This is a genomic window from Pseudomonas sp. MWU16-30317 (assembly GCF_020515695.1).
In the GTDB taxonomy this organism is placed as follows: domain Bacteria; phylum Pseudomonadota; class Gammaproteobacteria; order Pseudomonadales; family Pseudomonadaceae; genus Aquipseudomonas.
Map to the genome: position 1 here is coordinate 563,538 of NZ_JAIWJA010000002.1, position 57,671 is coordinate 621,208.

General features: G+C 61.7%; 50 protein-coding genes and 4 tRNA genes (2 of these 54 cut by a window edge). 40 read left to right on the forward strand and 14 right to left on the reverse strand.

Features of this window, described 5'->3' with window-relative positions; genetic code table 11:
• Positions 1 to 290 carry the 3' portion of an ATP-binding protein gene (locus LIX93_RS07370; protein WP_226503352.1) on the forward strand. 598 nt of this gene lie to the left of the window's left edge, so 290 of the gene's 888 nt are visible here — the last part of the coding sequence; the start codon falls outside the window, past its left edge; its stop codon occupies positions 288 to 290.
• Positions 290 to 772 (forward strand): GAF domain-containing protein, encoded by a 483-nt coding sequence (locus tag LIX93_RS07375; protein WP_226503353.1) that lies wholly within the window; start codon positions 290 to 292, stop codon positions 770 to 772. Before LIX93_RS07370 ends, LIX93_RS07375 begins: the two co-directional genes overlap by 1 nt.
• Positions 773 to 827: 55 nt before the next feature.
• Here LIX93_RS07375 and LIX93_RS07380 read toward each other — a convergent pair whose 3' ends face one another.
• Positions 828 to 1,601, reverse strand: a complete 774-nt coding sequence (locus tag LIX93_RS07380; protein ID WP_226503354.1) for a hypothetical protein — start codon at positions 1,599 to 1,601, stop codon at positions 828 to 830.
• 319 nt (positions 1,602 to 1,920) lie between these two features.
• Between LIX93_RS07380 and LIX93_RS07385 the strand changes: the two genes are divergently transcribed.
• The 4 genes from LIX93_RS07385 (at position 1,921) to LIX93_RS07400 (ending at position 2,333) form a co-directional block, all read left to right on the forward strand.
• A tRNA-Glu gene (locus tag LIX93_RS07385) sits at positions 1,921 to 1,996 on the forward strand.
• A gap of 2 nt (positions 1,997 to 1,998) precedes the next feature.
• Positions 1,999 to 2,074 (forward strand) — tRNA-Gly (locus LIX93_RS07390).
• A gap of 104 nt (positions 2,075 to 2,178) precedes the next feature.
• Positions 2,179 to 2,254 (forward strand) — tRNA-Glu (locus tag LIX93_RS07395).
• A 3-nt stretch (positions 2,255 to 2,257) separates the two neighbouring features.
• A tRNA-Gly gene (locus tag LIX93_RS07400) sits at positions 2,258 to 2,333 on the forward strand.
• 550 nt (positions 2,334 to 2,883) lie between these two features.
• Here LIX93_RS07400 and LIX93_RS07405 read toward each other — a convergent pair.
• Positions 2,884 to 3,294, reverse strand: a complete 411-nt coding sequence (locus LIX93_RS07405) for a PA2817 family protein (RefSeq protein WP_226503355.1) — start codon at positions 3,292 to 3,294, stop codon at positions 2,884 to 2,886.
• Positions 3,295 to 3,354: 60 nt separating this feature from the next.
• Positions 3,355 to 5,814: an acyl-CoA dehydrogenase gene (locus LIX93_RS07410; protein ID WP_226503356.1), complete on the reverse strand. Its 2,460-nt coding sequence runs from the start codon at positions 5,812 to 5,814 to the stop codon at positions 3,355 to 3,357.
• 334 nt (positions 5,815 to 6,148) lie between these two features.
• Here LIX93_RS07410 and LIX93_RS07415 point away from each other — a divergent pair, with 334 nt between their 5' ends.
• The 3 genes from LIX93_RS07415 to LIX93_RS07425 all read left to right on the forward strand — a co-directional run bounded on the left by LIX93_RS07415 (position 6,149) and on the right by LIX93_RS07425 (position 8,666).
• Entirely contained in the window at positions 6,149 to 6,772 is a 624-nt protein-coding gene (locus tag LIX93_RS07415; RefSeq protein ID WP_226503357.1) for a glutathione S-transferase, read from the forward strand.
• A 185-nt stretch (positions 6,773 to 6,957) separates the two neighbouring features.
• Positions 6,958 to 7,890 carry an ABC transporter ATP-binding protein gene (locus LIX93_RS07420; protein WP_226503358.1) on the forward strand — a complete coding sequence of 311 codons (933 nt, stop codon included), beginning with the start codon at positions 6,958 to 6,960 and terminating at the stop codon, positions 7,888 to 7,890.
• On the forward strand, positions 7,887 to 8,666 hold the full coding sequence (locus LIX93_RS07425; RefSeq protein WP_226503359.1) for an ABC transporter permease: 780 nt from the start codon (positions 7,887 to 7,889) through the stop codon (positions 8,664 to 8,666). Before LIX93_RS07420 ends, LIX93_RS07425 begins: the two co-directional genes overlap by 4 nt.
• Before the next feature lie 37 nt (positions 8,667 to 8,703).
• Here the strand turns inward: LIX93_RS07425 and LIX93_RS07430 are convergent, their stop codons facing one another.
• Positions 8,704 to 9,216 (reverse strand): DUF2062 domain-containing protein, encoded by a 513-nt coding sequence (locus LIX93_RS07430; RefSeq protein ID WP_226503360.1) that lies wholly within the window; start codon positions 9,214 to 9,216, stop codon positions 8,704 to 8,706.
• Positions 9,217 to 9,368: 152 nt separating this feature from the next.
• Here LIX93_RS07430 and LIX93_RS07435 point away from each other — a divergent pair, with 152 nt between their 5' ends.
• From LIX93_RS07435 to LIX93_RS07475, 9 genes are read left to right on the forward strand one after another with little or no spacing between them, the layout of a single operon-like run.
• A complete protein-coding gene (locus tag LIX93_RS07435) occupies positions 9,369 to 11,597 on the forward strand; it encodes a DNA internalization-related competence protein ComEC/Rec2 (RefSeq protein ID WP_226503361.1) in 2,229 nt (742 codons plus the stop codon).
• Between the two features lie 51 nt (positions 11,598 to 11,648).
• Entirely contained in the window at positions 11,649 to 12,302 is a 654-nt protein-coding gene (locus tag LIX93_RS07440; RefSeq protein ID WP_226503362.1) for a MotA/TolQ/ExbB proton channel family protein, read from the forward strand.
• Positions 12,299 to 12,724, forward strand: a complete 426-nt coding sequence (locus tag LIX93_RS07445) for a biopolymer transporter ExbD (protein WP_226503363.1) — start codon at positions 12,299 to 12,301, stop codon at positions 12,722 to 12,724. Before LIX93_RS07440 ends, LIX93_RS07445 begins: the two co-directional genes overlap by 4 nt.
• Positions 12,724 to 13,734, forward strand: coding sequence for a tetraacyldisaccharide 4'-kinase (gene lpxK, locus LIX93_RS07450; RefSeq protein ID WP_226503364.1), 1,011 nt, complete (start codon positions 12,724 to 12,726; stop codon positions 13,732 to 13,734). Before LIX93_RS07445 ends, lpxK begins: the two co-directional genes overlap by 1 nt.
• Before the next feature lie 33 nt (positions 13,735 to 13,767).
• Positions 13,768 to 13,953, forward strand: a complete 186-nt coding sequence (locus tag LIX93_RS07455) for a Trm112 family protein (RefSeq protein WP_226503365.1) — start codon at positions 13,768 to 13,770, stop codon at positions 13,951 to 13,953.
• Positions 13,950 to 14,714: a 3-deoxy-manno-octulosonate cytidylyltransferase gene (kdsB, locus tag LIX93_RS07460; RefSeq protein WP_226503366.1), complete on the forward strand. Its 765-nt coding sequence runs from the start codon at positions 13,950 to 13,952 to the stop codon at positions 14,712 to 14,714. The genes LIX93_RS07455 and kdsB overlap by 4 nt, the downstream gene beginning before the upstream one ends.
• Entirely contained in the window at positions 14,714 to 15,178 is a 465-nt protein-coding gene (locus tag LIX93_RS07465) for a low molecular weight protein-tyrosine-phosphatase (protein WP_226503367.1), read from the forward strand. The genes kdsB and LIX93_RS07465 overlap by 1 nt, the downstream gene beginning before the upstream one ends.
• A complete protein-coding gene (murB, locus tag LIX93_RS07470) occupies positions 15,175 to 16,191 on the forward strand; it encodes a UDP-N-acetylmuramate dehydrogenase (RefSeq protein ID WP_226503368.1) in 1,017 nt (338 codons plus the stop codon). The genes LIX93_RS07465 and murB overlap by 4 nt, the downstream gene beginning before the upstream one ends.
• A 26-nt stretch (positions 16,192 to 16,217) precedes the next feature.
• Complete coding sequence (locus LIX93_RS07475; protein WP_226503369.1) at positions 16,218 to 16,799, forward strand: NTP transferase domain-containing protein; 582 nt, start codon at positions 16,218 to 16,220, stop codon at positions 16,797 to 16,799.
• A 62-nt stretch (positions 16,800 to 16,861) separates the two neighbouring features.
• Here LIX93_RS07475 and rne read toward each other — a convergent pair whose 3' ends face one another.
• The gene (gene rne / locus LIX93_RS07480; protein ID WP_226503370.1) at positions 16,862 to 20,266 is read right to left on the reverse strand and encodes a ribonuclease E; all 3,405 of its coding nucleotides are present in this window, start codon (positions 20,264 to 20,266) and stop codon (positions 16,862 to 16,864) included.
• Positions 20,267 to 21,013: 747 nt separating this feature from the next.
• Between rne and rluC the strand changes: the two genes are divergently transcribed.
• From rluC to LIX93_RS07495, 3 genes are read left to right on the forward strand one after another with little or no spacing between them, the layout of a single operon-like run.
• Entirely contained in the window at positions 21,014 to 21,970 is a 957-nt protein-coding gene (rluC, locus tag LIX93_RS07485; protein ID WP_226503371.1) for a 23S rRNA pseudouridine(955/2504/2580) synthase RluC, read from the forward strand.
• Positions 21,960 to 22,646, forward strand: coding sequence for an HAD-IA family hydrolase (locus tag LIX93_RS07490; RefSeq protein WP_226503372.1), 687 nt, complete (start codon positions 21,960 to 21,962; stop codon positions 22,644 to 22,646). The genes rluC and LIX93_RS07490 overlap by 11 nt, the downstream gene beginning before the upstream one ends.
• 51 nt (positions 22,647 to 22,697) lie before the next feature.
• The gene (locus tag LIX93_RS07495; protein ID WP_226503373.1) at positions 22,698 to 23,705 is read left to right on the forward strand and encodes a S49 family peptidase; all 1,008 of its coding nucleotides are present in this window, start codon (positions 22,698 to 22,700) and stop codon (positions 23,703 to 23,705) included.
• A gap of 123 nt (positions 23,706 to 23,828) precedes the next feature.
• On the opposite strand, the gene LIX93_RS07500 is transcribed toward LIX93_RS07495, so the two are convergent.
• Positions 23,829 to 24,407 (reverse strand): nucleoside triphosphate pyrophosphatase, encoded by a 579-nt coding sequence (locus LIX93_RS07500; RefSeq protein WP_226503374.1) that lies wholly within the window; start codon positions 24,405 to 24,407, stop codon positions 23,829 to 23,831.
• 95 nt (positions 24,408 to 24,502) lie between these two features.
• On the opposite strand from LIX93_RS07500, the gene LIX93_RS07505 reads away from it, so the two are divergent.
• The 16 genes from LIX93_RS07505 (at position 24,503) to LIX93_RS07580 (ending at position 37,052) form a co-directional block, all read left to right on the forward strand.
• Positions 24,503 to 25,030 (forward strand): YceD family protein, encoded by a 528-nt coding sequence (locus tag LIX93_RS07505; protein ID WP_226503375.1) that lies wholly within the window; start codon positions 24,503 to 24,505, stop codon positions 25,028 to 25,030.
• A 13-nt stretch (positions 25,031 to 25,043) separates the two neighbouring features.
• The gene (gene rpmF / locus LIX93_RS07510; RefSeq protein WP_003179396.1) at positions 25,044 to 25,226 is read left to right on the forward strand and encodes a 50S ribosomal protein L32; all 183 of its coding nucleotides are present in this window, start codon (positions 25,044 to 25,046) and stop codon (positions 25,224 to 25,226) included.
• Positions 25,227 to 25,230: 4 nt separating this feature from the next.
• Entirely contained in the window at positions 25,231 to 26,241 is a 1,011-nt protein-coding gene (gene plsX / locus LIX93_RS07515; RefSeq protein WP_260524674.1) for a phosphate acyltransferase PlsX, read from the forward strand.
• 127 nt (positions 26,242 to 26,368) lie between these two features.
• Positions 26,369 to 27,307, forward strand: coding sequence for an ACP S-malonyltransferase (gene fabD / locus LIX93_RS07520; RefSeq protein ID WP_226503376.1), 939 nt, complete (start codon positions 26,369 to 26,371; stop codon positions 27,305 to 27,307).
• A gap of 16 nt (positions 27,308 to 27,323) precedes the next feature.
• Positions 27,324 to 28,064, forward strand: coding sequence for a 3-oxoacyl-ACP reductase FabG (gene fabG, locus LIX93_RS07525; protein WP_226503377.1), 741 nt, complete (start codon positions 27,324 to 27,326; stop codon positions 28,062 to 28,064).
• Positions 28,065 to 28,260: 196 nt separating this feature from the next.
• Positions 28,261 to 28,497 carry an acyl carrier protein gene (gene acpP, locus LIX93_RS07530; RefSeq protein ID WP_016973676.1) on the forward strand — a complete coding sequence of 79 codons (237 nt, stop codon included), beginning with the start codon at positions 28,261 to 28,263 and terminating at the stop codon, positions 28,495 to 28,497.
• 113 nt (positions 28,498 to 28,610) lie between these two features.
• On the forward strand, positions 28,611 to 29,855 hold the full coding sequence (gene fabF / locus LIX93_RS07535; RefSeq protein WP_226503378.1) for a beta-ketoacyl-ACP synthase II: 1,245 nt from the start codon (positions 28,611 to 28,613) through the stop codon (positions 29,853 to 29,855).
• Positions 29,855 to 30,670: an aminodeoxychorismate lyase gene (gene pabC, locus LIX93_RS07540; RefSeq protein WP_226503379.1), complete on the forward strand. Its 816-nt coding sequence runs from the start codon at positions 29,855 to 29,857 to the stop codon at positions 30,668 to 30,670. Before fabF ends, pabC begins: the two co-directional genes overlap by 1 nt.
• 3 nt (positions 30,671 to 30,673) lie before the next feature.
• Complete coding sequence (mltG, locus tag LIX93_RS07545) at positions 30,674 to 31,822, forward strand: endolytic transglycosylase MltG (protein ID WP_226503380.1); 1,149 nt, start codon at positions 30,674 to 30,676, stop codon at positions 31,820 to 31,822.
• Positions 31,819 to 32,451 (forward strand): dTMP kinase, encoded by a 633-nt coding sequence (gene tmk, locus LIX93_RS07550; RefSeq protein WP_226503381.1) that lies wholly within the window; start codon positions 31,819 to 31,821, stop codon positions 32,449 to 32,451. The genes mltG and tmk overlap by 4 nt, the downstream gene beginning before the upstream one ends.
• A complete protein-coding gene (locus LIX93_RS07555) occupies positions 32,444 to 33,427 on the forward strand; it encodes a DNA polymerase III subunit delta' (protein ID WP_226503382.1) in 984 nt (327 codons plus the stop codon). Before tmk ends, LIX93_RS07555 begins: the two co-directional genes overlap by 8 nt.
• 122 nt (positions 33,428 to 33,549) lie before the next feature.
• The gene (locus tag LIX93_RS07560) at positions 33,550 to 33,906 is read left to right on the forward strand and encodes a PilZ domain-containing protein (protein ID WP_226503383.1); all 357 of its coding nucleotides are present in this window, start codon (positions 33,550 to 33,552) and stop codon (positions 33,904 to 33,906) included.
• Between the two features lie 24 nt (positions 33,907 to 33,930).
• A complete protein-coding gene (locus LIX93_RS07565; RefSeq protein ID WP_226503693.1) occupies positions 33,931 to 34,710 on the forward strand; it encodes a TatD family hydrolase in 780 nt (259 codons plus the stop codon).
• Positions 34,711 to 35,070: 360 nt separating this feature from the next.
• The gene (locus LIX93_RS07570) at positions 35,071 to 35,706 is read left to right on the forward strand and encodes a TetR/AcrR family transcriptional regulator (protein ID WP_226503384.1); all 636 of its coding nucleotides are present in this window, start codon (positions 35,071 to 35,073) and stop codon (positions 35,704 to 35,706) included.
• Positions 35,707 to 35,821: 115 nt separating this feature from the next.
• The gene (locus LIX93_RS07575; RefSeq protein ID WP_226503385.1) at positions 35,822 to 36,424 is read left to right on the forward strand and encodes a DUF4823 domain-containing protein; all 603 of its coding nucleotides are present in this window, start codon (positions 35,822 to 35,824) and stop codon (positions 36,422 to 36,424) included.
• 73 nt (positions 36,425 to 36,497) lie between these two features.
• Complete coding sequence (locus LIX93_RS07580; RefSeq protein ID WP_226503386.1) at positions 36,498 to 37,052, forward strand: DUF1285 domain-containing protein; 555 nt, start codon at positions 36,498 to 36,500, stop codon at positions 37,050 to 37,052.
• A 67-nt stretch (positions 37,053 to 37,119) separates the two neighbouring features.
• Here the strand turns inward: LIX93_RS07580 and LIX93_RS07585 are convergent, their stop codons facing one another.
• Together LIX93_RS07585 and LIX93_RS07590 are read right to left on the reverse strand one after the other, a co-directional pair.
• Positions 37,120 to 38,880 (reverse strand): bifunctional diguanylate cyclase/phosphodiesterase, encoded by a 1,761-nt coding sequence (locus LIX93_RS07585; protein WP_226503387.1) that lies wholly within the window; start codon positions 38,878 to 38,880, stop codon positions 37,120 to 37,122.
• A gap of 222 nt (positions 38,881 to 39,102) precedes the next feature.
• Positions 39,103 to 41,184: a carboxy terminal-processing peptidase gene (locus tag LIX93_RS07590; protein WP_226503388.1), complete on the reverse strand. Its 2,082-nt coding sequence runs from the start codon at positions 41,182 to 41,184 to the stop codon at positions 39,103 to 39,105.
• Between the two features lie 139 nt (positions 41,185 to 41,323).
• Between LIX93_RS07590 and LIX93_RS07595 the strand changes: the two genes are divergently transcribed.
• Positions 41,324 to 42,286: a zinc-binding dehydrogenase gene (locus LIX93_RS07595; protein WP_226503389.1), complete on the forward strand. Its 963-nt coding sequence runs from the start codon at positions 41,324 to 41,326 to the stop codon at positions 42,284 to 42,286.
• Between the two features lie 161 nt (positions 42,287 to 42,447).
• Here LIX93_RS07595 and LIX93_RS07600 read toward each other — a convergent pair whose 3' ends face one another.
• From LIX93_RS07600 to LIX93_RS07610, 3 genes are all read right to left on the reverse strand, one after another.
• Positions 42,448 to 43,806, reverse strand: a complete 1,359-nt coding sequence (locus LIX93_RS07600; RefSeq protein ID WP_226503390.1) for an HlyD family type I secretion periplasmic adaptor subunit — start codon at positions 43,804 to 43,806, stop codon at positions 42,448 to 42,450.
• 2 nt (positions 43,807 to 43,808) lie between these two features.
• Positions 43,809 to 45,995 (reverse strand): type I secretion system permease/ATPase, encoded by a 2,187-nt coding sequence (locus LIX93_RS07605; protein WP_226503694.1) that lies wholly within the window; start codon positions 45,993 to 45,995, stop codon positions 43,809 to 43,811.
• A 109-nt stretch (positions 45,996 to 46,104) separates the two neighbouring features.
• The gene (locus tag LIX93_RS07610; RefSeq protein WP_226503391.1) at positions 46,105 to 47,463 is read right to left on the reverse strand and encodes a TolC family outer membrane protein; all 1,359 of its coding nucleotides are present in this window, start codon (positions 47,461 to 47,463) and stop codon (positions 46,105 to 46,107) included.
• 519 nt (positions 47,464 to 47,982) lie between these two features.
• On the opposite strand from LIX93_RS07610, the gene LIX93_RS07615 reads away from it, so the two are divergent.
• Positions 47,983 to 53,502 carry a retention module-containing protein gene (locus tag LIX93_RS07615; RefSeq protein ID WP_226503392.1) on the forward strand — a complete coding sequence of 1,840 codons (5,520 nt, stop codon included), beginning with the start codon at positions 47,983 to 47,985 and terminating at the stop codon, positions 53,500 to 53,502.
• A gap of 56 nt (positions 53,503 to 53,558) precedes the next feature.
• Here the strand turns inward: LIX93_RS07615 and LIX93_RS07620 are convergent, their stop codons facing one another.
• From LIX93_RS07620 to LIX93_RS07630, 3 genes are all read right to left on the reverse strand, one after another.
• Positions 53,559 to 55,517: an EAL domain-containing protein gene (locus LIX93_RS07620; protein WP_226503393.1), complete on the reverse strand. Its 1,959-nt coding sequence runs from the start codon at positions 55,515 to 55,517 to the stop codon at positions 53,559 to 53,561.
• Positions 55,518 to 55,606: 89 nt separating this feature from the next.
• Positions 55,607 to 56,197, reverse strand: coding sequence for a transglutaminase-like cysteine peptidase (locus LIX93_RS07625; protein ID WP_226503695.1), 591 nt, complete (start codon positions 56,195 to 56,197; stop codon positions 55,607 to 55,609).
• Positions 56,198 to 56,484: 287 nt separating this feature from the next.
• Entirely contained in the window at positions 56,485 to 57,072 is a 588-nt protein-coding gene (locus LIX93_RS07630) for a YecA family protein (protein ID WP_226503394.1), read from the reverse strand.
• A gap of 255 nt (positions 57,073 to 57,327) precedes the next feature.
• Between LIX93_RS07630 and recQ the strand changes: the two genes are divergently transcribed.
• Positions 57,328 to 57,671, forward strand: partial view of a DNA helicase RecQ gene (gene recQ, locus LIX93_RS07635; RefSeq protein WP_226503395.1) — the 5' portion only. The gene runs 1,786 nt beyond the window's last position; 344 of the gene's 2,130 nt are visible here — the first part of the coding sequence; the start codon lies at positions 57,328 to 57,330; its stop codon lies beyond the right edge, outside the window.

Sequence of the window (57,671 nt, forward strand, 5' to 3'; positions counted from 1 at the left end):
ATGTCGATGGCGAACTGCACCCCAGCGAAGCGGTTGAGGACAAGATCGCGCTGTCCGATCGTTTCGGGCTGTGGCTGTCGTTCTATCCGTTTACCCAGGAACATTACCTCAACGTGGTCGAGCACTGGATCAGCGAGCTGGCACAAAAGGCCGGCCTGCAGTGGGCGCGCGACGAGCAACTGGATATTCTGGCGGCGCGCTGGGCCACCGGGCGCGGCAACCGCAATGGTCGCTGCGCCTATCAATTCGCCCGCTACTGGGTCGGCCTGCAATTGCTGGAGCAACGTTGATGATCGATTTGAATACGGCAGGGCAGGGGCTCGCCGGTTATGGCTTGCTGAAGGCGCAGTTGGAGGCGTTGTTCAGCGACGAGCGGGACTTTATCGCCAACGCCGCGCAATTTTCGGCGTTTCTGTACTCCCAGCTAGAGGATTTGAATTGGGCCGGCTTCTATCTGAACAAGAATGAAGAATTGGTACTCGGGCCGTTTCAGGGGCAGGTGGCTTGTGTGCGTATTGCCTTTGGTCGTGGCGTTTGCGGTGCCGCAGCGGCGACCCGGCAGACTCAGCGGGTCGAAGACGTGCATGAGTTTCCTGGGCATATCGCCTGCGACAGCGCTTCCAACAGTGAGTTGGTAGTGCCCTTGGTCAAGGAGGGGCGGCTGATTGGCGTTCTGGATCTGGACAGCCCGAAACTATCGCGTTTCAGCGCAGAAGATCAGGCGGGTATCGAGGCGCTGGCTGAGGTGTTTCTGCGGTTGACCGACTGCTAGGTTCCGCTCACGAAAAAGGGCCCGATGGCGGGCCCTGTCCAGTGCATCCCAATTATCAGTCGTAGATAACCTTCTTCATGCCTTCCTCCTCGGCCGCATTCAGTTCGTTCAGGCCCGCCGTCAGCTCGCTGGCGTCGTCGGCGTGTATGCGAGTGTTGGTAAGCACCATGTTGTTGGCGCGCTTGAGGAGCTTGTTCATGTAGTCCAGCTGCTCGCTATAAGCGGTCGGATCGGGTTGCTTCTTCAGATACTGCACGCCGCGCTCGAACGCCAGGCGTGCCTGGCCTGGTTGGTCGTCTTGAAAGGCCTGTTGCCCCAGGTTGTTGAAGAACTCGATGTGCAGCAGCACCAGCACGTGGCGAATCTGGTTGACCCAGAAACGTGATTCGGTCTGTTGCAGGTAGCCTTCCTGCGTCGCGCGGATCACCTGATGGTGCAACCCCTCAAGGTGATAATTGACTTCCTTGGCCTGGGCCTCGGTCATGATGGGCGGCGAGGCATTGGTGATGGTGATGTCCGGGCCCTTGGCGATCTCTGCTTCCAGTTCTTCCAGGCGACCCAGCAGCGCCTCGTTCTTTTTATCGAGCGCCAGGCTGCGCTGCACGATATTGAGCTCCAGTCGCGTCAGCAGCAGCTTCAAGTCCGCAGACATGAACTGCCCGGGGAACGCTTCACTTATCTGCCCACAGCGACGCAGGCGATCGGTGAGCTCGATCTTGAGGCGCACTCGTTCCACCTTGGCGGTTTCCACGGCGTTATTCAGAAAGCCGATGGCAATCAGAATGGCGACCCCGGCCAGAATCAGCAGGGCGATCATTAATGGCGTCACCGTTGGTACCTCGTCAGGTGTGTATGGCTTGAGTGTAGTGGCTTGCCGGTGGGCCGAAAAGCGCTGTCTATGGACGCTTTAATACTTCCTGTGTCGGCTGGTTGTTCCAATGGCTCAATGCCGCTGGCGACCGCTGGTCCGACGTATGAGGACGGTGAGGCAGGCCTGCCCGTGAATAATGCCTAAAACCGTGGCGAAGTCATTGATTTAAATAAATTTATAACAGGGGGTTGACGACCTCCCCAAGCATCCCTAGAATGCGCGCCACTTGCAGCGTAAAGCACACAGCAAAGCGCAGCAGGAAGTGAAGTTGTAGTGTGTCCCCTTCGTCTAGTGGCCTAGGACACCGCCCTTTCACGGCGGTAACAGGGGTTCGAGTCCCCTAGGGGACGCCATTGCGGGAATAGCTCAGTTGGTAGAGCACGACCTTGCCAAGGTCGGGGTCGCGAGTTCGAGTCTCGTTTCCCGCTCCATATTTAAACAATCTTGCCCTCGGGCAGGGTTGAGTGAAACCAGAACCAAGTCTTCGGAGGCGGATCTGGGCGCTGCGACACACACCATGTGTCACAGTTAGCGTGTCCCCTTCGTCTAGTGGCCTAGGACACCGCCCTTTCACGGCGGTAACAGGGGTTCGAGTCCCCTAGGGGACGCCATTTGCGGGAATAGCTCAGTTGGTAGAGCACGACCTTGCCAAGGTCGGGGTCGCGAGTTCGAGTCTCGTTTCCCGCTCCATATTTAATGAAAACGCCGCTCAGAAATGAGCGGCGTTTTTGTTTGTGCTTCAGGTAAGGGGCATTGCGCGTAGGGCAACCAGCTTGGCAGTGGTGGTCACGCTGGTGGCTTGGAGTTGCGAGTCCTTTACATACACGGCCAGCCGATTCGGCGTCGAGCACGGTGATGCTCTCGACGAGCGCCTGCCAATACCTGGCTCGAGCCGCAAAGCAGAGGTAGGAGTGATACACCACCCCCCGGCCCCCCTAGCGCTTAAGGCGAGATACTTGGTTGGGTTTAAAGGCAGTTGTGTCCAGCGTTTGGCATATGTGGCCTACAAAAAAACCAGTTGTAGGATTCGCCTGACATACACGACCGCCGTGATCTGGGACCCTTCTCCGCTACCGAAGTTGGCCAGCTGGTACAGCCTGGTTAATTCAAGAGCAGGGCCATGTAAGGAAGCGCTGGAGTAAAGGGGCGGTATAGCTGGAAGCGTGCGCGCTGCGTTGCGCAGCGGCACTTTTTGTTAGTCACCCGCAAGGGTCTGGGTTATGGGTGACTAACAAGCAGGTCAGTGCTTGCTCCCATCCACCGCCATCGCCAACAACTGCTTCTCCTGATTCCAATCAAACGGCTCATCATCCTGCTCCGCCTCATACCGACGCTCTTCCAGCGCTTGATACAAGGCGATCTCATCATCAGGCATGTAATGCAGGCAATCCCCTGCAAAGAACCAGAGCAAATCCCGCGGGATCAAGTGGGCAATCTGCGGATAACGCTGAATCACCTGACAGATCAGATCCTGACCCAGATATTGGCTTTCAATCGGATCAATCGGGAGCAGGGCGCGCAGTTCGTCGTAGCGTTCGAGGAAGAGCGCATGGCTCTCTTCCGGGACCTGATCCGCTTCACCCAGAGCGACCAGAATGGTACGCAGGTGATCCAGAAGCACCAGGTGGTGTTCGATGATTTGGGTGGCCATGGTGGGGTCCTCTTGAGCAAAACGGGCGCGGGAGTATAAGTCTCTGCGCGCCCGCTGTCGTCAGCGAATCCGCCCCTCGGTTGGGAGCAGCTCGTCTTTGCTGAAGTCGTCGACATCGATGACTTTGCGCCGAGCGACTTCCGCCAGGCGCAGTGCCTGGGCTTCTGCGGCCTGTAATACGCCCGCCTCCAGAGCTGTGTCGATGAGAGATTGGCCCGGTACGGGCTTGAGTTGTCCGGCCTTGGCAGCCTGATGCAGCTTCTTGTGCAGGGGTAGGGCGGCATTCAGTTGCGTCACTGCATCGTGCAAGGCGCCGACGGCATCTTCCGGGTCTTGCGGTTGGTAGCAGCCGGTCAGCAGTTCCTGCAGCGTCGCATCACCCGGGGCACGGCCGAGCACTTGTGCTACATCGGCATCCATTTTGTCGGTGGGGCCGGTATGACGACGGCCGAACGGGAAAACGATCCGGCGCAGCAGCCACCCCAGCACTGGGCTTGGGAAGTTGCGCATCAGTTGCTCGAGTGCGTGTTCAGCCTTGCCCAGGCTTTCTGCCATGGCCCAGCGCAGTAGCGGTTCCATGTGCTGCGGGGAACCGAGGTCGTGGTAGCGCTTGAGTGCCGCAGAGCCAAGATAGAGATAGCTCAGCACATCGCCCAGACGAGCTGACAGGCGCTCGCGGCGTTTGAGTTCGCCGCCGAGCAGCATCATGCTCAGGTCGGCGAGCATGGCAAACGCAGCGGCCTGACGATCGAGCGCGCGGAAATACACTTGGCTGATCGCATTGCCCGGGCGTCGTTCGAAGTGCCCTAGGCCGAGGTTCAGCGCAACGGTGCTCCCGGCGTTACTGAGGGCGAATCCGATATGCTTGAGTAGCAGCTGATCGAACTCCACCAGCGCCTGGCCTTGATCGGCCCGAGATGCGAGGGCCATTTCCTTCAGTACGAAAGGATGGCAGCGAATGGCCCCTTGGCCGAAGATCATCAGGTTTCGCGAGAGGATATTGGCCCCTTCGACAGTGATGAAAATCGGCGCGCCCTGCCAGTTACGGCCGAGGTAGTTGTTAGGGCCCATGATAATGCCCTTGCCGCCGTGTACATCCATGGCGTGGGTAATGCACTCGCGGCCACGCTCGGTCAGGTGGTATTTGAGGATGGCCGACAGTACCGAGGGCTTCTCGCCCAGATCGACCGCGTTGGCGGTGAGCATCCTTGCGCTGTCCATCAGCCAGGCGTTGCCACCGATGCGGGCCAGGGATTCCTGGATGCCTTCGAAGGCTGACAGCGGCACGTTGAATTGTTCCCGTACCCGAGCGTATTGGCCGGTCACCAGACTGGTGTACTTGGCGGCACCGGTTCCTACGGCGGGGAGCGAGATGGAGCGGCCCACGGACAGGCAGTTCATCAGCATCATCCAGCCCTTGCCGAGCGTGGCCTGTCCACCGATCAGGTATTCCAGCGGGATGAACACATCCTTGCCCGAGTTGGGGCCGTTCATGAAAGCCGCACCCAGGGGCAGGTGCCGACGGCCGATCTCCACGCCGGGTGTATCGGTCGGAATCAGCGCCAGGCTGATACCCAGATCGTCTTGTTCGCCCAGCAGGTGTTCAGGGTCGTAGGCCTTGAACGCCAGACCGAGCAGGGTGGCGACCGGTCCGAGGGTGATGTAGCGCTTCTCCCAGTTCAGACGCAGGCCGACGACCTCTTCGCCTTGCCATTGGCCTTTGCAGATGATGCCGGTATCAGGCATTGCACCGGCGTCGGAACCTGCCAGTGGGCCCGTGAGTGCGAAGCAGGGGATATCTTCACCCCGCGCCAAGCGCGGCAAATAATAGCTGCGCTGTTCGTCGGTGCCGTAATGCAACAGCAGTTCGGCCGGGCCGAGGGAGTTGGGCACCATTACCGTAGAAGCGAGGTCGCCGCTGCGGGTGGCGAGTTTCATCGCCACCTGTGAATGGGCATAGGCCGAAAAACCTTTACCACCAAATTCCTTGGGGATGATCAGGGCGAAAAAGCCGTTGGTCTTGATGTGCGCCCAGGCTTCGGGGGGCAGGTCCATATCCTGGCCGATCTGCCAGTCGCTGACCATGGCGCAGAGCTCCTCTGTCGGACCATCGATAAACGCCTGTTCCTCCTCGGTGAGCTGCACCTTGGGATAGTTGAGCAGTTGGTGCCAGTCCGGGCGTCCGCTGAACAACTCGCCATCCCACCACACGGTGCCGGCGTCGATCGCCTCGCGCTCGGTGACCGACATCGGTGGTAGCGTCTTGCGGAACCAGGCGAACAGCCGCGCGCTGAAAAGCTTGCGACGCAGATCGGGCAGCAATACGAATGCTGCGGCAGCAATCAGCAGAATCCACAGCACCGCCAATACCACTGCGCGGATGGCGCTATGGCCGGGGGTGAATATCCCCATAGCGATGAGATAGACCGCGACGATGCCCAGTGCCGGCACCGTATCGACCCGCCGATGGGCCAGCCAGGCAAGGCCGATGACCAGTACGACCAACCACAACAGCAGCATATGCATTCCTCCGTGACGACAGGTATGGCGACAGTGTAGTGACCCTGCGGGCTTCGGGGAGTTCGAGTGTTTCGGGATTTGTCCTGGTGAGCGTATTTACCGCCGACTACATCAGCAAAACGGCCTGAGGCACCAGCAAACTGCCCCCAGCGCCATCAATGCACTGCCAATGACACCCTCTGCGGGTGATCAATGCGAAATCAGGCCCAGGGCTGATGACGGCCAGCAGTGTTATCAGTTTACGCCGCATTGCTGAGACGAAAGCCGGCCACCCAGCATGTTCTCTGAACCCCACCCGGGTACACTGGTCGGATCACTTCACAAGGAGAACATCATGCTCAAGGTCTGGGGACGCGCCAATTCCAGTAACGTTCGCAAGGTACTGTGGTGCGCAGAAGAGTTAGGGTTGGCCTACGAGCGTATCGATGCCGGGGGCGCCTTTGGAGTGGTCAATGAGCCACGTTACCGAGCCATGAATCCCAATGGCCGCGTACCGGTTATCGAAGATGACGGTTTTGTGCTTTGGGAATCGAATGCCATTGTGCGTTATCTGGTGAATCGCGATGGCCAGGGCAGCGCGTTGCTGCCGATCGATGTGCGCCAACGTGCCAGCGCCGATCGCTGGATGGACTGGATGACCTCTTCCCTCGCCGGTCCGTTTCGCGATGTGTTCTGGGGTTTATTGCGGACCCCTCCGGCCGAACAGGACTGGGCGGCGATCAATGCCGCGCAGGACGTTTGCACGCAGTTGCTGGCCATGGTCGATCAAGCGCTGTCGACGCAGCCGTATCTGTCCGGCAGCGAGTTCGGCATGGGCGATATTCCCCTGGGCAGTTTTGCCTATGCCTGGTTCGAAATGCCCATCGAGCGCAAACCCATGCCGTATCTGGAGGCTTGGTACGAGCGGCTAAAGGCCCGGCCGGCTTATCGTTCGGCGGTGATGACCGCGTTGACCTGATAGCTACTATTAACAGGCGTCACTGTACTTGTGGCGTCGACCACGTCAGCATTGTCTTATTCGGCAACATCTACCGGGCGCAACGTGTCGCTCGGTCTACACAAGAAACGTTCTTCACGGCGGTTGTATCGCTAGCGCGCAGCCCCTTGTCATTCTTCTGTATCAATAGGGTGCAAAGACTTTCTATGAGTTCTGCTCTGTCCATCCGGCAGCTTACCAAGACCTACGGCAACGGTTTTCAGGCCCTCAGCGGCATTGACCTCGATGTAGCCGAAGGCGACTTTTTCGCACTCCTCGGCCCGAACGGCGCCGGCAAATCGACCACCATCGGCATCCTCTCGACCCTGGTCAACAAGACCAGCGGCAGCGTCAGTATCTTTGGCCATGATCTGGATAAACAGCCGGCGGCGCTCAAGCGCTCCATCGGCGTGGTGCCGCAGGAGTTCAACTTCAACCAGTTCGAGAAGACCTTCGATATCGTCGTGACCCAAGCCGGTTATTACGGTATCCCCGCGAAGATCGCCAAGGAGCGCGCGGAGCAGTATCTCAACCAGTTGGGGCTGTGGGACAAGCGCGATGTGCCGTCGCGGTCGTTGTCGGGGGGCATGAAACGCCGTTTGATGATCGCTCGGGCACTGATACACGAACCGCGGTTGTTGATCCTCGACGAGCCCACGGCGGGTGTCGACATCGAGCTGCGCCGGTCGATGTGGACTTTTCTGACCGAGCTCAACCAGAAAGGTATCACCATCATCCTCACCACTCATTACCTCGAAGAAGCCGAACAGCTGTGCCGCAACATCGGCATCATCGATCACGGCACCATCGTCGAGAACACCAGCATGCGCAATCTGCTGGGCAAGCTGCATGTCGAGACCTTTTTGCTCGATCTGCGCCAGGATGTTGCGGTCGCCCCGCAGTTGCACGGTTATCCGTGCAAGTTGCTGGACCCGCACACGCTGGAGGTGCAGGTCGACAAGAGCGTTGGTATCACCGAGCTGTTCGCCCAGCTGGCCGTGCAGAACATCGAAGTCGCGAGCTTGCGAAACAAAACCAATCGCCTGGAAGAGTTGTTTGTCTCCCTGGTAGAAAAAAATCTGGCGAAGGTAGCGATATGAGTTCGGAATTCTCGGCCAACGTGGTCGCGCTCAATACCATTGTTTACCGTGAGGTTCGGCGTTTCATGCGGATCTGGCCGCAGACGCTGCTCCCCCCGGCGATCACCATGGTGTTGTACTTCGTCATCTTCGGTAACCTGATCGGTCGTCAGATCGGCGACATGAACGGCTTCACTTACATGGAGTACATCGTGCCGGGGCTGATCATGATGTCGGTGATCACCAACTCCTATGGCAACGTGGTCTCGAGTTTTTTCGGCAGCAAATTCCAGCGCTCCATCGAGGAATTGATGGTGTCGCCGGTATCGCCACACACGATCTTGATTGGGTACGCCCTGGGCGGGATGCTGCGCGGTCTGATCGTGGGCATCATCGTGACCCTGCTGTCGCTGTTCTTCACCCACCTGCAGGTGCATCACCTGGGGGTAACGCTAGTGGTGGTGGTCATGACGGCGACGATCTTTTCGTTGCTCGGCTTCGTCAACGCCGTTTACGCGCGCAATTTCGATGATATCTCCATCATTCCAACCTTCGTGCTGACGCCGCTGACCTATCTGGGCGGGGTGTTCTACTCCATCACCTTGCTGCCGCCGATCTGGCAGACGATCTCCCTGGCAAATCCAGTGTTGCACATGGTCAACGCGTTTCGCTACGGGATCCTCGGGGTCTCGGATATCAAGATCAGCAGTGCGTTGACCTTTATGCTGGTGGCCATGGTGGTGCTGTATTTTGGTTGTGTACGCCTGTTGGTGAGCGGGCGCGGTATGCGGACCTGATCCCTGCGCCCCCTCCCAGGCGAGGGGGCTTTGCCTGCTAGTCCCGCCTCTGACGTCGCTGCCACTGTCGCCCCACCCACCACCTCCAATACCCCAGCGTCAACCCATATCCCAGCGCGCCCATCACCAGAGCGGTCAGTACCGAGCCCAGCAGGAACGGCTGCCACATGCTGCTGAATTGACCGCTGATCCACTCCGCGGTCAAGGTGTCCGGCAGGTGTCGTGGCGGCGTATCCAGCAACCACGCTCCCAGTTTATAGGTGCAGTAGAACACTGGCGCCATGGTCAGCGGATTGGTGATCCATACCAGCCCGGCGGCGATCGGCAGGTGTGCACGCACCATGATCGCCATGCTCGCGGACAACAGCATCTGCATGGGAATGGGTATGAACGCCGCAAACAGGCCGACGGCCATGGCTCGGGATACGGAGCGACGGTTGAGCTGCCAGAGATTCTGGTCGTGCAGCAGGCGCCCCAGAAAGCGTAACGATGGGTGCTCTCGGATGCTGGCGGGATCGGGCATGTAACGTTTCAGCAACTGGCGGGGCATGGCAGCAGCCTGGAGAGTGACAAGACGCGCAGTATGCCCCACATCGGCGCTCAGTTCGGTTCAGACTTTGTGACAAATCTTGAAGCGCCAATGACAGGCTATTGGCTTAGGCTGCCCGTAGTTTTCAAACCGGCTACTCGAGGTTCAAACGTATGCGCCCAAGGATGGTCGCAATGGCGGCGGGACTGCTGGCGATTCGCTGGCTGCCGGTCCTGCCGTCGATCTGGATGGTCGCGGTCATAGCACTGGTGGGCCTTGCGCTCGTCTATAGGCGCGGGCATTGGCTGGGCTTCACCTTGTTGGGCTTCGCCTGGGCCTGCACCTCGGCGCAATGGGCGCTGGATGACCGGTTGTCGCCAGCCCTCGATGGTCGCACGCTATGGGTCGAGGGCCGGGTGACCGGATTGCCCAGCAGCCAGAACGGCACGGTGCGCTTCCAGCTCGAGCAGCTGCAGTCGCGGCGCGATGTACTGCCCGCCCGGTTGCGCGTCAGTTGGTACAACGGCCCGCCGGTGATGAGTGGCGAGCGTTGGCGACTGGCGATCAAGCTCAAGCGTCCGCGCGGGTTGATCAACCCGGGAGGCAACGACTTCGAAGCCTGGTTGCTGGCGCGGCGTATCGGCGCACTGGGCAGCGTCAAGGATGGCGAGCGTCTGGCACCGGCCACCGGCGCTTGGCGCGATACGGTACGTCAGCGTCTGTTGGCGGCGGACGCACAAGGGCGGGAGGGCAGCCTGACTGCCTTGGTGCTGGGTGACGATTCGGCGGTGCCGCGCAGCGATTGGCAGATCCTGCAGGACACCGGCACCGTGCACTTGATGGTGATTTCCGGCCAGCACGTTGGCTTGCTGGCAGGGCTGGTGTATGGACTGATCAGTTTAATGGCGCGGCTCGGGCTATGGCCGCAACGCCTGCCGTGGCTGCCTTGCGCCTGCCTCCTGGCTTTCATGGCGGCATTGAGCTACGGCCTGCTGGCGGGTTTCCAGGTCCCGGTGCGGCGGGCGTGCATCATGATCGGCATGGTGCTGTTGTGGCGCTGGCGCTTTCGGCATCTGGGCCTGGGGTTGCCGTTATTGGTGGCGGTCAATGGCGTGTTGCTGGTCGAGCCATTGGCCAGCCTGCAGTCAGGCTTCTGGCTGTCGTTCACGGCGGTCACGATATTGATGCTGGTGTTTTCCGGGCGGCTGGGGGGCTGGCCCTGGTGGCAGACCTGGACCCGCGCGCAGTGGCTGATAGCAGTTGGTTTGTTGCCGGCGTTGGTGATTCTCGGGCTGCCGGTCAGCCTCAGCGGGCCGCTGGCCAACTTGCTGGCTGTGCCGTGGATCAGCCTGCTGGTGCTGCCGCTGGCCTTGCTGGGCACTGTGCTGTTGCCGGCCCCGGCGCTGGCCCAACCGGTGCTGTGGCTGGCCGGTGGCCTGCTCGAGGGCCTGTTCCAGTGGCTGGCCTGGATGGCGCAGTGGCTGCCTGCCTGGCAGCCGCTGCTGGTCTCGGGTTGGCATTGGGCACTGGTGTGCTTCGGCGCGCTGATGGTGTTGTTGCCCAGCGGGGTGCCGTTGCGGCCCATGGGCGTGCCTTTGCTGCTGCTGGCGCTATGGCCACCGCCGGAGCGAATCGCCCATGGTCGCGCGCAGGTCTGGCAACTGGATGTTGGCCAGGGGCTCGCCGTGCTGGTGCGCACTCGCGGGCACACCTTGTTGTACGACACCGGGCCGCGGCTGGGAGAGATGGACGCCGGCGAGCGCGTGGTCCTGCCGACCTTGCGCAAGCTGGGCGTCGAGCGGCTCGACAAGCTGCTCATCAGCCATGCCCATCTCGACCACTCCGGTGGCGCCGCCAGCCTGCGCCGAAGCTTGCCGGTGGGCGAGGTGATTGCCGGCGAGGCGGACAAGACACCGGGTGCTCAGGCCTGCACCTCGGGTCGGCAATGGCAATGGGATGGGGTCAGCTTCAGCCTGTGGCGCTGGCCGGGGGCCCGGGAGAGCAACCCGTCTTCCTGCGTACTGCTGGTAGAGGCCAACGGCGAGCGGCTATTGCTCAGCGGCGATATCGATGCCGCGGCCGAACGCGAGCTGGTGCGCACACGCCCGCAATTGCAGGCGCACTGGCTGCAGGCACCCCATCACGGCAGCCGCACTTCATCTTCCATGGCATTCCTGCAGGCTTTGCAATTGCGCGGCGTACTGATCCCTCGCGGCTACGACAATTCCTTCGGGCATCCCCATCGCGAAGTCATGGCGCGTTACGCCGCACTGGGCCTCGAAGTCCATGACACCGCCTTGCACGGAGCCATCCACCTGCCGTTGGGGAGCTTCGCGGGCGCCCGTGGCTGGCGCGAGAATCGTCGATTCTGGCGCTCGCCCAGCGGCTCGACCGATGACTGAAGCAGCGATGGCGATGTGCCGGTCTTCGACCCCACGACCCCCTATGATAGAGTGGCGGACTTTTTCGAAGGGGTGGTTACTGTGTGGGAATTGGTCAAGTCCGGTGGCTGGATGATGCTGCCGATCATTTTGAGCTCGATCGTCGCCCTGGCTATCACCGCCGAACGCCTCTGGACCTTGCGCGCCAGCCGCGTGGCTCCGGTCCATCTGGTCGGCCAGGTATGGCGCTGGATGAAAGACAAGCAACTGAACAAGGACAAGCTCAAGGAGCTGCGCGAAGATTCGCCCCTGGGTGAAATTCTCGCCGCTGGCCTGGCCAATTCTCGCCATGGCCGCGAGATCATGAAGGAAAGCATCGAGGAGGCCGCCTCGCGGGTCATTCACGAGCTCGAGCGTTACATCAGCACCCTCGGGACCATCGCGGCCATTGCGCCATTGCTCGGCCTGTTGGGGACGGTGCTGGGCATGATCGACATCTTCAGTTCGTTCATGGGCACCAACATGGCGACCAATCCGGCGGTCATGGCTGGCGGGATTTCCAAGGCGCTGGTCACCACCGCCTCGGGCTTGATCGTGGCCATTCCGGCGCTGTTCTTCCACCGCCTGCTGCAACGGCGCATCGACGACCTGGTGGTCGGTATGGAGCAAGAGGCGATCAAGCTGGTCGAGGTGGTGCAGGGCGAGCGCAATGAGGATGACGCGTGAAATTCCGCCGCCGCTCCCGCGAGAACATCGAGCTTAACCTGATCTCACTGATCGACGTGGTGTTCGTGCTGCTGCTGTTTTTTGTGGTGACGACGACCTTCACGCGCGAGACCCAGTTGCGGGTCGATCTGCCTGAAGCCGTCACCGGCGCACCGGCGGACAACGCCAGCAAGCGTCTGGACATCGCGATCAGCGCCGACGGTATCTATTCGCTGAACAACCAGCTGCTGCCCAAGAGCGACCTGAGCACGCTGATGAATGCGTTGCAAAAAGAGTCCGGTGGCGACACCGCGCTGCCGCTGTCCATCAGTGCCGATGGCAAGACCCCACATCAGGCCGTCATCACCGCCATGGATGCTGCGGGCAAGCTGGGTTTCAGTCACCTGAGCATGACCACTGTCGAGGCGCAGAGCGCGCCCTGATGGCTTTTTCTGATCGCTTGTTGCGCGCTTGGTACGAGGGCCATCCCGGCCTGGCGCTGCTGCGGCCACTGGAATGCCTCTATCGGCGCATCACCGGTCGCAAGCGCGAGCGCTTTCTCAGCGGCCAGAGCCCATCCTACAAGGCGCCGGTGCCGGTCCTGGTGGTGGGCAATATCACCGTCGGTGGCACCGGCAAGACACCACTGATCCTATGGATGATCGAGTACTGCCGCCAGCGCGGCCTGCGTGTCGGCGTGGTGAGCCGCGGTTATGGCGCCCAGCCGCCGCAGTTGCCTTGGCGGGTGCGCGCCGATCACAGCGCCGACCAGAGTGGTGATGAACCGCTGCTGATCGTGCAGCGCAGCGGCGTACCGCTGGTGATCGACCCGGATCGCAGCGCAGCGGTTCAAGCCTTGCTGGACGCCGAGCCGCTGGATCTGATTCTCAGCGATGACGGCCTGCAACATTACCGTCTCGCCCGCGACCTCGAACTGGTCCTGATCGATAACGCCCGCGGCCTCGGTAATGGTCGCTGCCTGCCGGCCGGCCCGCTGCGCGAACCCCGCGAGCGCCTGGACAGCGTCGATGCCGTGCTCTACAACGGCGCGGCCGCCGATCGGGATGGCGGCTATGCCTTCACCCTCAGGCCCACGGCATTGGTTCATGTCGCCAACGGGCAACGCCAGCCCCTCAGCCATTTTGCACCGGGCCAGGCACTGCACGCCGTGGCGGGCATCGGCAATCCGCAACGTTTCTTCAATACCCTGGAAGCGCTACACTGGCGCCCATTGGCACACGCCTTCGCCGACCACGCGGTGTTCAGCGAGCAGGCCCTGACGTTCGAGCCCGCGCTGCCACTGGTCATGACGGAAAAGGACGCGGTCAAGTGTCGTGCCTTCGCCGGCCATGATTGGTGGTACCTGGCGGTCGACGCGGTGCCATCGCCGGCCTTCGTCGACTGGTTCGACCAGCAACTGTCGCGCCTCTGTGCTCCCCTTACACCGCCCTGATTTCGGGCTGCGGCCCACCTGCAAGGATCTTCCATGGACACCAAACTTCTCGATATCCTGGCGTGCCCCATCACCAAGGGCCCGCTGAAACTCAGCGCCGACAAGACCGAGTTGATCAGCAAAGGCGCAGGCCTGGCCTACCCGATTCGCGACGGCATCGCCGTGATGCTGGAGACCGAAGCCCGTACCCTGACCGACGACGAGCGCCTGGACAAATGACGACTGCCTTCACCGTCGTCATTCCGGCCCGTTTCGCTTCAAGCCGTCTGCCGGGCAAGCCGTTGCAGGACATCGCCGGCAAGCCCATGGTCCAATGGGTCTGGGAGCAGGCGCGCAAGAGCAGTGCCGAACGCGTGGTCATTGCCACTGATGATGTGCGGATCTTCGAGGTTTGCGAGGGCTTCGGCGCCGAAGTGCTGATGACCCGGATCGACCACAACTCGGGCACCGATCGGCTCGCTGAAGTGGCCTTGGCCCTGGGTCTGGCCGCCGATGCCATCGTGGTCAATGTGCAAGGCGACGAGCCGTTGATTCCGCCAGCGGTGATCGACCAGGTCGCACTCAATCTGGCAACGCATCCTGAAGCCGGAATCTCCACGCTAGCCGAGCCCATCGAGCATATCGACAGCCTGTTCAACCCCAACGTGGTCAAGGTGGCTGCCGATATGAACGGCCTGGCGCTGACCTTCAGCCGCGCGCCCTTGCCCTGGGCTCGCGACGCCTTGGCGCGCAGCCGCGACGAGCTGCCGGTGGATGTGCCATACCGCCGCCACATCGGCATTTACGCCTATCGCGCTGGGTTCCTGCAGGACTTCGTGACCTGGGGGCCGTGCTGGCTGGAAAACACCGAAAACCTGGAGCAGCTGCGCGCGCTCTGGCACGGCATCCGCATTCACGTCGCCGATGCCCTCGAAGCGCCGCCCACCGGCGTCGATACCCCTGAAGACCTGGAGCGCGTGCGGCGCTTGCTGGAGGCGTGATGCGGGTTCTGTTCGTGTGCCTGGGCAACATCTGCCGTTCACCGACGGCCGAGGGCGTGCTGCGTCACCAGTTGCAGGCGGCGGGCCTCGACCGTCGCGTCGAGGTCGCCTCCGCCGGCACCGGTGACTGGCATGTCGGCAAGCCGCCGGATCGCCGTGCACAGCAGGCTGGCGCAGCGCGTGGCTACGATCTGTCAGCCTTGCGTGGTCAGCAGGTGTGTGTCGACGACTTTCATGAGTACGACCTCATCCTGGCCATGGACGAGAGCAATTTGAGCGACCTCAAGCGCCTGCAACCGGCTGGGGCCAAGGCCGAGGTCGATCTGTTTTTGCGTCGCTATCAAGCGGCGGTCGATGAAGTCCCCGATCCTTACTACGGTGGCGATGACGGTTTCAGCGAGGTGCTGGATCTGATCGAGCATGGCTGCCGTGGGCTGGTCCGCGAACTGCAGGGGCGGTCATGAACCTGCAGCTTCTCAACAATCTTTCCCTCAAACCGTATAACAGCTTTGGCATCGACGTGAGTGCCGAGCAGTTCGTCGATGTGCACGACGATGCGCAAATCCGCGAGGCCTTGCACTACGCCGAGGCGCGGCAGATGCCGTTGTTGGTGATCGGTGGCGGCAGCAATCTGCTGCTGACCCGTGATCGCGAAGGCCTGGTGATGCGCATGGCCAGCCGCGGCGTGCGAATCGTCAGCGAAAAGGGCACTCAAGTGGTGGTCGAGGCGGAGGCGGGTGAGCCTTGGCATCCCTTCGTCGTACATTGCCTGGAGCTCGGGCTGGTCGGGCTCGAAAACCTCAGCCTCATCCCCGGCACTGTCGGGGCCGCGCCAATGCAGAATATCGGTGCCTATGGAGTCGAGATCAAGGATGTGTTCCATAGCCTCACGGCGCTGGACCGGCAGACTGGCGAGGTGCGTGACTTTCTCGGGCATGAATGCGCGTTCGGCTACCGTGACAGCTTGTTCAAGCAGCACCTGGGGCGTTGGCTGATCTTGCGGGTGCGCTTTGCCCTCAGCCGCGAGGCTGCGTTGCACCTGGACTACGGTCCAGTGCGTCAGCGTTTGCAGGAGCAAGGCATCAGCGAGCCGACCGCCATGGACGTCAGCCAGGCGATTTGCAGTATTCGCCTGGAAAAACTGCCGAATCCCGCCGAACTGGGCAATGCTGGCAGCTTCTTCAAGAATCCCGTGATTCCGACCGCCCAGGCGCAGGCATTGAAGGTTCGTTACCCCGGTCTGGTCGCTTATCCCCAAGGCGATGAGGTCAAGTTGGCCGCTGGTTGGCTGATCGAGCAGGCGGGCTGGAAAGGCTTTCGCGAGGGCGACGCCGGAGTGCACCGCTTGCAGGCATTGGTGCTGGTCAACTACGGCCACGCGACCGGGCGGCAGTTGCAGTCGCTGGCAGTGCGCATCCAGGCCGACATCGCCGAGCGCTTTGGTGTCGAGTTGGAGATGGAGCCTAATCTGTACTAGGCCCGTCGCTATGATAGGTGTGAACCATGAACAACCCCGTCGCTATCATCCTGGCTGCCGGGCAGGGCAGTCGCTTCCGCATCATGGCGGGGGATGATCAGGACAAGCTGCTGGCACCCTGCCGCGGCTTGATCGACATCGAGCGCCCCGTCCTGGAACACGTGCTCATCAACCTTGGTGATTGCATCGAGCGTCGCCTCGTCATCACCCGCCCGCACAGTCTCGACATCATCGCCTTAGCCCACGCCTATGACTGCGAAGTGCTGCTGCTGGATTCGACCGGGATGGGCGATAGCCTGGCGGCTGCGGTGGCCGCCAGCGCCGAGGCGTCCGGTTGGCTGGTGATATTGGGGGACATGCCGTTCATCGCGCCAGCGACTCTGGACGCGGTCACCAGGGCCATGACCGAAGACTGTGTCGCGGTGGCGACGGGGGAGTCCGGCTATGGGCATCCGGTTGGTTTTGGCCGCAAGTTTGGCCTGTCGTTGCAAACGCTACGCGGCGATCAAGGCGCCCGCCGGCTGTTCAGCGCTGAGTGTGTCACCGAAGTCCAAGTCACCGATCCTGGCATCTATCGAGACGTCGACATTCCCGCCAATCTGCTTTAATCGGCTCATTAAAAAACCCCCGCTACCTTCCGGTAGCGGGGGTTTTCATTGACCGCCTGAAATCAGCCGAACGGTTTAGGTTCGTGGCGTTCTTCCTCGGCGTGTTCCTTCGCAGCGTTGAGCGTCACTGCTTGCTCGGCTTCATTGGCAGCGGCTGCGGCCAGTTCAGCTTCGCGCTTGCGGCGACGTACTTCGCGCGGGTCGTTTGGGGCACGACCATTGCTGGGCAGTTCGACGGCTGGCGTCGGTGCGACAGCTTCAGGCTCGACCACTACGGGCTCGGCGGCCGGCGCGGCTGGCTCGATAGCTTCAGGCTCAGCGGCGTGGGCCACTGGTTCGGCTTCGACGAAAGCTGCCGGCGCGCTGAACGCAGGGGCTTCGACGACGGGCTCGCTGGCGTGCACTTCGACCGCTGGCGCTTCAACGACAGGCTCTTGAGCCTGCGGAGTGAAGCTGACTTCGGACACCGGCTCGACCACCACTGGCTCGGCCGCAGGGGCTTCGACAGTTTCGCTCACAGGGGCTGCAAACGACTCGCGGGCCGGAGCTTCTGCCGCCGGGGCTTCAACCACTGGCTCTGGCGAATGAACCGGGGCAGGTTCAAAGGCTGGAGCGGCTTCGAAGGCCGGAGCCGCATCGGCCAATGGCTCGGCCTCTACCGGTACCGGGGCGGCAGGGGTTTGAACCACTGGCGCTTGCTCGACCACAGGCTCGAAAGAAGCCTGAGGCTGGGCAGTCACGGATTCCGCTGCTGGCTGAACGTCGGCCACCGGGGCGAAGGCAAAGGATTCCTGCACTTCGGTGGTAGGCGTCACGACGATTTCCGGCGCAGCCAGCTCGGTGCTTTCCAGGGTCGAGGCGGTAGCACGTTCGGCCTGCTGATGCGCTTGCGCCTCGGCGTTTGCGCTGATGACGCCTTCGGCGATGACGACTGCAGCAGCGGTGCCGGCGGCAGCGATAGCAACGTTATTGCCTTCGCCTTCCTTACCTTCTGGCTCTTCCTGACCGTCTTCGGCGCCCTCGGAACCTTCGATGACATCACCATTGGCATCACGTTGACGCTCACGACGGTTGCTGCGACGACGCTGACCACGGGAGCGGCGGCGAGGACGTTCGCCATCGGTACCGTCCTGGTTTTCGTCCTGCAGCAACTCTTCGTTCGGCAGTGCTTCCTCGCCAGCGACCTCATCGGTCTGCTCTGGGCGGGGTTGGCGCTCTTCACGAGGCACGCGCGGTGCACGTTCTTCACGAGGGGCGCGTTCGTCACGCGGCGCACGCTCTTCGCGCGGTTCGCGCGGGGCACGCTCTTCACGTGGCTCGCGTGGTGCGCGTTCTTCACGAGGAGCACGCTCTTCACGAGGTGCGCGTTCTTCGCGCGGTGCACGCTCAGGACGTTCTTCACTCACGGCGGGCTCGGCATCCAGTGCCTCGCGCAGTACGCGAGCCGGACGCTCTTCGCGTGGACGACGTTCTTCACGCGGCGCACGAGACTGGCGGGGAGCGCGTTCTTCGCGAGGAGCGGCCGGAGCCTCTTCACGGGCGGCGCGATCTTCGCGAGGTGCGCGTTCTTCACGCGGGGCGCGATCTTCACGTGGCGCGCGGTCTTCGCGCGGTTTGCGCTCTTCGTCGCGACGGCCGTTGCGGCTACGGCTCTGCTGGCGACCGTTACGGCGCTCGTCATTGCGTGCAGGGCGTGGCGCAGGCTCGGCGGCAGGCTTTTCAGCCACGACCGGTGCCACTGGTTCTTCTTTGGTAGCGAACAGGCTGACCAACGACTTCACCAGGCCCTTGAACAGGCTCGGCTCGGCGATGACGGGAGCAGGGGCAGCGACGACTGGCGCGGCCTCTTCGACCGGTACCGGCGCATTGGCGCGGGCTGGCGCGGTCTTGACCGCAGCTTCCTGACGAACCAGGGTGCGGGTCGATGCCGGTGCAGCAGGGGCTTCTTCGACTTCAGCGGCAGCGATTTCGTAGCTGGACTGATTGTTCATCGCTTCCGGGCTGTCATCACGCAGGCGCTGCACTTCGAAGTGCGGCGTTTCGAGATGATCGTTCGGCAGGATGATGATGCGCGCGCGAGTACGCATTTCGATCTTGGTGATCGAGTTGCGTTTTTCGTTGAGCAGGAACGCAGCGACCGGGATCGGCACCTGGGCACGTACTTCGGCAGTACGGTCCTTGAGGGCTTCTTCTTCGATCAGGCGCAGGATCGCCAGCGACAGCGATTCGACGTCACGGATGATGCCGGTGCCGTTGCAGCGTGGGCAAACGATGCCACTGCTTTCACCCAGCGATGGGCGCAGGCGCTGGCGGGACATTTCCAGCAGGCCGAAGCGCGAGATGCGCCCGACCTGGACACGGGCACGGTCGGCCTCGAGGCTTTCGCGGACCTTTTCTTCGACGGCGCGCTGGTTCTTGGCCGGGGTCATGTCGATGAAGTCGATGACGATCAGGCCGCCGATGTCGCGCAGGCGCAACTGACGGGCGATTTCTTCGGCGGCTTCAAGGTTGGTCTGCAGGGCGGTTTCTTCGATGTCGCTGCCTTTGGTGGCGCGCGCCGAGTTGATGTCGATGGACACCAGGGCTTCGGTCGGATCGATGACGATGGAACCACCGGAAGGCAGTTCAACGACGCGCTGGAAAGCGGTCTCGATCTGGCTTTCGATCTGGAAACGGTTGAACAGCGGCACGCTGTCTTCGTACAGCTTGATCTTGCTGGCGTACTGCGGCATCACCTGGCGGATGAAGGTCAGGGCTTCGTCCTGGGCTTCGACGCTGTCGATCAGCACTTCGCCGATGTCCTGGCGCAGGTAATCGCGGATGGCGCGGATGATGACGTTGCTTTCCTGGTAGATCAGGAACGGCGCGGAGCGATCCAGCGAGGCTTCCTTGATCGCGGTCCAGAGTTGCAGCAGGTAATCGAGGTCCCACTGCATTTCTTCGCTGCTGCGGCCAAGGCCGGCAGTGCGCACGATCAGGCCCATGTCGGCAGGGGCGACCAGGCCGTTCAGCGCTTCACGCAGTTCGTTGCGTTCTTCGCCTTCGATACGGCGAGAGATACCGCCGGCACGGGGGTTGTTGGGCATCAGGACCAGGTAACGACCGGCCAGGCTGATGAAGGTGGTGAGGGCGGCACCCTTGTTGCCGCGCTCTTCTTTCTCGACCTGAACAATGACTTCCTGGCCTTCGCTCAGGACTTCCTTGATGTTCACACGGCCTTCGGGCGCCTTCTTGAAATACTCGCGGGAGATTTCCTTGAGGGGCAGGAAGCCGTGGCGCTCGGAGCCGAAGTCGACGAAAGCGGCTTCAAGGCTCGGCTCGATGCGAGTGATACGGCCTTTGTAGATGTTGGCCTTTTTCTGCTCGCGGGCGCCGGATTCGATATCCAGGTCGTAGAGGCGCTGGCCGTCTACGAGGGCAACACGCAACTCTTCGGGTTGAGTCGCGTTAATCAGCATTCTTTTCATGTAGTACCGTCGGTTTCCGGGCTGCCGGAAACGGCGTTCGGCACACACGACTTCTCACGGTCGGTGTCAGGTGCGTCAGGAGCGTTGGCCACTCCAGTGTCAGGCAGGCCTGGCCAGTACTGAACGTCCAGTGGGCCAGGGTGTGCGACGACGCGTCCTGCTTGCTGTGGTGTCAAAAGCACTCAGTCAGGAGGAGGAATCAACTTCTGGCCGTGGATACCCGCAGGCATCTTGATCAAGACCCGGGTCAATGAGGGAGGGCCTGTGGCCACTCCCGACAGGGACGCGGTGCTACACGGTCCGAACGTTGTGCATCTCCACCCTACACGTATCCCTGATAATTCGGGTGCTGCCGTGCGCTGAATCCGCAACGGGTTGGCTTTTATCGCCCGCTCTTGTCGGGAGCGGGCGCATCATGGCTAAGGCTCTGTTTCCGAAACATTCTCTTGGATCGGGTGGCCACGCCGGCGCGGAAGATCTGGCGTCGGAAAATACCGATGAAAGGCGTGCAACCTGCACTGCGTTTTCCATCGTGTTTCGGACTTCTCCGGTGCGCTACTGGCGATTACTAAGACACCCGTAAACAAGCGAAAGCCCCGTCGGACGGCCTCGCGTCCTCGATAACTGCGTGGGTAAGGGGCAATCAAATGTCGCCTATCCACTTCACAGCCGCTTTTGGCGACGTTCGCGACTATAGCAGCATTGATTAAGTGCTTCAATTGCCTAAAAAATTGCTATCATCCGCAAATGACGACTACAAATCCCCCAGCCTCCGGCGTTCGCCTGATCGAGGTTGCACCGGAATATGCCGGCCAACGCATAGACAATTACCTCATCACTGCGCTCAAGGGTGTGCCCAAGACTCTGGTCTATCGGATCCTGCGCAAGGGTGAAGTGCGCGTGAACAAAGGGCGCATCAAGCCCGAATACAAGCTGCAGGCCGGCGATATCGTGCGCGTGCCGCCCGTCCGGCTGCCTGAGCGTGACGAACCGGTGCCGGTGGCCCAGGGCCTGCTGCAACGGCTTGAAGCCGCAATCGTCTATGAAGACAAGGCCCTGATCGTGCTCAACAAGCCGGCCGGCATTGCCGTGCACGGGGGCAGTGGCCTGACGTTCGGGGTCATCGAGGCGTTCCGGCAGATGCGCCCGGATGCCAAGGAGCTGGAACTGGTGCATCGCCTCGACCGCGATACCTCCGGGCTGCTGATGATCGCCAAAAAACGCAGCATGTTGCGCCATCTGCATGCCGCCCTGCGCGGCGATGGCGTCGACAAGCGCTACATGGCGCTGGTGCGCGGCAATTGGCCGACCGCGCTCAAGCGCGTGGATGCGCCGTTGCTCAAAAGCAACCTGCGATCGGGTGAGCGCATGGTCGAGGTCAATCCCGAGGGCAAGGAGGCCTTGACGATGTTCAAGGTGCTGCGCCGCTTCAGCGACTTCGCCACCATCGTCGAGGCTCGGCCGATCACCGGTCGTACCCATCAGATTCGCGTGCACACCTTGCACGCCGGGCATTGCATCGCCGGCGACAGCAAGTATGGCGAAGAAAACTTCAGCCGCGAAATCCGCGAGCTCGGCGGCAAGCGTCTGTTCCTGCATGCCTATGCCCTGACCGTGCCGCTGCCCGATGGTGGTGAGCTGAAATTGCAGGCCCCGGTGGATGAAGTCTGGGCCAAGACCGTGGAGCGCTTGAGTGCCGAGTAAGTACCAGCTGTTGATTTTCGATTGGGACGGCACCTTGGCCGATTCCATTGGCCGTATCGTCGAGGCGATGAATCTGTCCGCCGTTGCCTGTGGCTATGTCGAGCGGGACGAGGTCTCGGTCAAAGGCATTATCGGCCTGTCGTTGTCCGAGGCCATCAGCGTGCTGTATCCGGCGCTGGATGCCGAGCAGGTCGCGGCGTTTCGTCAGCAGTATGCAGACGTCTACAAGCGTCTGGACGAGCAGCCGTCGCCGCTGTTTCCGGCGGTCCGTGAGTCGCTGCAAGCTTTTCGTCGGCAGGGCTACAAGCTGGCAGTGGCCACCGGCAAGGCGCGTCGCGGCCTGGATCGCGTGTTGCAATCCAACGAGTGGACCGAATTTTTCGATATTACCCGCGCTGCCGATGAAACCCGGGGCAAGCCGCACCCTCTGATGCTCGAAGAGATCCTCGCTCACTGCCAGGTTAGTGCCGATCAAGCGCTGATGATCGGTGACTCGGCGTTCGACCTGCAAATGGCTCGCAATGCCGGTATGGATTCGGTTGCCGTGGGCTATGGCGCCTTGCCGTTATCGGCACTGCGCGAGTTCGAGCCGACCGTGAGCATCGAGCACTTCGCCCAGTTGGAGCAGTGGCTCGACGATCCGCAGCCAGGGCAATGCTTCCCATTGCAACGCTGAAGGGCGTTGCGCAGTATCCGTATTCCCGAAGACTGCAGGAGTAGTTGATAGATGTCAGACGAATGGAAGGCGCCCGACGCCGATGAGCAGTCGCCGCAAAGCGAACGCCGTGAAAACGATCGCAGTTGGAAATTGCTGGAAAAAACTCTGCTGGCCAGCGTGCAGGAGCAGCGGCGGGCACGGCGCTGGGGGATCTTCTTCAAGATTTTGACCTTCGCCTATCTGCTGGGCGTGCTGGCGATGTTCACGCCGCTGTTCAGTGGCATGGAAAAGTCGGCAGGCAAGGGCGACCACTACACTGCAGTCATCGATGTAAAGGGCGTGATTGCCGACAAAGAGGCTGCTAGCGCCGACAATCTGGTCGGGGCCTTGCGCGCGGCGTTCGATGATCCCAAGGTCAAGGGCGTGATCCTGCGTATCAATAGCCCGGGTGGCAGTCCGGTGCAGGCCGGCTACGTGTACGATGAGATTCGTCGTCTGCGCGGCTTGCATCCAACGGTCAAGGTCTATGCGGTGATCGCGGACCTGGGCGCATCGGGTGCGTATTACATCGCCAGCGCGGCCGATGATATCTACGCCGACAAGGCCAGCCTGGTGGGTTCCATCGGGGTGACGGCGGCCGGTTACGGCTTTGTCGGTACCATGGAAAAGCTGGGCATGGAGCGTCGTGCCTACACCTCGGGGGCGCACAAGTCGTTCCTTGATCCGTTCCAGCCGCAAAAGCCGGACGAGACGCAGTTTTGGCAGGGCGTGCTCGACACCACGCACAACCAGTTCATTGCGATGGTCAAGCAGGGGCGCGGCGATCGCCTGAAGGACAAGGACAACCCTGACATGTTTTCCGGGCTGATCTGGTCGGGCGAGCAGGCATTGCAGTTGGGCTTGATCGACGGTCTGGGCAGCAGCAGCTCGGTGGCGCGTGATGTGATCGGCGAGAAGGACATGGTCGACTTCACCGTCGAGGATTCCGCCTTCGATCGCTTCTCCAAGAAGCTCGGTACCAGCGTTGCCGATCGTGTAGCGATGTATATGGGCTTCGACGGTCCGTCGCTGCGCTGAGATCTCGATTGCCTGAGCTGGCTTCTTCGCTGCCGAACGCGCAATCTCGCTCCCACAGACTGATCTTGAGTCTTACAGCTGTGGGGGCGGGGCTTGCTCGTGAAGGGGGCTTTGAATCCAGCCTCAGGGCACTTGCACACCTTCCTTTAGCAACATATCCACCAACCGAATCAGCGGCAGCCCCACCAGGCTGGTGGCGTCGGCACCGTGGGTGCTCTGAAACAAACTCACCCCCAGACCCTCTGCCTTGAAGCTGCCTGCGCAGTCGTACGGCTGTTCGGCGTGCAAGTAGCGCTCGATACGCGGCAAGTCCAGCTCGCGCATCTGCACCGTGAAAGGCACCACGTCGACCTGGCATTCACCACTATGGCTGTTGAGCAGCGCCAGGCCGGTCAGGAAGGTGACGCTGGTGCCACTGGCGGCCAGCAGTTGCTCGCAGGCCTTGTCGAAGCTGTGGGGCTTGCCCAGAATCTGCTCGCCGAGCACCGCGACCTGATCGGAGCCAATGATCAGATGCCCCGGATAGACTGCGGCTAGTGCCCGCGCCTTGAGTATCGCCAGGCGCCGTACCAGATCGTTGGCGTTCTCGTCAGGCAGGCGGCTTTCATCGACATCCGGCGAAGCGCAAACGAATGGCAGGCGCAGCCGCGAGAGCAATTCGCGACGATAAGGTGAGCTGGAAGCGAGTAATAAAGGCAGCATGCATGGCTCCTGACGATGAGCGGTCATTCTAGCATGCAGCCTTGGGCCGAATTTCCTTTGACAGGTGAGGGGGTCGTCCCTAGAATGCTGCGCCTATGTTGAATGACCCGATTCCACCTCACGTTGACCCGCGCAAATTGGCAGATCGTGGCACCACCCTCCAAGGTGAATTGCTGCTGGCCGATTTGGAGAGACTCTGCGACCCGCTTTCCGACAATGTCGGTACGGTGCAGGCTAAATTCGTTTTTGAACGAGATGAACGTAAAGCGGTGGTCATCCACAGCTTTATCGACACCGAAGTCAAAATGATTTGCCAGCGTTGTCTTGAGCTGGTCACCCTGCCAATCCATAGCGAGTGCAGTTACGCTGTGGTGAAGGAGGGTGCGAATACCCAGTCGTTGCCGTCAGGCTATGACGTGCTGGAACTGGGCGAAGATCCTTTGGATCTGCAGGCGTTGATCGAGGAGGAGCTTCTGCTCGCCTTGCCCATTGTGCCTGCTCATCATCCGGAAGAATGCCAGCAGCCGGCGGGAGCAGATGAGCCCGAGCCGAGCGAGGACGAGGTAACGCGGTCCAACCCGTTCAGTGTATTGGCGCAGTTAAAGCGTGACCCAAACGTTTAGGAGTTAATCAATTATGGCTGTTCAGCAGAACAAAAAATCCCGCTCTGCCCGCGACATGCGCCGTTCGCACGACGCTCTCGAGGCTAGCACTCTGTCTGTAGAAAAAACCACCGGTGAAGTTCACCTGCGTCACCACGTATCGCCAGAAGGCGTATACCGTGGCCGTAAAGTGATCGACAAGGGCGCTGACGAGTAATTACTTGTCCGCTCAGATCATCGCGATCGACGCAATGGGCGGGGACTTCGGTCCCCGCAGCATTGTCGAGGCCTGCCTCGCCTGCCTGTCCGCAAATCCCTCGCTGTACCTGACCCTCGTCGGTCAACCTCAACTCCTTGAACAGTTGCTCACCCAGCACCGTGGTGTGGATCGCTCGCGTCTGCAGATTGCTGCGGCCAGCGAAGTGGTCGGCATGGACGACAAGCCTTCCGTGGCGCTGCGGGGCAAGCCTGATTCCTCGATGCGGGTGGCGTTGGAGCTGGTGCGTGACGACAAGGTCCAGGCCATGGTCAGCGCCGGTAATACCGGGGCGTTGATGGCGTTGTCGCGTCACGTGCTCAAGACCGTGCCGGGCATCGATCGCCCGGCCATGGTCGTGGCGCTGCCGACCCTGACTGGCCATTGCCAGCTGCTGGACCTTGGCGCCAACGTTGATTGCAGTGCCGAACAATTGCTGCAGTTTGCCGTCATGGGCTCGGTGGCGGCCCAGGCGTTGGGCATTGCCCGGCCGCGTGTGGCACTGCTGAATATTGGCACCGAAGACATCAAGGGCAACCAGCAGGTCAAGCAGGCGGCGGCGCTGCTGCAAGCCGCGCAGGGCCTCAACTATATCGGCTATATCGAGGGCGACGGCCTGTACCGTGGCGAGGCCGACGTGGTGGTGTGTGACGGATTCGTCGGTAATGTGCTGCTCAAGTCCAGCGAGGGTTTGGCGAGCATGATTGCAGCACGCACCGAGGCGGTGTTCAGTTCCGGCGTGTTTTCGCGTCTGGCAGGGGCGGTGGCCTTGCCGCTGCTCAAGCGCCTGCGCCGCGAATTGGCCCCGGCGCGGCACAATGGCGCCAGTTTCCTCGGGCTGCAAGGGATAGTCATCAAAAGCCACGGCTCGGCCGGTGCGGAAGGCTTTCGCAGTGCCATCGAGCGCGCCCTGGTGGAGATTCGCGAAGATCTGCCGCGACGCCTGCAGGGCTGCCTCACCGACCGGTTGCCTTAGGCATGATCGCCCAAGGAATGCTTAAATGTGACCACCCGGTTTCAACTGCCATCCAATTGTCAGTTTCGCGCGGCCTGCCTGCTGGGCCGTCCACTCTGTGACGACACGATCATTAAGGGCTTGTTTCATGTCTGCATCCCTCGCATTCGTCTTTCCTGGGCAAGGTTCCCAGTCCCTCGGCATGCTCGCCGAGCAGGGCGCCCAGCATCCGCTGGTCGTCGATACGTTCGCTGAAGCGTCAGCTGCCTTGGGTTACGACCTGTGGGCGCTGACCCAGCAAGGTCCGGTTGAGTTGCTCAACCAGACCGACAAGACGCAGCCGGCGATTCTTACTGCCTCTGTGGCTCTGTGGCGCCTCTGGCAGGCCGAAGTCGGCAAGCAGCCGGCATTTGTCGCCGGCCACAGCCTGGGCGAATACAGTGCGCTGGTCGCGGCAGGCAGCGTCAGTCTGGCCGATGCGGTCAAACTCGTGGAAACCCGTGGCCAGCTGATGCAAGAAGCCGTGCCTGCGGGCATGGGCGGCATGGCGGCGATCCTTGGTCTGCCGGACGACGCCGTCATCGCAGCCTGCGCCGAAGCGGGCCAGGGTGAAGTGGTCAGTGCAGTCAATTTCAACTCGCCAGGTCAGGTCGTGATCGCGGGCTCGAAAACCGCCGTCGAACGTGCCATGGAACTGTGCAAGGCCCGTGGTGCCAAGCGCGCCATGCCGTTGCCGGTCAGCGTGCCGTCGCATTGCGCGCTGATGCGCCCGGCGGCCGAGAAGTTCGCCGCCTCGATCGAAGCCATCGACTGGCAGGCGCCGAGCATCCCGCTGGTGCAGAACGTCAGCGCCAGCGTGGCCACCGATGTCGCGACCCTCAAGAGCGATCTGCTCAAGCAGCTGTACATGCCGGTTCGCTGGGTCGAATCGGTGGCGTTCCTGGCCAGCCAGGGCGCCGTCAACCTGATCGAATGCGGTCCGGGCAAAGTGCTCGCGGGCCTCAACAAGCGCTGCGCCGAAGGCGTCAGCACGACCAATCTGGATACCCCCGACGCCTTCGCCGCCGCTGTTGCGGCGCAGGCTTGAAGCAGGAGATAGTTGCATGAGCTTGCAAGGTAAAGTTGCGCTGGTCACCGGCGCCAGCCGTGGCATCGGCCAGGCCATCGCCCTTGAACTGGGCCGTCAGGGCGCCACCGTGATCGGTACCGCGACGTCTGCGTCGGGTGCCGAGCGCATCGCTGCCACGCTCAAGGAGCATGGCATCACCGGTACCGGGCTGGAACTCAACGTCACCAACGACGAGTCGGTTGCCGCGACCCTGGCCGCGATCACCGCTGAATTCGGCGTGCCGGCGATTCTGGTGAACAACGCCGGTATCACCCGCGACAACCTGATGATGCGCATGAAGGACGACGAATGGCATGACGTCATCGACACCAACCTCAACAGCCTGTTCCGCCTGTCCAAGGCAGTTTTGCGCGGCATGACCAAGGCGCGTTGGGGCCGAATCATCAGTATCGGTTCGGTAGTGGGTGCAATGGGCAACGCAGGCCAAGTAAACTACGCGGCCGCGAAAGCCGGGCTCGAAGGTTTCAGCCGCGCTCTGGCGCGCGAAGTGGGCTCCCGGTCGATCACGGTCAACTCGGTGGCACCTGGTTTCATCGACACCGACATGACCCGTGAGCTGCCTGAAGCACAACGTGAAGCACTGCTGACGCAAATCCCGCTGGGCCGCCTGGGCCAGGCCGAGGAAATCGCGCAAGTGGTCGCTTTTCTGGCTTCCGAGGGTGCAGGTTACGTGACCGGGGCTACAATTCCGGTGAACGGCGGCATGTACATGTAAGCTGTGTGCGACATTTTTTCGCTAAAAATGTCATACGAGTCGAGCAAAAATCCGTTATAAAGCTGCAACCCAATTCGGGGCAGCGGGCCAATGTTAGATCGCTGTGACGCTTTCAGTTTGAAAAGCCGAGCGCTTTCGATAAACTTACGCACCGGCCAGCTGCCTGACTTATGTCCATTAGGAGTGAAAACAAGGTATGAGCACCATCGAAGAACGCGTCAAGAAAATCGTTGCCGAGCAACTGGGCGTTAAAGAAGAAGAAGTCACCAACAGTGCTTCTTTCGTAGAAGACCTGGGTGCCGATTCCCTTGATACCGTTGAGCTGGTGATGGCTCTGGAAGAGGAATTCGAGACCGAGATTCCAGACGAAGAAGCCGAGAAGATCACGACTGTACAAGCGGCCATCGATTACGTTACTGCCCACCAGGCGTAATGATTTTGTAATCGTCGCTTTGCTGTCTCGGAAAAACCGCACTGCCTTTGCTGGCGTGCGGTTTTTTCTTTAGGTGGCAGGCGCGCCGTCGTCAATAGAATAAGGAGAGTGCTGTGTCGCGTAGACGCGTCGTGGTCACTGGTTTAGGTATGCTGTCGCCGCTGGGCACTGACGTGTCGAGCACCTGGCAGGGCATTCTGGCTGGCCGCAGTGGTATTGGTCCGATCGAACATACGGATCTTTCTGCCTATTCGACCCGTTTCGGCGGCTCGGTCAAGGACTTCAAGGTCGAGGAGTATCTCTCGGTCAAGGAGGCTCGCAAGCTCGATCTGTTCATTCAATACGGCTTGGCAGCCGGGTTCCAGGCGGTTCGCGATTCGGGCCTGGTCGTCACCGACGCCAACCGTGAGCGTATCGGCGTGGCCATGGGCTCGGGTATTGGTGGCCTCACCAATATCGAAGAAACCAGCCGCACCTTGCATGATTCCGGCCCACGACGAATTTCGCCGTTTTTCGTGCCTGGCTCGATCATCAACATGATTTCCGGATTTCTGTCCATCCATCTGGGTGTACAGGGTCCCAACTTCGCGATCGCCACGGCGTGCACCACCGGTACTCATTGCATCGGCATGGCCTTTCGCAACATAGCCTACGGTGAAGCCGATGTGATGATTGCCGGCGGCGCCGAAATGGCCGCCTGCGGCTTGGGCATGGGCGGCTTCGGCGCGGCGCGGGCGATGTCCACGCGCAACGACGAGCCGCAACGCGCCAGCCGCCCGTGGGACAAAGGCCGTGACGGCTTCGTGCTGGCCGACGGTGCTGGTGCCCTGGTGCTTGAAGAGCTCGAGCACGCTCAGGCTCGCGGTGCGACCATCTATGCCGAGCTGATCGGCTTCGGCATGAGTGGTGATGCTTTCCACATGACCTCGCCGCCCGAAGACGGCGCCGGTGCCGCGCGCTGCATGGCCAACGCGTTGCGCGATGCCAAGGTCAGCCCGGACGAGGTGCAGTACATCAACGCCCACGGTACTTCGACTCCGGTCGGCGACCTGGCGGAAGTGCAAGCGATCAAGTCGGTATTCGGCGAGCATGCGCACAGCCTGGCAGTGAGCTCGACCAAATCCATGACCGGCCATTTGTTGGGTGCTGCAGGCGCGGTCGAGGCGATCTTCAGCGTGCTGGCGATCCGCGACCAGGTCGCACCGCCGACCATCAACCTCGACGAGCCGGACGAAGGCTGCGACCTCGATTTCGTTCCTCACGAAGCGCGCAAAATGCCGATCGACGTGGTGCTGTCCAACTCGTTCGGATTCGGTGGCACCAACGGCTCGCTGGTGCTACGTCGGTTCGTCGGTTGATGCACAGCTGGGTCGACGGGGTTGCGCAGTCGCAGGTCGGACTGAACAACCGCGGGCTGGCCTATGGTGATGGTCTGTTCGAGACCATCGCCGTGCGGGGCGGGCGGCCGTTGCTGCTCGACCGCCACCTGCAGCGCTTGCAGTGGGGCTGTGAGCGCCTGGCACTGGTGGCTGATGTGCGGCAGGTGCGCGACGAAGTCCTCGCCTACGCTGCGGCGCTGGGCGAGGGCGTGCTCAAGCTGATACTCACTCGTGGCGACAGCCCGCGCGGCTATGCCGCCGACCCTCAAGCGCCGGCCCGGCGCATCCTGCAAGCCAGCCCGTTGCCCGGTTACCCTCCCAGCCATAGTGCCGAAGGGGTGCAACTGTTCCCCTGTCGTACGCGTCTTGCCGAACAACCGCTGCTGGCCGGGCTCAAGCATCTCAATCGGCTGGAGCAAGTGCTGGCGCGCAATGAGTGGCAGGGCAGCGCTTATGCCGAGGGCCTGATGTGCGACCTGCAGGGCCGTGTGATCGAAGGTGTCTACAGCAATCTGTTCCTGATCCGTGACGCTGTGCTGTATACGGCCGATTTGGCCCGCTGCGGCGTTGCCGGTACTTTGCGCGCCGAGCTGCTGGAGCAGGCGCAATCGCTGGGTATCCAGGTAAAAGTGTGTGACCTGACGTTGCAGGATCTCGCCAATGCCGACGAAGTCTTCGTCTGCAACAGTATCTACGGGATCTGGCCTGTGCTTGGCGTCGATGCGCTTCGCTGGTCGGCTGGCCCGGTGACCCGTAAACTGCAAACCCTCGCCTGTGCACTATTGGACCTGTGATCTGTGATACGTAAATTCTTGGTGCTGCTCGAAACCGTGCTGATCGTTGCGGTATTGGTGGTGGGCGGTGCGGCATGGAAAACTCGCCATGCGTTGGACCAGCGTCTGGTCATGGCCAACGAAACCCTGGTGGAAGTACCGAGCGGCTCGACGCCGGGGCGCATGTTCAATCGCCTTGAAACCGACGGCCTGATCAGCGATGCCTGGTGGTTGCGCCTGTATTGGCGTTTCAACCTCGAAGGCCAGCCGCTGCACACCGGCGAGTATCGCCTGACCCCCGGCATGACTGTGCGTGACATGCTCGGTGTGTGGCAGCGCGGGGAAGTGGTGCAGTACAGCCTGACCCTGGTGGAAGGCTGGAATTTCCGCCAGGTGCGCAGCGCGCTGGCCAAGCAGGAAAAACTCCAGCAGACCCTCGCCGGCCTCAGCGATGCCGAGTTGATGGACAAGCTCGGCCACCCTGGCGTGTTCCCCGAAGGGCGGTTCTTCCCCGACACCTACAAGTTCACCCGTGGCATGACCGATGCCGAAATCCTCACTCAAGCCTACAAGCGCCTCGACGAGGTGTTGGCCCAGGAGTGGAGTCAGCGCGCCGATGATGTGCCCTACAGCGAGCCCTATCAGGCGCTGATCATGGCCTCGATGGTCGAGAAGGAAACCGGTGTGCCCCAGGAGCGTGCCGAGATCGCCGGCGTATTCATCCGCCGCCTGCATGCCGGCATGCTGTTGCAGACCGACCCCACCGTGATCTACGGCATGGGCGAGCGCTACACAGGCAAGCTCAGCCGCGCCGATCTCAAGCAGCCGACGCCCTATAACACCTATACCAACGCTGGCATGCCACCGACCCCGATCGCCATGGTAGGCCGCGAGGCGATTCATGCGGCGCTCAATCCGCAGGACGGCACCAGCCTCTATTTCGTCGCGCGTGGCGACGGCAGTCACGTGTTCTCTGACGACCTCGACGCCCACAACAACGCCGTGCGCGAGTTTCAACTCAAGCGCCGTGCCGATTATCGCTCCAGCCCCGCACCCATCCCGGTGCCTGCACCCACACCCGAGCAGGCGCCCGCCGATCAGGCCTCTCCCCCGGCGCTGCCAGTCCAGGCCACCGAGCCTGGCCCCACTGCTCAAGATAAGGACGCAAAGTGACCGGTCTGTTCATTACCCTTGAAGGCCCTGAAGGGGCCGGCAAGAGCACCAATCGCGAATACCTTGCCCTGCAGCTGCGCGCTGCCGGCCTGGATGTCGTGCTGACCCGAGAACCCGGCGGCACGCCGTTGGCCGAGCGCATCCGTGAGGTGCTGCTGGCCCCCAGCGACGAGCCGATGAACGCCGACGCTGAACTGCTGCTGATGTTCGCCGCCCGTGCCCAGCATATTGCCCAGGTGATTCGCCCGGCGCTGCAGCGCGGCGCGGTAGTGCTGTGTGATCGGTTCACCGATGCGACCTATGCCTATCAGGGTGGCGGCCGTGGCTTGCCGGTGGAGCGCATCGCGACCCTCGAGCGGTTCGTGCAGGGCGACCTGCAACCCGACCTGACGCTGGTCTTCGACCTGCCTATCGAAGTCGGCCTGGCGCGGGCGAGCGCGCGGGGTCGGCTGGACCGTTTCGAGCAGGAAGGCCGGGCTTTCTTCGACGCCGTGCGCAGCGCCTATCTGGCGCGCGCCGCGACCGATACCCAGCGTTATCGCATCGTCGATGCCTCGCAGTCCCTGGCTGAGGTGCAGCAGGCGCTGGACGCCCTGGTGCCGGTCATGCTGGAGTCGGCCCGTGGCTGAATACCCCTGGCAGCAGGTGCTGTGGCAGCAGTTCGCGGGCCGTGCCCAGCACGCTCACGCCTATCTGTTGCATGGCCCCAAGGGCATCGGCAAGCGCGCGCTGGCCGAACGGCTGATGGCCTTGTTGCTGTGCCAGCGTCCGCTCCCCGAGGACGCCTGCGGTGCCTGCAAATCCTGCATGCTGCTGGCGGCGGGTACTCATCCCGACAATTATGTGCTGGAGCCTGAAGAGGCCGACAAGGCCATCAAGGTCGATCAGGTCCGCGATCTGGTCAGCTTCGTGGTGCAGACCGCGCAACTGGGCGGGCGCAAGGTGGTGCTGATCGAGCCGGTGGAGTCGATGAACATCAACGCCGCCAACGCCTTGCTCAAAAGCCTCGAAGAACCCTCCGGCAATACCGTGCTGTTGTTGGTCAGTCATCAACCCAGCCGGTTGTTGCCGACCATCAAGAGCCGTTGCGTGCAACAGGCCTGCCCGCTCCCAGGCCGAGAGCAAAGCCTGGCCTGGTTGGGCGAGGCGCTGCCGGCCCTGAGCCAGGACGAGCGCGACGAATTGCTCACCTTGGCCGCAGGCTCGCCGCTTGCCGCTGTCGATCTGCAGACCCAGGGCGTGCGCGAACAGCGCGCACTGGTGGTCGAGGGCGTCAAGAAGCTGCTCAAACAGCAGGCCTCGCCCACGCAACTGGCCGAAGGCTGGAACGCGGTGCCCCTGTTGTTGCTGTTCGACTGGTTCTGCGATTGGTCGAACCTGATCCTGCGTTATCAGCTGACCGAGGACGAAACCGGCCTGGGCTTGGCGGACATGCGCAAGGTGGTGCAGTATCTGGCGCAGAAGACCGCGCAGGACAAGGTGCTAAGCGTGCAGGACTGGATTCTGCTGCAGCGCCAGAAGGTGCTCGCCAAGGCCAATCTCAATCGGGTGCTGCTGCTGGAGTCGCTGCTGGTGTCCTGGGCTGCGTTGCCGGGCAACGGCTAACGGAGCATTGTGGTATTTTGGCGGTCTGATATTCAAAGTGCCATCAGTTGTCGTTATTGCTTCAGTCGATTCAACCCAGCGTGTCCGTGGCCTCGATGCCCGGCCGCAGTGAAGGAAGCCGCATGAACCAGCCAGTCAATCCGGGCCCGCGCAACGGTATTCTGTCCCTGACCATCAAGGACAAGGCCGTGCTGTATGCGGCCTACATGCCTTTCATCAAGAACGGCGGCCTGTTCATCCCCACCAGCAAGAGCTACAAGCTGGGCGACGAGCTGTTCATGCTCCTCAACCTGATGGATGAAGGCGAGAAGATCCCCGTGGCCGGCAAGGTCGCGTGGATCACCCCCAAGGGCGCCCAGGGCAACCGCGCCGCCGGTGTCGGCGTGCAGTTCAACGATGGCGACGACACCGCGCGCAACAAGATTGAAACCTACCTGGCCGGCGCGCTGAAGTCCGACCGTCCCACTCATACGATGTAGTTGCCCATGTCTGCCGATAGCCGTTTGCTCGTTGATTCCCACTGCCACCTCGACCGCCTCGACCTGACCGCCCACGACGGTTCGCTGGACCGCGCGCTGGATGCCGCGCGGGCCCGGGGTGTGAAGCATTTCCTCTGTATCGGGGTGAGTGCCGACAACGCTGCGGCGGTGAAAGCCTTGGCCGATCAGTATGACGATGTGGATTGCTCCGTCGGCATTCACCCGCTGGACCTCAAACCTGGCGAAGCCCCTGCGCTGGACTGGCTGCTGCGCGAGCTGGACCACCCGCGGGTCGTCGCCATCGGCGAGACCGGCCTGGATTACCACTACGAGCCCGAAGCTGCGCAGCTGCAGCAGGCGTCGTTCCGCTTGCACCTGCAAGCGGCCAACGCCACCGGTAAGCCGGTGATCGTGCATACCCGCGGCGCGCGCGCCGATACCCTGCACCTGTTGCGTGAAGCGCAGCTGCCACAGGGCGGTGTGCTGCACTGCTTTACCGAAGATTGGGACATGGCCAAGGCGGCGCTGGACCTGGGCTTCTATATCTCGTTGTCCGGCATCGTCACCTTTCGCAATGCCGACGCCCTGCGCGATGTCGCGCGGCAGGTGCCGGCCGATCGTCTGCTGGTCGAGACCGACTCGCCGTATCTGGCGCCGATCCCGTACCGCGGCAAGCCCAACCTGCCGCAGTACGTGCGCGAGGTGGCCGAGTACCTGGCCATGCTGAGAGGTGTGCCTTACGAGGATTTCGCGGCGCAGACCACCGAGAACTTCAAGCGTCTGTTCCCGTTGGCGCACCTTTAAGAGCTTCGCGGGCAGAGCCGTTGGCCATCACACCGAACCATCAGGCAAAAAAAACCCGGGTTCTGGGGGGTGAATCCGGGTTAAGACCATTAGGAGTAAAACAAAGGCGCGCGGTCCATCGACACCTTTATTGCCACATCACTTGGGGGATATGACGCGTCAACACCCTTGAGTATCGTTGAGGTTTGCCACCGCGCCAGTGGTAATTGATCGTTTTTTAAACAATTTTGAAATAGGCGCGCCGCTGCTCAGCACCAACGCCCTAGTCACACGTAAAGTGCTCCTATCAACGGATGATCCGTGCAATTTCACGCCAGACAGGCATAATACTTCGCTTCGATTTTGACCCAGTCCTTCTTTATGCAGAAAGAACCCCGCAAGGTCCGCGAGTTTCGACGCCGCGAACAGGAAATTCTCGATACCGCCCTCAAGCTCTTCCTCGAGCAGGGGGAGGATAGCGTCACGGTGGAGATGATCGCCGATGCTGTGGGTATTGGCAAAGGCACGATCTACAAGCACTTCAAGTCCAAGGCCGAGATCTATCTGCGGCTGATGCTCGACTATGAGCGTGATTTGAACCAGCTGCTGTTGTCGTCCGACGTGGAGAATGACCGCGAGTCCTTGTCGCGCGCCTATTTCGAGTTTCGCATGCGTGATCCACAGCGCTATCGCTTGTTCGATCGCCTCGAAGAGAAAGTCGTGAAGGGCAATCAGGTGCCGGAGATGGTCGAGGAGTTGCACGCAATCCGTGCCTCCAACTTCGAGCATCTGACCCAACTGATCAAGGGTCGCATCGACGAAGGCAAGCTCGAAGACGTGCCGCCGTATTTCCACTATTGCGCCGCCTGGGCCCTGGTGCATGGCGCGGTGGCGCTGTATCACTCGCCGTTCTGGAGCAACGTGCTGGAAGATCAGGAAGGATTCTTTCAGTTCCTGATGGACATCGGCGTGCGCATGGGCAACAAGCGCAAGCGCGATAGCGATCCGGTGGCCTGACGCGCAAAAGAGCCCAGTGCAGCATCGTTAATTTTTCTCTCGTCCCCGGACTGGCGCAAAAGCTGCATCACGCCGCTTATTCGCCGGTTTTTCGTCGCCGGTCTCTGGAGGAATGATGCGTAATCTGCTCTTGGTACTGGCGCTCGCGGCGCTGGGCGGTTGTATGAGCGTCAGCGACATGGGTACGGTCGCCCACGATCAGTTGAGCGATGCCGGGGTGCTGGATCACAGCGAAACCAAGCGCTCGACCAATTTCCGTCTGCAACCGGACTCGTTCATGTTCATCGCCCAGGGCGCCTTCGTACCGCCTGGCGGCTCCTACCCGCGTCCTAACGTCGTAGCGGAGGAAGCCTTCAACGGCTTTATCCAGTACTTCCCCATGGTCCGTCGCGCCCGTGCTCCTGAAGGCCTGGACGACGCCATGAACGAGGCCCGTGAAGCCGGCGCTCACTACCTGCTGTATACACGCTTCGCCAATGCCGATGATCGCATCGGCACCACCGACGAATGGCAGGACCAGGAAGCCGTCGATCGCCTCGGCGTCGACCACGCTGTCATTCAGGTGATGGTGATCGAGACCAGTACCCGTTATCTGATCGACACCGCGACCATTCGTCTGCGAGGCGGTTTTCTGACGTTGTACGACAAAAAACCGCAGGATTTGCTTGGGCCGCCCCTGACCGATTACGCTCGACGTTTGCTGGGTGTAGAGCGCTAGACCAAGGCAGGCAATCCGCTTGCTCCCTGGCCATGACGCGCACTACCCCAGCGGCGTATTCGAGGAGCAAGTGATGACAGACGCCAGCCATCTATTGGCGCAGATTCCCCCAGCCAAGGGGCCCGCACCTGTGCATCTGTGGAACCCGGATTTTTGCGGCGATATCGACATGCGCATCGCCCGCGACGGCACCTGGTTCTATCAGGGCACGCCGATCGGCCGGGCGCCCATGGTGCGGCTGTTCTCCACCATCCTGCGGCGTGACGGCGATGATTACTTCCTGGTGACGCCGGTGGAGAAAGTCGGCATCCAGGTCGAAGATGCGCCGTTCGTGGCAATCCGCCTGGAAGTTGAAGGGCAGGGCGAGCACCAATGCCTGCGCTTTTTCACCAATGTCGATGATCACTGCGATGCCGATGCCGAGCACCCGCTACGCGTGCATATCGATGCCGCCAGTCAGGAACCTTCGCCCTACGTGCGGGTGCGCACCAACCTGGAGGCGTTGATTCATCGCAACGTCTTCTACCAATTGGTGGATCTGGCGGTCACACGTCGGATCGACGGCCAGCCCTGGCTTGGCGTATGGAGCCACGGTGAGTTCTTTCCTATCGGACCAGAGCCTGACTGATCTGTAATTTTCACGGGCCTCTTCGCCGCCGCACGCGCCCGTACAGATTGCACCGGTGTCAAATGCCTCAAACCACAGCGCTCGCGGCGTCAATCACATGCACGCTGTATCCCGGCACCTTCTTGGCCAGATGCTTGGCCTGTGACGCCATTTCCGCCAGCACCTGAGCGTCCAGCGCGGGGCAATCGCGAGCGTGCAGATCGACGACACCGATGGACAGCGACAGCAGCGGGAATTCCTCGCGCACGCCCTGGCGGTTATGGCTGACGAAGTACCCCGCGTCCAGGTGCTCGGCGCGGTAGAACCGCCGGCACTGCATCTGGAACTCCTCGAACAGCTGCCCCAACCGCTTGCGCCAGTCGCTGGAGCCGAGCACCAGCATGAAATCGTCACCACCGATGTGTCCGACGAAATCGCGGCTGGGTTCGATTCGCTCGCTCAGACAGTGCGCCAGGCACAGCAGCACTTCATCGCCGCGCGCGTAGCCATACAGGTCGTTGTAGGGTTTGAAGCTGTCGATATCGACATAGCAGATCGCGGCGGTCTGGTTTTGCTGCAACAGGCGCGTCAGGCACTGCTGGATCGGCACGTTACCAGGCAGCAGCGTCAGCGGGTTGGCATAGCGCGCCTGCTGGATCTTCAGTTCGGTGATCAACTTGAGCACGTCGATCACCCGTCCGAGGCCCAGGTAACGCCCGTTCTGGGTGATGATGAAGTCTTCTTCGATACGCTGGCGCGCGCGGCTGGTGATCAAGCGGCTGACCTGTTGCAGAGAATGACTCAACTCCACGGCGAGGAAATCATCGGTCATCAACCGGCTGATCGGCTTGCGGGCATACAGCTCGGTGGCAAAGGGCTTGAGCAGCGCGTCCGACAGCGAATGCCGATGCACGATACCGACCGGGCGCTGCTGGTCGTCGAGCACCGCCAGCGAGTTGAGGTTGGCTTGCAGGCGAAACGCCTCCAGCACCTTGGGCGTTGGCGTGTCGCTGGGCACTGCCGCTTGATCGTTCAGCAGGTCGGACAGGTCGCGGCGCTCCTCGGTCAAGGAGGGCTGGCCGCTGTCCAGTTGCGGCAGCAGGCTGCGGGCATCCCGGGGCGGCGTTTCCTGCGGGCGGCACAACAAATAGCCCTGGACCAGATCGACACCCATGTCGCTGAGCACAGCCAGCTCTTCGACCAGTTCTATGCCCTCGGCAATCACCACCGCACGTGAGGCACGGGCCATCTGCAGAATGGAGCCGACGAACTCGCGCTTCACTGCGTCCTGATGGATGCCGTCGATAAAGTGCCGGTCGATCTTCACGTAATCGGGGCGCAGCTCTGACCACAGGCGCAGGCTCGAATAGCCCGCGCCCAGATCATCCAATGCAATCGAGAAGCCCATGGCGCGGTAGTGATGCAGGGCCGTGTGGAGCAGGTCGAAGTCGTCGGTCGGGGTTTGTTCAGTGAGCTCGATCACCACCTGGCTGGGCGAGATGCCGTAGCGCTGCAGCAGCGACAAGGTACGCCCTGATTGATGCAAGGGCTCGAGCAGCGACTCGGGGGAGACGTTGAGGAACAGCTTGGCGTCGAGTTTCTGTTCGCTGAAGCTGCGGCAGGCTTTTTCACGGCAGGCCATTTCCAGCTCGCTCAGACGCCCGGCATGGCGGGCGGCGGCGAACAGGTTGATGGGCGAATGCAGCGGGCTGTTCGAAGGGCCGCGACTCAGCGCTTCGTAACCGAGAATGCGCCGCTCGGACAGGGACACGATGGGCTGGAACAGGCTGTGAAGGCTGCCTTGGGCCAGGATCGTCCCGAAGGCGCTGAGCTGCTCGGTAATGGTCATGAAATCCTCACTGATGTGGGATACCGACTCCCAAAAATGTGGGAGTGGGCTCTGCCCACGAAGCTTCACGGGCAGAGCCCGCTCCCACAGGGATTATGAGTGTGTCTAAAGTAGAGATTGCAGGCATAAAAAAACCGGGCGCCTGTTAGGCGCCCGGCTATTTCACGACAGCTTCATGACTGTTTGATGACGGATCGCCATCATTTAGCTTGCTTCATCGCACTACTTCTTGGCCACCGTGGTGTTCAAGCGCAGGTAGTCCAGCAGGATACGCCCGGTTTCGCTCAGGTAGGCGTCGTTCTCGGGTTTGGAATCGTTCGGATCCGTCGCCGGGGCGTCTTCGTCTTCCTTTTTCAGCTCGGTCAATGGCGCTTCGCCCTTGGCCTTGCGACGGGTATTTTCGAGGGCCAACTGCTGGTTCTCGATGTCGGTGTGCTGCTTGCGACGCACCGCTTCGTTGAGGCTGACGGTTTTTTCTTCCATCAGCTTCTGCGCCAGGGCCAGGCGATCGCGGATGAAGATGAACTCCGGATCGTTATCGGTGCGCTTGTCATGCAGCGCCTTGAGCTGGGCCAGGAACGGCTTGAACGGATCGGTTTCGGGCTTGATCGCCGGGCGGATGGTGTCCCACGGCATGGCTTCGGGCAGCGCGCTTTCGCCGATTTCCTTGGTATCGATGATCGACGGGTAGGCGATGTCCGGCAGTACGCCCTGATGCTGGGTGCTCTGCCCGGAAACCCGGTAGAACTTGGCCAGGGTCAGTTTCAGCTCGCCATGGTTGAGCGGCTGGATGGTCTGCACCGTGCCTTTGCCGAAGGTCTGGCCACCGATGATCAACGCGCGGTGGTAGTCCTGCATGGCGCCGGCGAAAATCTCCGAAGCCGAGGCGGACAGGCGGTTGACCAGCAGCGCCATCGGGCCTTTGTAGAAGGCACCAGGGCTCTCGTCCTCGAGCACATCGACGCGGCCGTCGCTGTTGCGCACCAGCACGGTCGGGCCTTTCTCGATGAACAGGCTGGTCAGCTCGGTGGCTTCCTGCAGGGAGCCGCCGCCGTTGTTGCGCAGGTCGATGACCACGCCGTCGACGTTTTCCTTCTGCAGCTCGGTCAGCAGTTTCTTGACGTCGCGGGTGGTGCTCTTGTAGTCCGGATCGCCGGCGCGGAAGGCTTTGAAGTCGAGGTAGAAGGCCGGGATCTCGATCACCCCGAGCTTGTAGTCTTTGCCATCCTGCTTGAGATTGAGGATCGACTTCTTGGCGGCCTGTTCTTCGAGCTTCACCGCTTCGCGGGTGATGGACACGATCTTGCTGGTCTGGTCGTTCGGCGCATTGGTATGCGGGATCACTTCCAGGCGCACCACGGAGCCCTTGGCGCCGCGGATCAGCTTGACCACTTCGTCCAGGCGCCAGCCGATCACGTCGACCATTTCCTTGTCGCCCTGGGCCACGCCGACGATCTTGTCGGACGGCGCCAGTTGCTTGGTCTTGTCGGCAGGGCCGGCCGGTACCAGGCGCACGACCTTGACCTGATCGTTATCGCTCTGCAGCACCGCGCCAATGCCTTCCAGCGACAGGCTCATGTTGATGTCGAAGTTTTCCGCGCTGTCAGGCGACAGGTAGTTGGTGTGCGGATCGTACGACTGGGCGAAGGTATTGATGTAGGCCTGGAAGATATCCTCGGCGCGGGTCTGGTCCAGGCGCACGAGTTGATTCTTGTAGCGCTTGACCAGCAAGTCCTGGATGGCTTTCGGGTCTTTGCCGGCAATCTTCAAACGCAGCACTTCGTCCATGACGCGTTTGCGCCACAGGTCGTCGAGTTCTGCCTGATCCTTGGGCCACGGGTCGTTCTTGCGATCGACTTCGAGGGTCTGATTGCCGTTGAAGTCCATCTTGTCGACGCCCTTGTCGAGGATCGTCAAGGCAAAGTCCAGACGCCCCTTGACGCGATCCAGGTAGCGTTTGTAGATGGTGAAGCCCGCGTCCAGATCGCCCTTTTTCAGGAAATCGTCAAACTGGGTTTTCCATTTGTCGAATTCGCTGATATCGCTGGCCAGAAAGTAGCTGCGCGAGGGATCAAGCAGCTTCAGGTAGCTGTCATAGATGATGACCGAACGGGCATCGTCCAATGGCGGCTTGCTGTAGTGATGGCGTTTGAGGAGTTCGACGACGTTGAGGCTGGCGATTACCTCATCGCGATCAGGCTGCAACTTGTCCCAGCTGTTGTCGGCAAAAGAATTGGCCGACATCGACAGGGTGCCGAGGCCAATGCACAGGGCGAGGGCGGAACTGGGTAAGAAATGCTTCATGCTGATTCGACGCGGGGGCAATTGATAACGCATATTAGGCCGTCTTTGAATTCGCCGGTTCCGTTGAAGCCGGACGCATAATGCGAAAAGCCCGGCGCCAAGGCGCCGGGCTCAGTCATGAGTCAACTATGGAGGCACTGTGAAGGCATTGCAAGGCGTTGAAGGACATGTCGAGTGGGTTGAGCGTCCAAGCCCCACCCTTGATGCAGGTCAAGTGAAGATTCGCGTCGCCGCGGCGGGGCTCAATCGTGCCGATCTGCTGCAGCGCGCGGGTCACTATCCGCCACCGCCAGGCGCCAGCGATATTCTCGGACTCGAGTGTTCGGGGATTATCGCCGAAGTGGGGCCAGGGTCGTCCTGGCAGGTGGGTGATCGGGTCTGTACGTTGCTGGCCGGTGGTGGGATGGCCGAGGAAGTGGTGGTCGATGGCCGTCACGTGTTGCCGGTGCCGGAGGGCGTAAGCCTGATCGACGCGGCGGCGATTCCAGAGGTCTACGCCACGGTGTGGCTCAACCTGTTCCAGCTGGCGGCGCTCAAGCCGGGCGAAAAAGTGCTGCTGCACGCCGGTGCGAGCGGTATCGGCTCGGCGGCGATCCAGCTGTGCAAGGCGTTCGGCAACCCGACCTGGGTGAGCGTCGGTTCGGCCGAGCGGCTGGCTTACTGTGAGGCTCTGGGCGCTCAAGGGGGTGTGGTGCGCAGCGTCGATCTGGAGGCGTTGCGCGACCTTGGGCCGTTCGATGTGATCCTCGATCCGGTGGGCGGCAACTACGCCGAGCTGAATATCCAGGTGGCGGCGCTGGATGCGCGCTGGGTGATGATCGGCCTGATGGGCGGCACCAAGGCGCAGGTCGATCTGGGCGCGGTGCTGGGCAAGCGCATTCACCTGCTGGGCTCGACGCTGCGCAGCCGCAGCGATCAGTTCAAGGCCGATCTGCTCAGCGATCTGGGCCAGCATGTGTGGCCGTTGTTCACCGAAGGGCGCTTGAGCCCGCAGGTGGTACGAACCTTCCCGATCGTCGATGCCGAAACCGCCTTCGATGAGTTGGCCGGTAATCAGATCAGCGGCAAGGTGGTGTTGATTGTTGATGAGACGCTGATCTAGGTGATCATGAAAGATTCATGAAACCTGGGTTTTTGCCAGTCTTGCTGGCCTATTCGCGGGCAAGCCTTGCTCCCACAGGTGTAATTCATAAGAGCTGTTTGCACTGTGGGAGCAAGGCTTGCCCGCGAAAGGGCCGGGGCAGCCAAAAATAGTCCGCTGACTCACCGCTCGCGTAACGATTCGGTCCGCGCCTTGAGTACCGGCTTGAGCACGTAATCCAGCACGCTTTTCTCGCCGGTGATGATGTCCACCGTCGCCGTCATGCCGGGGATGATCAACAGCGGCTTGTTGTCACCGCCCAAATGATTGAGGTCGGTCCTTACCTGAATCAGGTAGAAGCTGTTGCCCTTTTCATCGGTCACGGTATCGGCGCTGATCAGTTCCAGCTTGGCCTTGAGCCCACCATAAATCGTGTAGTCGTACGCGCTGAACTTGACCATGGCTTTCTGGCCAGGGTGGAGGAAGGCCACGTCTTGCGGCCGTACCTTGGCTTCGATCAGCAGATTGTCTTCCATGGGCACGATCTCGAGCATGTCGCTGCCCGGTTGAACCACGCCGCCGATGGTGTTGATCTTCATCTGCTTGATGATGCCTTTGACCGGCGACACCACCGTGGTGCGCGTCACGCGGTCATCGATGGCGATGGTGGTGGCGGTGATCTTGGCCAGCTCCGTGCGCTTGTCGTTGAGGTCCTTGGAGGCATCGGAGCGAAAGCCCAGTGTCGACTCTTGCACCTTGCTGCGGATCTCGGCGATGGCCGCCTCGGCGCGGGGGATCGCCAGGCTGGTGGCATCCATCTGTCCACGGGCTTCCACGGCGCTGCGCTTGAGGCGCAGGATCTCTACCGGCGAGACCGCGCCGGATTTGATCAGCGGCGTCGACATGTCCATTTCCTGCTGCAGCAAGGCCAGGCTGTTGCGGTACTGCGCCTGCTTGGAGCGGAACTCGGCCAGCTCTTGAGTCTTTTGCACCAGTTGCTGATTAAGGGTGTTCTGTTCGCTGGCCAGCTTGCTCTGGCGCGAGGTATAGAAAGCCATTTCGTCAGCGGCCACCTGCGGCGCCTTGGTCTTGATTTCATCCGACACTACGAACGGTTTGCCGGTGGCTTCAGCCGCCAGGCGATCGACCTGGGCCATCAAGGTGTAGCGATCGGCTTCGCTTTCACCACGGTTGGACAGGTAGCGGGTATCGTCGAGACGCAGCAGGGTGTCGCCTTTTTCGACCATCTGGCCTTCGCGCACCAGGATTTCCGAAACGATGCCGCCCTCCAGGTTCTGGATCACTTGCACCTTGCTCGAAGGGATGGCCTTGCCTTCACCCGTGGTGACTTCCTCGATCACCGCCAGCTTGGCCCACACCAGTGCGGCAACGATCAGCGCCGCCACCACCCAGACGGTGAGTCGCGAGCGCCGTGGCGAATCGTTGAGGCCGGCGCTGGCCAGCTCGGGCATGAATTCCCGTTCGCCGGTCTTGCCGAAACTGTCGAGGTAGCCGCGCAGGCCGCCTGTTGAATGACTCATGTTCAGCCCTCCTGAGCGGGTGCAGTGCCGACGCGACCTTTGCGCAGCGCTTCGATGACGGTCTCTTTCGGGCCGTCGGCGACGATGCGGCCGTTGTCCAGCACGATCAACCGATCGACCAGGCTGAGCATGGTGGTGCGGTGGGTGACCAGCAGCAGAGTCTTGCCCGGTATCCACGCATGCAGGCGCTGGCGCAGCAGGTCTTCACTGCTGTTGTCCATGTGGCTGGTGGGTTCGTCGAGGACCATGATCGGTGGCTCCAGCAGCATCGCCCGAGCCAGCAGCACGGCCTGGCGCTGGCCGCCGGATAACAGCTGGCCACGTTCACCCACTGGGCGGTCGAAGCCTTGCGGGTGCTGCCGGGCCAGCTCGCTGACGCCAGTCAGTTGCGCGACTTCGAGCATGCGCGCATCACTCACATAGCGCGCGCCCAGGGTCAGGTTGTCACGCAGGCTGCCCGCCAGCAGCGGCAAGTCGTGGGCGACATAGCCGATCTGCTGGCGCAGGTCGGCCACATCCAGCTGGCGCAGGTCGAGGCCGTCGAGCAGGATCTGCCCTTCGGCCGGCTCGTAGAAGCCCATCAACAGGCGCGCCAGGGTGCTTTTGCCCGAGCCGCTGCGGCCGATGATGCCGACCCGTTCGCCGGGTTTGATGCTGAAACTGACAGCGCTGAGCGCCGGGGTATTTTGCCCGGCATAGCTGAACACCACCTGGCTGAGGCCGACACCGCCCTGCAATTGCGTGCGATCGAGAGGGCGTTGCTTGATGTCCCGTTCTTGCGGCAGGGCCATCAACTGATCGGTGCTGCGCATGGTCAGCTGCGCTTGTTGATAACGGGTGATCAAGCCGGCGATCTGGCCCAGCGGCGCGAGCACGCGGCTGCCCAGCATGTAGGTGGCCACCAGCGCGCCGACGCTGAGGTTGCCGGCGATGATGCTGTAGACCCCAGCGACGATGGTGCTCATGCCGCAGAACTGCTGGATGAACAGCGTGCCGTTGGTGGCCAGCGCGGCGAGGTCGCGGGCGTGGCCGTCGAGGCGGGTGAGGGCGCCGTGGGTCGACTCCCAGTGATGTTGGCGCTCGCTCTCGGCATTGCAGGCCTTGAGGGTTTCCAGGCCGCCGAGGGTTTCGATCAGCAGGGCCTGGCGTTCGGCACCCAGCGTCAGGCTTTTTTGCACGGTGTCGCGCAGGCGGATCTGAATCAGCAAGGCGAAGATGATGGTGATCGGAAACGCCAGCACCGGGATGATCACCAGCCAGCCGCCCAGCAGGCCGATCACCACCAGCATCAGCACCGCGAACGGCAGGTCGATGATGCTGGTGAGGGTCACGGCAGTGAGAAACTCGCGCAGGCCCTGGAAGTCATGGATGCTCTGAGCGAAGCCACCGATGGTGGCTGGGCGGGCCTTCATGGCCATGCCGGTGATCCGCTCGAACAGCGTCGCGGAGAGGATCAGGTCGGTCTTTTTACCGGCCTGGTCCAGCAGGTGTGCACGCACGACGCGCAGGATCAGCTCGAAGCACGTGCCCACTAGCAGGCCCGCGGCCAGTACCCACAGAGTCGAGGTGGCCTGGTTAGGGACCACGCGGTCGTAGGTCTGCATGACGAACAGCGGCACCATCAGGCCCAGCAGGTTGATCATCAGGCTGGCCAGCAAGGCGTCGCTATAGAGCCAGCGCGACAGCTTGAGGGTGTCGCGAAACCAGGAATCGACCCGTGGCATCAGTGGAGTGCGCAGGTCTTCGAGTTCATGTCGTGGGCGAGCGAACAATGCCTCGCCAGTGTAGACGCTGGCCAGTTCCTCACGGCTCAACCACTGTTCGCCGCCTTCGGCTTCGCTGGGCAGAATCAATGCCCGGCCATCCTCGCCCCAGCGCCGCAGTACCGCGCAACGGCCCTCCTTGAGCAGCAGCAGTACGGGCAGATTGAGCGCGTTGATGCTGTCCAGCTCGCGGCGCAACACCCGTGCCTGCAGGCTGGCGCGCGCGGCGGCGCGGGGCAGCAGATCCTTGCCCAGGCGTTGCTGAGCCAGCGGCAGACCCGCGCTGAGGCTGGCGCGGCTGACCGTGCAGCCGTGCAACTTGCAAAGAATCAGCAGGCCATCGAGCAGCGGATCGTCGAAAGACTGCCTCGGGTCGCTGCCGGTCGGTACACGCTCAGGCGTGGGGTCGGGCGTGGGGCTGTGCATCTTGGTCAACGGTTCTACTCCAGCGGTACTTCGGCCAGGACTTCTTTTGCGCGAATCGGCGGCGCCCCAAGGCGCTACCGACTCGCTACAGCGGCGCTACAGGCGCCGCTCAACGCATCTCCGGCAAGAGCTGTGCTTCGCTTTTGATTTCGGTCTGTGCAATGGCCTCTGGTGGCAATACCACCCGGGTCTTGGCCACCAGGTCGCCCATGTTGGCCAGCACGCGGTACATCGCGTATTCCTCGGTATAGCGCACTTCGACATAACGGCTATTGGCGGTGTAGAGCTCGTTCTCGCTGTCGAGCAAGTCGAGCAGGGTCCGCTGGCCGAGGCCGAACTGATCCTGATAGGCGGCACGTACGCGCGTGGTGGTCTCGGCGTACTCGCGGGCATAAGGGGTTTGCTGGCGGGCGTTGAGCATGGCGTTCCAGCTCAGCGACATGTTCTCGTTGAGTTGGCGCAGGGCGTTGTTGCGAATGTCCATGGCCTGATTGATCTTGTAGGCATCGGACTGCAGCCGGGCCTTGTCGCCGCCGCCGCGAAACAGGTTGTAATTGACCACCACGCCGGCACGCCAGCTGTTGTTGTGGCCTTCTTCGCCCGAGATGTTGTTGTTGGCACCCACCGCCAGTTCGCCGTCAAGTCGCGGATAGAACGGTGACTTGGCCACTTCGTATTGACTCTCCGCCGCCTGTACGTCGGCCTGCGCCGATTTCAGATAGGGGTTGTTGCTCATCATGTCCTTACGCGCGGCCTGGAGATCGGTGGGCAATTCGCCCTTGATCGACGGGGGCGTTTCCAGCTCATCGGGCATGCGCCCCACGGCACTGTAGAAATTGGCCTCGGCATCGGAGAGGTTGACCTGCGCGGTGTAGAAGTTGTTTTCCGCCAGCGCGCGACGGGCGCGGGACTGGTCGGTGTCGGCGGTGCTGCCGATCCCTTGCTGGCTGCGCAAGCCGATCTGATCGTTGATGCGCAAGTGAGCTTGCAGGTTGTTTTTGGCCAGCGTCACCAGCTCGCGCTGCTTGAGTACTTCGAGGTACACCTGGATGGTGCGCAGGGCCAGGTCTTCGGCGCTGCCTTGTACGTAATAGGCGCGCGAGGTAGACACGGCCGAAGTGCGGGCCTTCTCGTTAGGCGTATTGAAACCATCGAAAAGCATCTGACGCAGGCGCAGTTCCGACTGGGTGTAATTCAGGCTTTCGGTGTGGTGACCGCCCTGGAAGCGGGTGGTGGGATTATCCGAGCGTTCACGCCCATAACCGCCTACCAGATCGACCGTGGGCAGATAGCCGCTGCTGGCGACTTTGCCATCTTGGTCGGCAGACAATCGATTATGAATATTGGATTGCAGGTCGGGGTGGAAATCGATGGTGGTCTGAATCGCTTCCTGCAGGCTCATCGCTTGAACATTGGCGCCCATCATCGCTAACAACATAGCGCTGCACAGAGGGGTCAAAACGCGCATTGGGTACTTCTCCGTGTGAAGGTCTTATAATGGGCGTCAGAAATCTGACTGAGACCCATCGATATTTGATTGGAGCTTGTAACACACTATCGCAGAACAAGTTTTCCCAGCGCTAAGACGAAATTAGAATAAGCCTTATGCGAAAATAAACTTATACGTGCGGCACCTTTACCGACATTGTTAACTCAAAGACGCAGCTGATAACTGCGCCCAGCTTGGTGTTGGGCGCAACTTGGAAAGTTCAATAATATTTGTGGCGCAAAAGGCAGGGGAACTGACCAGGAAGGGGAAGGAAGTGCAGGGCGACAGGATTTTGTCAGGGAGGCATGATTCTTGTAAGGCCATGCACATTCCGATCAAAGAATCTTTGAACTGAATGTCGTTGAATTTATTCATATTTTGTTCTGTAGTTAGACTCTTTGACAGGGCCGCCATCGTGTGGTGCCTGTCACTCTTGTGTCTGTCCCGGTCCTTGCCCATAGCCTGACTGCCACGCGCGCGTGGCAACGGAGAATGGCAATGGCAGTATTGATCGGTGTGGTGAAAGGTGTGATCGGGCAGGTGTTCGTGATTCATAGCGATGGTTCGCGGCGGGCCGTGGCCGACGGCGAACGCCTCTTCGCCGGCGACACACTTGACACCGGCACTGCGGGTGCAGTGGCCGTTCATCTGACCAATGGTAACGAGCTCACCCTCGGGCGTGGCAGCAGCCTGCAGCTGAGCCAGCAGTTGTTGAGCGACCAGCCGCCGAACATCGTCGTTCATGATCAGGCTACGGCACCCGATGGATCGCAGCTGACTGAAGTGCAGCAGATCCAGCAAGCCATCGCTGCGGGTGCCGACCCGACTCAAGTCCTCGAAGCCACCGCCGCCGGCCCGACCGGCACTGGGGTATACACCAACACGCCCCCCGGCGACCTCGGCGGCGGCCACAGCTTCGTGCTGTTGACCGAAACCGGCGGCAGCGTCTCGCCGACCGTCGGCTTCCCGACCATTGGTCTGGGCTTCGATTTGCTCAACGCCCAAGAACCCGTGGGCGACCTGTTCCAGACTGCCGATGCGGGCGTTACCACGCCTGTGGTCCCGCCGGTCATCGTCCCGCCTGATGTCCCGCCCGTCACGCCGCCGGTGGTAGTCCCGCCCGATACCCCGCCAGTGACCACCCCTACCGACAACGGCATCACCTTCGTCGACCTCTACCGCGACGGCGGCGAGCAGCGGGTATTCGAAGCCGACCTGCCCAACGGCACCAACACTGCGCAAGGCAAAGGCGGCGACCTGACCCGCACCGACGTGTTCAGCGTGGTCGCGCCAGACGGCCTGGCCTCGCTGACCATCGATGGCGTGCAAGTGGTCAGTAACGGTGTGCTGGTCAGCAACACCGGCGACGGCACGGTGCAAATCGTCGGTCAGTTGGGTAATACCCTGACCATCACCGGCTACAACGCCAGCACCGGCGTGTTCAACTACACCTACGTGCTCTCGGTCGATCAACAGAACAATCAAACCACCAGCAATACCGAGCTGTCGGAAGATTTCCACCTGGTGGCCAGCGATACCGATGGCGACGCTGGCGATGCCTGGCTGAACGTGCGCATCACCGACGACAGCCCGATCGCCAATAATGACGTCGGCAGTACCGTGACTCAGCAATCCCCCGAGATCACCGGCAACGTGGTGGCGAACGATTTCGTCGGCGCCGACACCAATGCCAATCCGGTCAGCATCGATCCGGCGCTCAATCCTGGCTTCGTCGTTTCCGGGCAGACCATCATCGGCACCTACGGCACCCTGACCTTGGGTACCGACGGCACCTATACCTATGTCCTCAATCCTGAAAGCGAGGCATTCCAGGCGTACAAGGACTCGGGCCTGGCGGCCAAGGAAACCTTCACCTACACCCTGACCGACGGTGATGGCGACAAGACTACCGCCAACCTGACCGTCAACATTGCCGCCAACCACGAAGTGAACTTCAACTGGCTGCACGCCAGTGGCGGCGATCTGATCTTCAGCGAGGCCGACCTGCCCAATGGCACCAGCGTCGAGCCGAACAAGGCCAGCTTCCTGACCGACCACAGCAGCGTCTACATCGACGCCAAGGACGGGCTGGCGAACCTGAGTATCGAGGTCTATAGAGACGGCCAGTTGCAGAGCACCCAGGTGGTCTCCAATGGCAATCTGGTCAGTAACTCGGTGCAGATCGTCGGCGAGTCGGGCAACATCCTGACCGTCACCGGCTACGACAAAGTCACGGGTATTCTTAGCTATACCTATGTGCTGTCCGAGGCAGTCCAGAACAATCCGCCCGCTTCGGGCGATCTGGCCAACCTGCAACTGTCGGACGACTTCAAGCTCGTCGGTACCGACACCGATGGTGACACCGGTTCGGCCTGGATCAACATCACCATCAAGGACGATGCGCCCATCGCCAGCAACGACGTTGGCGCCAGCCTGGTCACCGACAAGGCGCCGGAGCTCTCCGGCACCGTGCTGGCCAACGACAAGGTCGGCGCCGATAGCAACGCCACCCCGGTCACTATCAAGGCCTCGGACAATCCCGACTTCAGCGTCAATGGTCAGGTCGTCGAGGGCAAATACGGCACGCTGACTCTGCATGCCGACGGCACCTATGACTATGTATTGAACAGCGGTAGCGATGCGTTCAAGGAGCTGAGGGCGTCGGGGCTGACCGACAAGGAAGTGTTCAAGTACACCCTGACCGATGGCGACGGCGACTCCACCACCGCCAACCTGACCATCGATATCGGCGCCAACCATGCAGTGGTTTTCAACTGGCTGGGCAGCACCGGTGGCGACCTGGAATTCAAGGAAGCCGACCTGCCCGCCGGCACCAATACCGCATCCGACAAAGCCAACTTCCTTACCGACCACAGCAGCGTATACATCGATGCCAAGGATGGCCTGGCCAACTTGAGCATCGACACCCTCGTCAACGGCCAGACCGTGACCACGCTGGTGGTCGCCAATGGCGTGCTGGTCAACTCGCAAGGGGTGGTGGTGCCCGGTGAGTCGGGCAACAGCCTGACCATCACAGGTTACAACGCCAGCACCGGCGTGCTCAGCTACAGCTACACCCTGGCCGAGCCGGGCCACAACAATGCCCCCGGCAGCGCTGATCCGCTGGCGGAAACGCAGCTGTCGGACGATTTCAAGCTCACCGCGACCGACACCGACGGCGACACCGCTTCGGCCTGGATCAATATCACCATCAAGGACGATTCGCCCGTCGCCAACAACGATCAGGGCGACAGTACCCTGAGCACCAAGCTGCTGAGCATCGCCGGCGACGTGCTGACCAACGATCACGTCGGCGCCGACACCAATGCCAATCCGGTCACGCTGACGGACGCGAGCGGCAAGGTGGTGACCAGCCTCGAAGGCCAGTTCGGCACCCTGGAAATGGGCACCGACGGCAAATATACCTACACCCTCGACCCCAGTTCGCCGGCTTATCAAGCCTTGGCGAGTGGCCAGACGGCGACTGAAACCTTCACCTACACCTTGACCGATGGTGACGGTGACTCGACCACCGCCAATCTGGTGATCGACGTGAAGAGCGATCCCGTGCCGGTCGCGGTGGCTCAGGAGGCGACCGTCACCTCCGGTGCCACTGGTGCCAATGTGCTGCTGGTAATCGACGTTTCCAACAGCATGAACGATATCGTCAAAGGCACCGACTTGACCCGACTGGATCTGGCCAAGCAGGCAGTCGACAAGATGCTTTTGCAATACGCCGATATCGGCGATGTGAAGGTGCAGGTCACTACCTTCAACAACCAGACCCATCAGGTCAGCGGCAGTTGGGTCGATGTTGCCGAGGCCATCCGCCTGGTCAACGGCCTGACCGCGGGCGGCGGCACCAACTACGACTACGCGCTGGACGGCGCGAAGACGGCCTACGCGGCGGATGGCAAGCTGGTGGGGGCGGGCGTGCAGACCGTTTCCTACTTCGTTTCCGACGGTAATCCGACGCTCTCGAGCGACAATCCTAAAGTCACCAGCGAGCAATCCGGCAACCAGACCAATCCCAATCTGGGCGACGGCATCGACAGCGATGAAGCGGCGGTGTGGACCGACTTCCTCAAACTGCACGACATCAAGTCGGTCGCCATCGGCATCGGCAACAGCGTTCAAGCCGACTATCTGAACCCGATCGCCTTCGATGGCACCACGGGCAAGGACATCGCGCCGCAGCTGGTGCGCGATGTCACGCAGTTGCCCAATATTCTCGGTGCCACGGTGCAAGGCCAGCCGGTGGTGGGTTCGCTCACCGATGGCGGCGGCTTCGGTGCTGACGGCGGCTTCGTCAAATCGATCAGCGTCGATGGCGTGAAGTACAGCTTCGATGGCAGCAACACCGTCACCGCAGGTGCCGGCGCGGTGGCCGACAACTACCGGTATATTGCCTCGGCCCACGAGTTGGCCGTCAGCACCCAGGATGGCGGTTTGCTGCAGGTCAATCTGCTCACCGGTGCCTATACCTACACACCACCAGTGGGCGCCACGCAAGCGTTCACCGAGACGGTGCTGTTCACCCTCACCGATACTAATGGCGATGTGGCCAGCAACGCCCTGACGGTGCACGTATTGGCCGATACGCCAGTGGTCGCGCCGACGGAAACCATCATCACCAACGTGCTCGATTCGAGCATCATCGTGCCTGCGGCGGCGTTGCTGGCCAACGCGGCGGCCGGCACCCAGGTGACCAGCTCGACAACCTTCGATACAGGCTGGGGCGCAGCGCGCGGAGCCGATTTTACCAGTACCTCGACGACGCCTCTGGCGTTCCGCGGTGCAACAGCGAATCGGCTGGATCTCGAGCGCTCGGAGTTCACCGTGCGCAATGCGGCGCCGATGACTGCAGCGTTGATCGTGCTGGGCGAGTTGGGCGCGGTGGGCAGTGCCTTTGCCTCCGACACCCTCACGGTCGAGCTGAAAAAGGGCGAAACGCTGCACTTGCAGTCCAGCCTCAACGACAGCCATGCCAGCCTGGCCTGGGCGGCCGCAGACGGTACCTACACGGTGCTTGGCAAGGACGGCAATTTCACTGCGACCGAAGATGGCGTCTACAAGATTCACGTCACCAACCTGGCTGGCGCAGAAGGCACCAAGGCTGAGAGCTACCAGCTCACTCTGACCGTCGACTACAGCCATGCCACCACCACGCCGGTGCACACCGACACCTACAGCGTTGCCGACAGCCATGGCGATTCAGCCACCGGCGCATTGGCGATTCATTACCAGGCCGGTAACCATTTGGTGGGCACCGACGGCAATGATGTACTGATTGCCGGTGAAGGCCACAGCTTGCTGGAAGGCGGCAAGGGCGATGACGTGCTGGTGGCTGGCAGCCAGGGCGATGATCTGTACGGCAATGATGGCAACGATCTGCTGATCGGCGGTGCGGGCGACGACACCCTTGATGGCGGCGATGGCAACAATACCGCGAGCTATGCCAAGGCAACGGCCGGCGTGCATGTCGATCTGACCCAGGTGGGCGTCGCTCAGGATACGGTCGGGGCAGGCAGCGACACGCTGTCGAATATTCAGAACCTGATCGGTTCGGATCACAACGACTGGCTGGTGGGCGATCTTCACGACAACGTCATCACCGGCGGCAAGGGCAACGATACCTTGACCGGCGGCGGTGGCAACGACACCTTCAAATGGCAGGACGGCGACACCGGGCACGATACAGTGACCGACTTCAAGCTGGGCAGCGACACGCTGGACCTGTCGCAGTTGCTGCACGGCGAGAACTCGGTGGCCAGTTCACTGGATAATTTCCTGCAGTTCAAGGTGACCGGTACTGGCGAGGGATTGGTGTCGACCATCGAGATCAGCAGCCAGGGCAACGACATGACCACCCAGACCATCTCGCTCGAGCACGTCGATGTGGCCAGTAATTATGGCGTGCAGGTGGGGGCTGGAGGGATGGTTGCCAGCGGGCATGACACGGCGACCATCATCAGTGGCATGTTGAATGATCACTCGTTGAAGGCTGATACGGTTTAGGCCAGTAACGGGCTGCAAGCTGCAAGCGGCGAGCCACAGGCTTGCAGCTTGCAGCTTCACAGCGGCACTGGCACCCCGATCCAGCGGCCCATGGCGCCGTACACGCCTAATTCCTGCAATACCTCGAACTCTTGCGCACTCTCCACCATCTCCGCAATCAGCGGCAGATCGATGCTGCGTGTCGTGCGCAGTACCGCGTCGATGAACAGGCGTTTGTCCGGCTGTACATCGATGGCGTGGATATAACTGCCGTCGAGCTTGAGGTACGCCAACCCCAAGTGGCTGAGATTGCCGATCTGGCTGAACAGCCCGCCAAAGTGCTGCAAGCCGAACGCATATCCACTGCCGATGATCCCCCGGGCCAGAAACTGCAACGTGGCGGCGACGGGCAGGTTGCGTTCGTCGGCTTCCAGCGTCAGCCAGCGGGCCTGGGCCGGATGGGCATTGAGGGTCTCGATGATGGCGGCCATCGCCAGCGGGTCGTTGAGGGTGCTGCTGGACAGGCTCAGGGCCAGGGGTTGCGGCTGGTGCTGCAACGCCACGAGGGTATGCTCGAGCATCAGGCGATCCAGGCGGGTCGACCAGCCCAGGCGCTGAATCCACGGTAGAAAGCGCCCGGCGGCAATGGCTTCGCCGGTGTTGTCCAGTAGCCGCGCCAGCACCTTGCGGTGCACTACGGTGCCTGGGGCGGTGCACGCCACCACCGGTTGGCAATACAGCAGCAATCTGCCTTCGGTGAGTGCCGCATCGATCCAGTCGCGCCAATCATGGGCGGAGTAGGCCGGCGGATAGGGGTAATCGCTGGACAGATAATCGCTGGACACTGCCCAAGGCTGCTGTGGCTGGGCTTGGGCCATGGCAAGTGCCTGGTCCAGCTCGCGCATGATCTGATCCCGCGCCTGCCCCGGGTGATAGTCGGTGATCCCTATGAGCGCCACGGGTTGGTGATCGCTGGCACCCGTCGGGAACAAGGTCGCCACCCGTTGGCTCAGGTCAGCGGCCAACTGCTCGACATCCTGAGCGGTGATGCCCGGCATGAGCAGGCTGAATTCTCCACCGCGATTGCGCGCCGGCAGCCATTGCTGGCGATGAGGGGAGCTCATCAACTCGCGCAGCAGGTCGCCGACCGCACGTATGAGGCCATCGGTGTGCTGGCCGCCGAGGCGCTGATTGATCCCGGCCAGATCGTCAAGGCGCAGGGTCAGCATATAGCCTGGGCCGTTGTGCTCGGTGAGCAGCAAGGCCTGGGTCAGGCGCGCGTCGAGCAGGCGCCGATTGGCCAGCCCTGTGAGGCTGTCCTGGAAGGCTTCCTCCTGCAGCCGATCGCTGCGCGCGGCCTGCTCGGCGAACAGCTGCTTGAGTTTGCCGACCATCTGATTCATCGCCAGCACCACGCGGCGCAGTTCCGGGGTGCGGGGAATGTTGTCGAGCAGGCGAAACTCGCGCTGGGCGATGGCGTCGGCCTGACGCGTCATGTCGTCCAGCGGGCGCAACTGGCGGCGCAATAGCCAGCCGCCGAAAATCGCACTGAGCAGGGCACAACCGCTGAGCCAGGCGAGGCTGCCCAGGGCCATGTCCCATAATCGTCCCAAAGCGAACCTGGGATGGCTGGCCACTTGCACCTGGGCCGCCTGCTCCCAGCCACGCATGATCAGCGCCGCGCCTTGCTCGGGGCGCAGGTCCACCAGGCGCGCGAACCAGGCAGGCGCGCCGTCGTCATCGTCGGGGTCGCTGGTGCGTTCGACCATGACCTTGTGATCCTTGATATTCACCACCCGGATGCTGGCGTAGTAACCGCTATCGAAGATCGATGTGACCATCAGTTCGACCATCGCCGGGTCGTCGATATTGGCAGTAAGGGTCAATCCCAGTGCGGTGGCGGCATCCTGGGCATGGGCGCGTAACTGGTCCGTCAGTTGCGAGCGCGAGGTCTCCAGGCTGACGATGAAACTGCCACTGAACGCCACCACCAGAAACACGCAGATGGCCAGGAACAGTTGTTTGAGCAAAGACATTCATACCTCCTCGGGGCAAGGTGTGTCTGGCACTGACTGCATTCGGCCATCGACGGTGAACAACCTGTAGCGGTATTGCGGGTGCGGGGTCAGCCCTCACCGATATTGAAACCTTCATTGCGCATTTTTTTCAGTACCCCCTGCCAACGCGACAACTGTTTGGGGTCACCGCGGGTGATGGCGCCCGTGAACGGATCGATCAGAAACAACCCCTCCGCATTGAAGGCGTAAACCGGCAGCAGGTCGTGGCGCTGGGAGGCGGGGAGGATCTGGCCGATGAGGTTGTCGAGCACCAACGGATCGCTGCTGTCGCTGATGTAGTAGCTGAGTACCATGTGCGCCTGATTGAGCTTGAGCGACTTGACGTAAGTGATGCGCAGGCGTTCGGCTGGCACCCCTAGCTGGCGCAGGCTGAAATATTTGGCCAGGGCGAAATCTTCGCAATCACCAGCGCCCTTGGTCAGGGCTTCCACCGGTGTTGCCCAGTAGTCGACGACGCCCCAGATGCTGAGATCATCTCGAAATCCCAGCTGTTGATTGAAGAAGCGATTGACCGTTTCCAGTTGTTGTTGCTCCGGCTGGCGGCTGCTGTTCTGCAGCAGCTGCGCCCAGGCTTGCAGGCGCTCCTGAGCGCTGCCAAGGGCGCCGTGTGATTCGGCGAGGGCGAGTATGCGGCCCATGTCCCAGTTGGCCGCCAGGTGGCCGAACAGAGCGAGACCCACGCACAAGACAACGAGCCGAACGAAGGGACGGTTCGGCAGCCTTCTTCCTGAAAAAAACCGTCGCGGGTGAAGAGGCATGGTAAATGCGCTCTTTGGTCGAGATCAGAGGAGTCTAGGTCAGGCGGGGGAGGGCAGGAGGCGTTTCGGGAGCGATCTTTGTGGGAGTGGGCGCGCGCGTCCTGCGGCGAAGCCGTTGCAAGCTTCGCGCGCAGACCCCGCTCCCACAGGATATGTGAAGGGCTGTATCAGTGATGGCGCGGCTTGAGGATTGCCGGTTTTTCGTCCGGGGCGTTGCACAGCAGGTACAGCGCGGTCAGCGCCTCCGGGATCTGCACGATCATGTCGTCCATCAAATTGGCATCGGCGGCGATATCGGCAAACTCGGGTTGCTCGTCGAACAGCCCGGAACCGACCATGATCGGCAGGAGCATTTCGCTGACTTCGTCTTCCGCCGTCTCGAACCAGGCCGCTTCGCGCAGGAACACGCCTTCCATGAAGCCGATGCACCAGCCGCGCAGGTCCGAGTCATCCGGGTCGTCACCCAGATCCAGGTCGCAAGGTAGCTCGAACTCCTCGTCGCTGGCCAGTTGACGGGCGATGTGCGCCTTGAGGGCCAGCAGCGTCGACTCGATGGCATCGCGCTCGGTGTTGTCGGCGTAGTGTGGCTCTTCGGCGAACAGGGCGTCGATCCACTCGCGATCGGGCACCACATCGGCGCAGATCGACAGGGCAGTCAAATAGCCATGCGCGGCCACGTAATCCAGCGCTTCTTCGTGCAGCTCGTCGGCGTCGAGGAAGACTTGCAGGCGGGTGAGTTGCTCAGCGAAGGACATTGGATGACTACCTTGGGAATATACGATGGTGAATTCTAGGCTTTGTAAGGCCCGCGCGCCACCCGCGCGGCCAACTATGGGCTTACCAGCGGTCACGCGGGCGGTGCCCTGCGCTGCGGACGGGTCGGGTATACTGCTGCGGTTCGTGACCGTGGCGGTGTTCCTGTAACGCTCGCTTACGTGTTTTTTAGTGTAGTGCGGTGATTTTTCATTCAGCCTGACGGCCGAATGGTTCTGCGATTTCTGGAGTTTTTCATGCTCGAACAGGCTCAACGGGTTCTTAAGGACATCTTCGGCTACGACAGCTTCCGCGGTCGCCAGGGTGCCATTATCGAACGCGTGGCCAACGGTGGCGACGCTCTGGTGCTGATGCCTACCGGTGGTGGCAAGTCCCTGTGCTTCCAGGTGCCGGGGCTGTTGCGCGATGGCTTGGCGGTGGTGGTTTCGCCGCTGATTGCATTGATGGACGACCAGGTCGCCACCCTTGAAGAACTTGGCGTATCGGCCGCCGCGCTCAACTCCACGCTGAGTGCCGAACAGCAGCGCGAGCTGGCCGCACGTATTCGCCGCGGTGAAGTGAAAATGCTCTACCTCGCGCC

Coding starts and splice junctions, on each gene's coding strand:
- LIX93_RS07375 (WP_226503353.1), top strand. CDS start 290: ATGATCGATTTGAATACGGCAGGGCAGGGGCTCGCCGGTTATGGCTTG.
- LIX93_RS07405 (WP_226503355.1), bottom strand. CDS start 3,294: ATGGCCACCCAAATCATCGAACACCACCTGGTGCTTCTGGATCACCTG.
- LIX93_RS07410 (WP_226503356.1), bottom strand. CDS start 5,814: ATGCTGCTGTTGTGGTTGGTCGTACTGGTCATCGGCCTTGCCTGGCTG.
- LIX93_RS07415 (WP_226503357.1), top strand. CDS start 6,149: ATGCTCAAGGTCTGGGGACGCGCCAATTCCAGTAACGTTCGCAAGGTA.
- LIX93_RS07420 (WP_226503358.1), top strand. CDS start 6,958: ATGAGTTCTGCTCTGTCCATCCGGCAGCTTACCAAGACCTACGGCAAC.
- LIX93_RS07425 (WP_226503359.1), top strand. CDS start 7,887: ATGAGTTCGGAATTCTCGGCCAACGTGGTCGCGCTCAATACCATTGTT.
- LIX93_RS07430 (WP_226503360.1), bottom strand. CDS start 9,216: ATGCCCCGCCAGTTGCTGAAACGTTACATGCCCGATCCCGCCAGCATC.
- LIX93_RS07435 (WP_226503361.1), top strand. CDS start 9,369: ATGCGCCCAAGGATGGTCGCAATGGCGGCGGGACTGCTGGCGATTCGC.
- lpxK (WP_226503364.1), top strand. CDS start 12,724: ATGGCTTTTTCTGATCGCTTGTTGCGCGCTTGGTACGAGGGCCATCCC.
- LIX93_RS07455 (WP_226503365.1), top strand. CDS start 13,768: ATGGACACCAAACTTCTCGATATCCTGGCGTGCCCCATCACCAAGGGC.
- kdsB (WP_226503366.1), top strand. CDS start 13,950: ATGACGACTGCCTTCACCGTCGTCATTCCGGCCCGTTTCGCTTCAAGC.
- LIX93_RS07465 (WP_226503367.1), top strand. CDS start 14,714: ATGCGGGTTCTGTTCGTGTGCCTGGGCAACATCTGCCGTTCACCGACG.
- murB (WP_226503368.1), top strand. CDS start 15,175: ATGAACCTGCAGCTTCTCAACAATCTTTCCCTCAAACCGTATAACAGC.
- LIX93_RS07475 (WP_226503369.1), top strand. CDS start 16,218: ATGAACAACCCCGTCGCTATCATCCTGGCTGCCGGGCAGGGCAGTCGC.
- rne (WP_226503370.1), bottom strand. CDS start 20,266: ATGAAAAGAATGCTGATTAACGCGACTCAACCCGAAGAGTTGCGTGTT.
- rluC (WP_226503371.1), top strand. CDS start 21,014: ATGACGACTACAAATCCCCCAGCCTCCGGCGTTCGCCTGATCGAGGTT.
- LIX93_RS07495 (WP_226503373.1), top strand. CDS start 22,698: ATGTCAGACGAATGGAAGGCGCCCGACGCCGATGAGCAGTCGCCGCAA.
- LIX93_RS07500 (WP_226503374.1), bottom strand. CDS start 24,407: ATGCTGCCTTTATTACTCGCTTCCAGCTCACCTTATCGTCGCGAATTG.
- LIX93_RS07505 (WP_226503375.1), top strand. CDS start 24,503: ATGTTGAATGACCCGATTCCACCTCACGTTGACCCGCGCAAATTGGCA.
- rpmF (WP_003179396.1), top strand. CDS start 25,044: ATGGCTGTTCAGCAGAACAAAAAATCCCGCTCTGCCCGCGACATGCGC.
- fabD (WP_226503376.1), top strand. CDS start 26,369: ATGTCTGCATCCCTCGCATTCGTCTTTCCTGGGCAAGGTTCCCAGTCC.
- fabG (WP_226503377.1), top strand. CDS start 27,324: ATGAGCTTGCAAGGTAAAGTTGCGCTGGTCACCGGCGCCAGCCGTGGC.
- acpP (WP_016973676.1), top strand. CDS start 28,261: ATGAGCACCATCGAAGAACGCGTCAAGAAAATCGTTGCCGAGCAACTG.
- pabC (WP_226503379.1), top strand. CDS start 29,855: ATGCACAGCTGGGTCGACGGGGTTGCGCAGTCGCAGGTCGGACTGAAC.
- LIX93_RS07560 (WP_226503383.1), top strand. CDS start 33,550: ATGAACCAGCCAGTCAATCCGGGCCCGCGCAACGGTATTCTGTCCCTG.
- LIX93_RS07570 (WP_226503384.1), top strand. CDS start 35,071: ATGCAGAAAGAACCCCGCAAGGTCCGCGAGTTTCGACGCCGCGAACAG.
- LIX93_RS07575 (WP_226503385.1), top strand. CDS start 35,822: ATGCGTAATCTGCTCTTGGTACTGGCGCTCGCGGCGCTGGGCGGTTGT.
- LIX93_RS07580 (WP_226503386.1), top strand. CDS start 36,498: ATGACAGACGCCAGCCATCTATTGGCGCAGATTCCCCCAGCCAAGGGG.
- LIX93_RS07585 (WP_226503387.1), bottom strand. CDS start 38,880: ATGACCATTACCGAGCAGCTCAGCGCCTTCGGGACGATCCTGGCCCAA.
- LIX93_RS07590 (WP_226503388.1), bottom strand. CDS start 41,184: ATGAAGCATTTCTTACCCAGTTCCGCCCTCGCCCTGTGCATTGGCCTC.
- LIX93_RS07600 (WP_226503390.1), bottom strand. CDS start 43,806: ATGAGTCATTCAACAGGCGGCCTGCGCGGCTACCTCGACAGTTTCGGC.
- LIX93_RS07605 (WP_226503694.1), bottom strand. CDS start 45,995: ATGCACAGCCCCACGCCCGACCCCACGCCTGAGCGTGTACCGACCGGC.
- LIX93_RS07610 (WP_226503391.1), bottom strand. CDS start 47,463: ATGCGCGTTTTGACCCCTCTGTGCAGCGCTATGTTGTTAGCGATGATG.
- LIX93_RS07615 (WP_226503392.1), top strand. CDS start 47,983: ATGGCAGTATTGATCGGTGTGGTGAAAGGTGTGATCGGGCAGGTGTTC.
- LIX93_RS07620 (WP_226503393.1), bottom strand. CDS start 55,517: ATGTCTTTGCTCAAACAACTGTTCCTGGCCATCTGCGTGTTTCTGGTG.
- LIX93_RS07625 (WP_226503695.1), bottom strand. CDS start 56,197: ATGGGCCGCATACTCGCCCTCGCCGAATCACACGGCGCCCTTGGCAGC.
- LIX93_RS07630 (WP_226503394.1), bottom strand. CDS start 57,072: ATGTCCTTCGCTGAGCAACTCACCCGCCTGCAAGTCTTCCTCGACGCC.